This is a genomic window from Microbacterium meiriae, from assembly GCF_040685015.1.
Classification (GTDB): Bacteria; Actinomycetota; Actinomycetes; order Actinomycetales; family Microbacteriaceae; genus Microbacterium; species Microbacterium meiriae.
In genome coordinates this window covers 1,586,619-1,641,699 of sequence record NZ_JBFBHD010000002.1, presented here as the reverse complement: position 1 = coordinate 1,641,699, position 55,081 = coordinate 1,586,619, and the positions used below count along the sequence as shown (strand labels likewise).

At 70.6% G+C, this 55,081-nt stretch carries 58 protein-coding genes (2 of these 58 only partly in view); 34 read left to right on the top strand and 24 right to left on the bottom strand.

All coding sequences use genetic code 11. The features are described from left to right. A protein-coding gene (gene aspS, locus AB0N68_RS16355) for an aspartate--tRNA(Asn) ligase (protein ID WP_280567516.1) crosses the window boundary here: on the bottom strand, positions 1 to 759 show its 5' portion. 543 nt of this gene lie to the left of the window's left edge; the window shows 759 of its 1,302 coding nt (coding positions 1-759); the start codon lies at positions 757 to 759; its stop codon lies beyond the left edge, outside the window. Positions 760 to 1,116: 357 nt separating this feature from the next. On the opposite strand from aspS, the gene AB0N68_RS16350 reads away from it, so the two are divergent. Then, complete coding sequence (locus tag AB0N68_RS16350; protein WP_187663274.1) at positions 1,117 to 2,136, top strand: TerC family protein; 1,020 nt, start codon at positions 1,117 to 1,119, stop codon at positions 2,134 to 2,136. A 94-nt stretch (positions 2,137 to 2,230) separates the two neighbouring features. Then, a complete protein-coding gene (locus AB0N68_RS16345; protein WP_268777266.1) occupies positions 2,231 to 3,523 on the top strand; it encodes a hemolysin family protein in 1,293 nt (430 codons plus the stop codon). A 24-nt stretch (positions 3,524 to 3,547) separates the two neighbouring features. Here the strand turns inward: AB0N68_RS16345 and AB0N68_RS16340 are convergent, their stop codons facing one another. Further along, a complete protein-coding gene (locus AB0N68_RS16340; RefSeq protein WP_259953478.1) occupies positions 3,548 to 4,450 on the bottom strand; it encodes an arginase family protein in 903 nt (300 codons plus the stop codon). A 38-nt stretch (positions 4,451 to 4,488) separates the two neighbouring features. Continuing rightward, positions 4,489 to 5,031, bottom strand: coding sequence for a small multidrug efflux protein (locus tag AB0N68_RS16335; RefSeq protein ID WP_259953476.1), 543 nt, complete (start codon positions 5,029 to 5,031; stop codon positions 4,489 to 4,491). Positions 5,032 to 5,187: 156 nt separating this feature from the next. Here AB0N68_RS16335 and AB0N68_RS16330 point away from each other — a divergent pair, with 156 nt between their 5' ends. The 9 genes from AB0N68_RS16330 (at position 5,188) to AB0N68_RS16290 (ending at position 16,353) form a co-directional block, all read left to right on the top strand. Then, positions 5,188 to 6,381 (top strand): sensor histidine kinase, encoded by a 1,194-nt coding sequence (locus AB0N68_RS16330; RefSeq protein ID WP_280567521.1) that lies wholly within the window; start codon positions 5,188 to 5,190, stop codon positions 6,379 to 6,381. Next, a complete protein-coding gene (locus AB0N68_RS16325) occupies positions 6,378 to 6,980 on the top strand; it encodes a response regulator transcription factor (protein ID WP_187663279.1) in 603 nt (200 codons plus the stop codon). The genes AB0N68_RS16330 and AB0N68_RS16325 overlap by 4 nt, the downstream gene beginning before the upstream one ends. Before the next feature lie 75 nt (positions 6,981 to 7,055). Continuing rightward, entirely contained in the window at positions 7,056 to 8,459 is a 1,404-nt protein-coding gene (thrC, locus tag AB0N68_RS16320) for a threonine synthase (RefSeq protein WP_187663280.1), read from the top strand. A 210-nt stretch (positions 8,460 to 8,669) separates the two neighbouring features. Then, entirely contained in the window at positions 8,670 to 10,010 is a 1,341-nt protein-coding gene (locus AB0N68_RS16315; RefSeq protein WP_259953473.1) for a purine-cytosine permease family protein, read from the top strand. A 43-nt stretch (positions 10,011 to 10,053) separates the two neighbouring features. Next, on the top strand, positions 10,054 to 11,601 hold the full coding sequence (locus AB0N68_RS16310) for a hydantoinase/oxoprolinase N-terminal domain-containing protein (protein WP_259953472.1): 1,548 nt from the start codon (positions 10,054 to 10,056) through the stop codon (positions 11,599 to 11,601). Between the two features lies 1 nt (position 11,602). Continuing rightward, a complete protein-coding gene (locus AB0N68_RS16305) occupies positions 11,603 to 12,703 on the top strand; it encodes an S-methyl thiohydantoin desulfurase family protein (RefSeq protein ID WP_280567528.1) in 1,101 nt (366 codons plus the stop codon). Beyond that, positions 12,700 to 13,803 carry an S-methyl thiohydantoin desulfurase family protein gene (locus AB0N68_RS16300; RefSeq protein ID WP_280567531.1) on the top strand — a complete coding sequence of 368 codons (1,104 nt, stop codon included), beginning with the start codon at positions 12,700 to 12,702 and terminating at the stop codon, positions 13,801 to 13,803. Before AB0N68_RS16305 ends, AB0N68_RS16300 begins: the two co-directional genes overlap by 4 nt. Positions 13,804 to 13,813: 10 nt before the next feature. Further along, positions 13,814 to 14,842, top strand: a complete 1,029-nt coding sequence (locus AB0N68_RS16295; protein ID WP_280567535.1) for an S-methyl thiohydantoin desulfurase domain-containing protein — start codon at positions 13,814 to 13,816, stop codon at positions 14,840 to 14,842. Continuing rightward, a complete protein-coding gene (locus AB0N68_RS16290; protein WP_268777255.1) occupies positions 14,839 to 16,353 on the top strand; it encodes a helix-turn-helix domain-containing protein in 1,515 nt (504 codons plus the stop codon). The genes AB0N68_RS16295 and AB0N68_RS16290 overlap by 4 nt, the downstream gene beginning before the upstream one ends. A 9-nt stretch (positions 16,354 to 16,362) precedes the next feature. Here the strand turns inward: AB0N68_RS16290 and AB0N68_RS16285 are convergent, their stop codons facing one another. From AB0N68_RS16285 to AB0N68_RS16260, 6 genes are all read right to left on the bottom strand, one after another. Continuing rightward, entirely contained in the window at positions 16,363 to 16,773 is a 411-nt protein-coding gene (locus AB0N68_RS16285) for a VOC family protein (RefSeq protein ID WP_187663287.1), read from the bottom strand. Positions 16,774 to 16,821: 48 nt separating this feature from the next. After that, positions 16,822 to 17,580 (bottom strand): SDR family oxidoreductase, encoded by a 759-nt coding sequence (locus tag AB0N68_RS16280; protein WP_280567541.1) that lies wholly within the window; start codon positions 17,578 to 17,580, stop codon positions 16,822 to 16,824. A gap of 10 nt (positions 17,581 to 17,590) precedes the next feature. Further along, positions 17,591 to 17,899 carry a hypothetical protein gene (locus AB0N68_RS16275; RefSeq protein WP_187663289.1) on the bottom strand — a complete coding sequence of 103 codons (309 nt, stop codon included), beginning with the start codon at positions 17,897 to 17,899 and terminating at the stop codon, positions 17,591 to 17,593. Between the two features lie 144 nt (positions 17,900 to 18,043). After that, positions 18,044 to 19,213, bottom strand: a complete 1,170-nt coding sequence (locus AB0N68_RS16270) for an RtcB family protein (protein WP_280567546.1) — start codon at positions 19,211 to 19,213, stop codon at positions 18,044 to 18,046. 276 nt (positions 19,214 to 19,489) lie between these two features. Next, positions 19,490 to 19,891: a VOC family protein gene (locus AB0N68_RS16265; RefSeq protein WP_259953464.1), complete on the bottom strand. Its 402-nt coding sequence runs from the start codon at positions 19,889 to 19,891 to the stop codon at positions 19,490 to 19,492. 31 nt (positions 19,892 to 19,922) lie between these two features. Next, positions 19,923 to 20,690, bottom strand: a complete 768-nt coding sequence (locus AB0N68_RS16260; RefSeq protein ID WP_280567549.1) for a siderophore-interacting protein — start codon at positions 20,688 to 20,690, stop codon at positions 19,923 to 19,925. Positions 20,691 to 20,790: 100 nt separating this feature from the next. Between AB0N68_RS16260 and AB0N68_RS16255 the strand changes: the two genes are divergently transcribed. Genes AB0N68_RS16255 through AB0N68_RS16240 form a run of 4 tightly spaced genes read left to right on the top strand, consistent with a single transcriptional unit; the run spans position 20,791 to position 24,610 of the window. Next, a complete protein-coding gene (locus AB0N68_RS16255) occupies positions 20,791 to 21,786 on the top strand; it encodes a siderophore ABC transporter substrate-binding protein (protein WP_187663293.1) in 996 nt (331 codons plus the stop codon). A 49-nt stretch (positions 21,787 to 21,835) separates the two neighbouring features. Then, the gene (locus AB0N68_RS16250) at positions 21,836 to 22,822 is read left to right on the top strand and encodes an ABC transporter permease (protein WP_259953459.1); all 987 of its coding nucleotides are present in this window, start codon (positions 21,836 to 21,838) and stop codon (positions 22,820 to 22,822) included. A 7-nt stretch (positions 22,823 to 22,829) separates the two neighbouring features. Further along, entirely contained in the window at positions 22,830 to 23,858 is a 1,029-nt protein-coding gene (locus AB0N68_RS16245; protein ID WP_280567555.1) for an iron chelate uptake ABC transporter family permease subunit, read from the top strand. Beyond that, complete coding sequence (locus AB0N68_RS16240) at positions 23,855 to 24,610, top strand: iron ABC transporter ATP-binding protein (protein WP_187663295.1); 756 nt, start codon at positions 23,855 to 23,857, stop codon at positions 24,608 to 24,610. Before AB0N68_RS16245 ends, AB0N68_RS16240 begins: the two co-directional genes overlap by 4 nt. On the opposite strand, the gene AB0N68_RS16235 is transcribed toward AB0N68_RS16240, so the two are convergent. Genes AB0N68_RS16235 through AB0N68_RS16220 form a run of 4 tightly spaced genes read right to left on the bottom strand, consistent with a single transcriptional unit; the run spans position 24,604 to position 27,244 of the window. Further along, positions 24,604 to 25,275 (bottom strand): nucleoside/nucleotide kinase family protein, encoded by a 672-nt coding sequence (locus AB0N68_RS16235; protein ID WP_280567558.1) that lies wholly within the window; start codon positions 25,273 to 25,275, stop codon positions 24,604 to 24,606. The two genes, AB0N68_RS16240 and AB0N68_RS16235, sit on opposite strands and share 7 nt — an antisense overlap. 4 nt (positions 25,276 to 25,279) lie before the next feature. Continuing rightward, positions 25,280 to 25,477, bottom strand: a complete 198-nt coding sequence (locus AB0N68_RS16230) for a hypothetical protein (protein ID WP_025104487.1) — start codon at positions 25,475 to 25,477, stop codon at positions 25,280 to 25,282. Between the two features lie 38 nt (positions 25,478 to 25,515). Further along, positions 25,516 to 26,475: a DNA-3-methyladenine glycosylase family protein gene (locus AB0N68_RS16225; protein WP_259953453.1), complete on the bottom strand. Its 960-nt coding sequence runs from the start codon at positions 26,473 to 26,475 to the stop codon at positions 25,516 to 25,518. Positions 26,476 to 26,530: 55 nt separating this feature from the next. Further along, positions 26,531 to 27,244, bottom strand: a complete 714-nt coding sequence (locus tag AB0N68_RS16220; protein ID WP_280567564.1) for a winged helix-turn-helix domain-containing protein — start codon at positions 27,242 to 27,244, stop codon at positions 26,531 to 26,533. 330 nt (positions 27,245 to 27,574) lie between these two features. Here AB0N68_RS16220 and AB0N68_RS16215 point away from each other — a divergent pair, with 330 nt between their 5' ends. The 4 genes from AB0N68_RS16215 (at position 27,575) to AB0N68_RS16200 (ending at position 32,834) form a co-directional block, all read left to right on the top strand. Continuing rightward, positions 27,575 to 27,883 carry a GNAT family N-acetyltransferase gene (locus AB0N68_RS16215; RefSeq protein WP_187663299.1) on the top strand — a complete coding sequence of 103 codons (309 nt, stop codon included), beginning with the start codon at positions 27,575 to 27,577 and terminating at the stop codon, positions 27,881 to 27,883. A 52-nt stretch (positions 27,884 to 27,935) separates the two neighbouring features. Beyond that, on the top strand, positions 27,936 to 28,418 hold the full coding sequence (locus AB0N68_RS16210; RefSeq protein ID WP_187663300.1) for a DIP1984 family protein: 483 nt from the start codon (positions 27,936 to 27,938) through the stop codon (positions 28,416 to 28,418). 253 nt (positions 28,419 to 28,671) lie between these two features. Further along, on the top strand, positions 28,672 to 29,841 hold the full coding sequence (locus AB0N68_RS16205; protein ID WP_259953451.1) for an exonuclease SbcCD subunit D: 1,170 nt from the start codon (positions 28,672 to 28,674) through the stop codon (positions 29,839 to 29,841). After that, positions 29,841 to 32,834, top strand: coding sequence for an AAA family ATPase (locus AB0N68_RS16200; RefSeq protein ID WP_313366413.1), 2,994 nt, complete (start codon positions 29,841 to 29,843; stop codon positions 32,832 to 32,834). Before AB0N68_RS16205 ends, AB0N68_RS16200 begins: the two co-directional genes overlap by 1 nt. Positions 32,835 to 32,836: 2 nt before the next feature. Here the strand turns inward: AB0N68_RS16200 and AB0N68_RS16195 are convergent, their stop codons facing one another. Next, positions 32,837 to 33,394, bottom strand: coding sequence for a phosphorylase family protein (locus AB0N68_RS16195; RefSeq protein ID WP_187663303.1), 558 nt, complete (start codon positions 33,392 to 33,394; stop codon positions 32,837 to 32,839). A 109-nt stretch (positions 33,395 to 33,503) separates the two neighbouring features. Between AB0N68_RS16195 and nadE the strand changes: the two genes are divergently transcribed. The 3 genes from nadE (at position 33,504) to AB0N68_RS16180 (ending at position 38,692) form a co-directional block, all read left to right on the top strand. Next, on the top strand, positions 33,504 to 34,322 hold the full coding sequence (gene nadE / locus AB0N68_RS16190) for an NAD(+) synthase (protein WP_062635667.1): 819 nt from the start codon (positions 33,504 to 33,506) through the stop codon (positions 34,320 to 34,322). An 87-nt stretch (positions 34,323 to 34,409) separates the two neighbouring features. Beyond that, complete coding sequence (locus tag AB0N68_RS16185) at positions 34,410 to 37,892, top strand: TM0106 family RecB-like putative nuclease (RefSeq protein WP_292797730.1); 3,483 nt, start codon at positions 34,410 to 34,412, stop codon at positions 37,890 to 37,892. After that, on the top strand, positions 37,889 to 38,692 hold the full coding sequence (locus AB0N68_RS16180; protein ID WP_259953442.1) for a GNAT family N-acetyltransferase: 804 nt from the start codon (positions 37,889 to 37,891) through the stop codon (positions 38,690 to 38,692). Before AB0N68_RS16185 ends, AB0N68_RS16180 begins: the two co-directional genes overlap by 4 nt. A 22-nt stretch (positions 38,693 to 38,714) precedes the next feature. Here the strand turns inward: AB0N68_RS16180 and upp are convergent, their stop codons facing one another. Further along, on the bottom strand, positions 38,715 to 39,347 hold the full coding sequence (gene upp, locus AB0N68_RS16175; protein WP_025104476.1) for a uracil phosphoribosyltransferase: 633 nt from the start codon (positions 39,345 to 39,347) through the stop codon (positions 38,715 to 38,717). Between the two features lie 81 nt (positions 39,348 to 39,428). On the opposite strand from upp, the gene AB0N68_RS16170 reads away from it, so the two are divergent. Beyond that, a complete protein-coding gene (locus tag AB0N68_RS16170) occupies positions 39,429 to 39,884 on the top strand; it encodes a nucleoside deaminase (protein ID WP_259953440.1) in 456 nt (151 codons plus the stop codon). 4 nt (positions 39,885 to 39,888) lie between these two features. Here the strand turns inward: AB0N68_RS16170 and AB0N68_RS16165 are convergent, their stop codons facing one another. Then, on the bottom strand, positions 39,889 to 40,860 hold the full coding sequence (locus AB0N68_RS16165) for a cation diffusion facilitator family transporter (RefSeq protein ID WP_292797735.1): 972 nt from the start codon (positions 40,858 to 40,860) through the stop codon (positions 39,889 to 39,891). A gap of 59 nt (positions 40,861 to 40,919) precedes the next feature. On the opposite strand from AB0N68_RS16165, the gene proC reads away from it, so the two are divergent. Then, complete coding sequence (gene proC, locus AB0N68_RS16160; RefSeq protein ID WP_292797738.1) at positions 40,920 to 41,759, top strand: pyrroline-5-carboxylate reductase; 840 nt, start codon at positions 40,920 to 40,922, stop codon at positions 41,757 to 41,759. Between the two features lie 208 nt (positions 41,760 to 41,967). Here proC and AB0N68_RS16155 read toward each other — a convergent pair whose 3' ends face one another. Genes AB0N68_RS16155 through AB0N68_RS16140 form a run of 4 tightly spaced genes read right to left on the bottom strand, consistent with a single transcriptional unit; the run spans position 41,968 to position 46,469 of the window. Then, positions 41,968 to 43,560, bottom strand: coding sequence for a hypothetical protein (locus tag AB0N68_RS16155; RefSeq protein ID WP_292797741.1), 1,593 nt, complete (start codon positions 43,558 to 43,560; stop codon positions 41,968 to 41,970). Continuing rightward, positions 43,542 to 44,318: an ABC transporter ATP-binding protein gene (locus AB0N68_RS16150; RefSeq protein WP_280567205.1), complete on the bottom strand. Its 777-nt coding sequence runs from the start codon at positions 44,316 to 44,318 to the stop codon at positions 43,542 to 43,544. The genes AB0N68_RS16155 and AB0N68_RS16150 overlap by 19 nt, the downstream gene beginning before the upstream one ends. Positions 44,319 to 44,374: 56 nt before the next feature. Beyond that, positions 44,375 to 45,046 (bottom strand): potassium channel family protein, encoded by a 672-nt coding sequence (locus AB0N68_RS16145; RefSeq protein WP_025104470.1) that lies wholly within the window; start codon positions 45,044 to 45,046, stop codon positions 44,375 to 44,377. Then, positions 45,039 to 46,469 (bottom strand): TrkH family potassium uptake protein, encoded by a 1,431-nt coding sequence (locus AB0N68_RS16140; protein WP_187663312.1) that lies wholly within the window; start codon positions 46,467 to 46,469, stop codon positions 45,039 to 45,041. The genes AB0N68_RS16145 and AB0N68_RS16140 overlap by 8 nt, the downstream gene beginning before the upstream one ends. Positions 46,470 to 46,573: 104 nt before the next feature. Here AB0N68_RS16140 and AB0N68_RS16135 point away from each other — a divergent pair, with 104 nt between their 5' ends. The 10 genes from AB0N68_RS16135 to AB0N68_RS16090 all read left to right on the top strand — a co-directional run bounded on the left by AB0N68_RS16135 (position 46,574) and on the right by AB0N68_RS16090 (position 52,155). Continuing rightward, positions 46,574 to 46,990, top strand: a complete 417-nt coding sequence (locus tag AB0N68_RS16135; RefSeq protein WP_187663313.1) for an ArsR/SmtB family transcription factor — start codon at positions 46,574 to 46,576, stop codon at positions 46,988 to 46,990. Between the two features lie 244 nt (positions 46,991 to 47,234). Beyond that, positions 47,235 to 48,161, top strand: a complete 927-nt coding sequence (locus AB0N68_RS16130; protein ID WP_280567198.1) for a cyclase family protein — start codon at positions 47,235 to 47,237, stop codon at positions 48,159 to 48,161. Positions 48,162 to 48,236: 75 nt separating this feature from the next. Further along, entirely contained in the window at positions 48,237 to 48,428 is a 192-nt protein-coding gene (locus tag AB0N68_RS16125) for a helix-turn-helix domain-containing protein (protein WP_025104463.1), read from the top strand. A gap of 114 nt (positions 48,429 to 48,542) precedes the next feature. Continuing rightward, positions 48,543 to 48,641, top strand: a complete 99-nt coding sequence (locus AB0N68_RS16120) for a 30S ribosomal protein bS22 (RefSeq protein ID WP_003792170.1) — start codon at positions 48,543 to 48,545, stop codon at positions 48,639 to 48,641. A 79-nt stretch (positions 48,642 to 48,720) separates the two neighbouring features. Next, entirely contained in the window at positions 48,721 to 49,023 is a 303-nt protein-coding gene (locus AB0N68_RS16115) for a rhodanese-like domain-containing protein (RefSeq protein WP_187663315.1), read from the top strand. Further along, on the top strand, positions 49,020 to 49,316 hold the full coding sequence (locus tag AB0N68_RS16110) for a glutaredoxin family protein (protein ID WP_292797752.1): 297 nt from the start codon (positions 49,020 to 49,022) through the stop codon (positions 49,314 to 49,316). Before AB0N68_RS16115 ends, AB0N68_RS16110 begins: the two co-directional genes overlap by 4 nt. After that, on the top strand, positions 49,313 to 49,615 hold the full coding sequence (locus AB0N68_RS16105) for a Dabb family protein (RefSeq protein WP_280567187.1): 303 nt from the start codon (positions 49,313 to 49,315) through the stop codon (positions 49,613 to 49,615). Before AB0N68_RS16110 ends, AB0N68_RS16105 begins: the two co-directional genes overlap by 4 nt. A 143-nt stretch (positions 49,616 to 49,758) precedes the next feature. Continuing rightward, the gene (locus tag AB0N68_RS16100; protein WP_268777239.1) at positions 49,759 to 50,571 is read left to right on the top strand and encodes a basic amino acid ABC transporter substrate-binding protein; all 813 of its coding nucleotides are present in this window, start codon (positions 49,759 to 49,761) and stop codon (positions 50,569 to 50,571) included. A 34-nt stretch (positions 50,572 to 50,605) separates the two neighbouring features. Next, positions 50,606 to 51,403 carry an amino acid ABC transporter permease gene (locus AB0N68_RS16095; protein WP_187663318.1) on the top strand — a complete coding sequence of 266 codons (798 nt, stop codon included), beginning with the start codon at positions 50,606 to 50,608 and terminating at the stop codon, positions 51,401 to 51,403. Continuing rightward, entirely contained in the window at positions 51,400 to 52,155 is a 756-nt protein-coding gene (locus tag AB0N68_RS16090) for an amino acid ABC transporter ATP-binding protein (protein ID WP_187663319.1), read from the top strand. The genes AB0N68_RS16095 and AB0N68_RS16090 overlap by 4 nt, the downstream gene beginning before the upstream one ends. Positions 52,156 to 52,256: 101 nt before the next feature. Here the strand turns inward: AB0N68_RS16090 and AB0N68_RS16085 are convergent, their stop codons facing one another. The 4 genes in view from AB0N68_RS16085 to AB0N68_RS16070 are tightly spaced (each overlapping or abutting the next) and all read right to left on the bottom strand, a layout consistent with a single transcriptional unit that may run on beyond the window. Then, on the bottom strand, positions 52,257 to 53,348 hold the full coding sequence (locus tag AB0N68_RS16085; RefSeq protein WP_292797761.1) for an ABC transporter ATP-binding protein: 1,092 nt from the start codon (positions 53,346 to 53,348) through the stop codon (positions 52,257 to 52,259). Further along, a complete protein-coding gene (locus tag AB0N68_RS16080; RefSeq protein WP_292797764.1) occupies positions 53,345 to 54,136 on the bottom strand; it encodes an ABC transporter permease in 792 nt (263 codons plus the stop codon). Before AB0N68_RS16080 ends, AB0N68_RS16085 begins: the two co-directional genes overlap by 4 nt. Then, on the bottom strand, positions 54,133 to 55,071 hold the full coding sequence (locus tag AB0N68_RS16075) for an ABC transporter permease (RefSeq protein ID WP_396654824.1): 939 nt from the start codon (positions 55,069 to 55,071) through the stop codon (positions 54,133 to 54,135). The genes AB0N68_RS16080 and AB0N68_RS16075 overlap by 4 nt, the downstream gene beginning before the upstream one ends. Further along, positions 55,068 to 55,081, bottom strand: the 3' portion of a protein-coding gene (locus AB0N68_RS16070; RefSeq protein ID WP_187663323.1) for an ABC transporter substrate-binding protein. 1,126 nt of this gene lie beyond the right edge of the window; only the last 14 of its 1,140 coding nucleotides appear in the window; its start codon lies off the right edge, out of view; its stop codon occupies positions 55,068 to 55,070. The genes AB0N68_RS16075 and AB0N68_RS16070 overlap by 4 nt, the downstream gene beginning before the upstream one ends.

Below are 55,081 nucleotides of genomic sequence, written 5' to 3'. Positions count from 1 at the left end.
CATGCCGCGCAGCACGTGGCCGAGGAGGCGCAGGACGTCGCGGTGGTCGCGGATGAACCCGAACTCGACGTCCAGCGACACGTACTCCGAGAGGTGCCGCACGGTGTCGTGCGGCTCGGCGCGGAAGACGGGACCCACCTCATAGACGCGCTCGAACACCCCCACCAGCTGCTGCTTGTAGAACTGCGGACTCTGCGCGAGATATCCGGTCCTGCCGAAGTAGTCGACCGGGAACACGTTCGCTCCCGACTCCGTCACGGTGTCGACGATCTTCGGGGTCTGCACCTCGGTGAAGTCCGCGGCGTCGAGCACCCGGCGGAACGCGCGCACGCTCGCCGCGGCGATCTGCCAGGTCGCGCGGCGTGCCGGATGGCGCCAGGTCACCGCGGCGTGGTCGAGCAGCGTCGGCAGACTCGTTTCGAGTGTCGGACGCCACAGTTCCACGGCCGGCGGTGCGGCCGGCTCCGACAGGCTCTCGATCTGCGGGTCGACGATCTCGACGCCGCCCGGGGCCTGCGGGTTCGCGGCGACGGTCCCCGTCACGCGGACGACCGTCTCCTCCGGAGGGAGCCCGCCGGCCGGAGCCTGCGCGGGGCGGACGACGACCTGTGCGAGTCCGGAACGGTCGCGGATGATCAGGAACGCGACGGTGGCGAGCTCCCTCCGGCGGTGGACATGGCCGAGCAGCGTGACGCGGTGGTCGGGGACGGCCTCGGCGAGCTCCGCGGCGAGCGTGCGGGCGGGGTCGGGTGATCTCATTTCTCCTCCAGGTTGTGGGAGCCCTGGAGGTGTGGGCGGGGGCCAGATCGCGGTGCCACCACACCTTCGCCGGTGAGAAGCCGGCCTCTCGTCGGTACGCCGGACGCGCGGGGACCGCCTGCCCGGAGGCCGGAGGTCGTCACGCTCCGGCGGTCGCCGCGTCCAGTCTAGGGGCGCTCTCGGCAGATCCACAGAATCCCGCGGGCACCGTCTCGTACCCTGGATTATCCAAGGGGAGTACTCCGACACGGTCGGGTCGTCATTACGGATGCGTCTGCATCCCGGCCCACCGGTCCCGCTCGGCGGGATGGGGAAGACTTTGGCGCTGTTCCGTCACGCCCGAGTCTGGAGTACCCGTTGGAAATCACCCCCTTGATCTGGGTCATCACGATCGCGGTCACCATCGCGTTCTTCGTGTACGAGTTCTTCGCGCACGTCCGCAAGCCGCACGAGCCGAGCATCGGCGAGTCCGCACGCTGGTCGATCTTCTACATCAGCCTCGCGCTGCTCTTCGGCGTGGGCATCGGCATGGTGTCCGGCTGGACGTACGGCGGCGAGTACTTCGCCGGCTACCTCACCGAGAAGGCGCTGTCGATCGACAACCTCTTCGTGTTCCTCATCGTGATGACGGGCTTCGCGGTGCCGAAGATCTATCAGCAGAAGGTGCTGATGATCGGCATCGTGATCGCGCTGATCCTCCGCGGCATCTTCATCGCGGTCGGCGCTACCCTCATCGAGAACTTCTCCTGGATCTTCTACGTCTTCGGCGCGCTGCTGCTCTTCCTCGCGTACCGCCAGGCCTTCAGCAGCCACGAGAGCAACCCTGCGAACGGTCGCTTCATGACCTTCGTCCGCCGCCACCTCCCCGTCAGCGAGGAGTACAACGGCGACAAGCTCACGGTCGTCCAGAAGGGCAAGCGCTACGTCACGCCGATGCTGCTGACGATCATCGCGATCGGTTTCATCGACCTCGTCTTCGCCGTCGACTCGATCCCCGCCATCTACGGCCTCACCGATGAGGCGTACATCGTGTTCACCGCGAACGCGTTCGCTCTGATGGGCCTGCGTCAGCTGTACTTCCTCATCGGCGGCCTGCTCGAGCGCCTGGTCTACCTGGCTCAGGGCCTCGCCGTCATCCTCGCGTTCATCGGTGTGAAGCTCGTGCTGCATGCCCTGCACGTCAACGAGGTGCCGTTCATCAACGGCGGCGAGCCGATGCTGTGGGCGCCCGAGATCCCGATCTGGTTCTCGCTGCTGTTCATCGCCGCCACGATCGCGGTCGCCACCGTCGCGAGCCTGATGAAGACGCGCCGGCACCACAACACCCTCTCTTCCCCGACCGATTCCACCCCCACCATCGACAAGGAGCACTCTTGAGCGCGCAGCGCTGTTCTGACTCTTCGGACTCTGACAGTACGAGCACCCGGTTCATCCCGGGTGCTCACCCCGCCACCGAGGAGGTCGCCGGCTGATGGGCGATCTGCTCTGGAACATCGCCCTCGTCCTGCTCTTCGTGCTGATCGGTGGTGTCTTCGCTGCGACGGAGATGGCGCTGGTCACGCTCCGTGAGAGCCAGCTCAACGCGATCGCCGCTCGTGGCCGTCGCGGGGCGAAGGTCGCCGCTTTGGCCCGCAACCCCAACACCTTCCTCTCGGCGGTGCAGATCGGCGTGACCGTGGCGGGCTTCGCGTCCGCCGCCTATGGGGCGACCTCGATCGCGCCGTCCGTCGCGCCGCTGCTGGAGGGCTGGGGCGTCGCACCTCCGCTCGCGATGACCCTCGCCACGATCGTGCTGACGCTCATCATCGCGTACCTGTCGCTCGTGCTCGGCGAGCTCGTGCCGAAGCGGCTCGCGATCCAGCGCAACGCGCAGTTCGCGTATGCGGTGGCGCCGGCGCTGAACGGCTTCGCGACCGTCATGCGTCCGGTGATCTGGCTGCTGTCGGTCTCGACGAACGCCCTCGTCCGCGTGCTCGGCGGCGACCCGCACAAGACGAGCGACGAGCTCACCGATGAGGAGGTGCGCGATATCGTGGCGACCCACCAGGGCCTCCCCGACGACGAGCGCCGCATCCTCGACGACGTGCTCTCGCTGCGTGGGCGCCAGGTGAGCGAGGTCATGCGCCCGCGACCGGAGGTCGTGGCGCTGGACGAGGCTGCCACGGTCGGGGCGGCGGTGGAGCAGGTGCGCGAGCTGCCCTACTCCCGGTACCCGGTGTCGCAGACGTCGATCGACGACATCACCGGCTTCGTGCACGTACGTGACCTCTTCGAGGCGGCGGCGGACGACCCGGAGCGCCCGCTGCAGGGGCTCGTCCGCGACATCCCCTACATCCCGTCCACGGCAGGCGTGCTGCCGACTCTGACCCGCATGCGGGCGGAGGGACACCACATCGCGGTCGTCGTGGACGAGTACGGTGGCACCGACGGTCTGGTCACGCTGGAGGACCTCGTGGAGGAGGTCGTCGGTGAGATCTTCGACGAGTACGACGCCGAGGTGTTCCTCTCCGCCGACGACGGGCTGGACGGGCGCCTCAACCTGCAGGACTTCGAGGAGGCGACGGGGCTCGCGATGCCGCGCGGTTCCTCCGACACCATCGCCGGATTCGTCACGGAGCAGCTCGGACGGCTCGCCGTGGTCGGCGACACCGTCGAGGTCCCGGGTGCGACGATCCAGGTGGTCGAGATCGATCGCCGCCGCATCGCACGGGTGCGGGTCTCGATGCAGACCGATCCGGCAGCGGGACGAGGCGCCGAGGACTGATGCACGACCGGGTGGCGGGGTGCGTCAGTCGCGCGCCCCGCTGCCCAGCTCGCGCAGTCCGTCGTGGAGGACCTCGGTGAGGAGCCGCGCGTAGCGGCCATCCGGATCGAGGTCGGGATCGAAAACGGTGATGCTGGCTCCGATCGCCCGCGGGGCGAGGGCGCGCAGGAGAGCGGTGAGCTCCGCCGCGTCGAGACCGCCGGGGTCAGGGCTGTCGACGGCGGGCATCACCGACGGGTCCAGCACATCGACGTCGAGTTGCAGCCAGTAGCGACCGCCCGCGGACGCCGCCGTCTCGGCGGCGACCGCATCCGCTCCTCGCGCCCGCACATCGGCCGCAGGTGTGACACGTGCGAGGAGGCTGCGGACCTCCGCCTGCTCCTCGTCATCATCACGGTGCCCGATGTGGGCCGTGCCAGCGGTAGAGAAGTACGGCGCGAGCCCCTCGATGTCGGCGATGGCCGGCCAGTGCGCGCCGACGGCGGCCGCCAGCGCTTCGCCCGCCACGCTCGCGCACTCGTCGCTGTTGCCCGGGTGGCGGAAGTCGGTGTGTCCGTCGATGTGCACCAGGCCGGCCCCGCCGCGGCGCTTCACCGCGATCCCGGCGGCGACGAGGATGCCGCAGTCGCCGCCGATCACGAGCGGCGCCCGACCATTATCGAGGGCCTCGCCGATACGTGACGCCAGCCGGCGGGAGTGGTCGACGAAAGCGGCCTCGTTGCGCACCCGGTCGGCGGGCCGGGTCGCGTCGTCGTCCACGTAGCGCCCGGCCAGCACGATGCCGCCGTCAGTCGCTCCCCGATCGGTGAAGCGCCGGAACAGCCCCGCTTCGCGGAACGCCTCGGGGGCCTTCGCGGAGCCGGGCACGCTGCCGGGCTCCGGTGGGCGCAGGCCGAGGTTGCTGGGGGCGGACAGCAGCGTGATCATGCGCTCATCCTGCCCCGGGCGTCCGACATCGCCGTCGATCAGCGGATGGCGTAGACGGCGCTGCCGACGATCACCGCGATGACGGTCGTCCAGCCGATGATCGCGACGGCCTGCCAGACGAGGATGCGTCCCTTGCCGATGCCGGACGCGGCCAGCATGGTGGCGGTGAAATGGGTCGGCAGCAGCAGCGGTCCCAGCAGGCTCACCCCGGGGACGCCGTAGCGCTCGAACGCGCGCTGGAACTTCTCCCGGCGGGCGGACCCGCGTCCGGTCTCCGCCGGGACGCCGTCGGCCTCCAGGCTCATCCCGCCGCCCACCGTCACCGGCTGCTTCGCCCGCGAGCGGTCCACGATGGCCCGACGGGCGCCCGCGCTGGCGAGCACCAGGATCGCGACGCAGAGGAAGTTGCCGACCATCGCCGCGACGGCCGCGACCACGGGCGGGATGCCGCCGAGGATGCCGATGCTCGCGGCGCCCTCGCCCTCGACGAACGGCACCGCACCGGCGAGGGCGACGATGAGCGGCTGGACGAGGTCGGGGACCTGGGCGACGAGGTTCTGGAAGGTCTCGATGAGGTTCATGGGGGAAGCTCCGGGTGTCGGTGCGGACGGTCTCTCCGTCGCGATGACCCCAGTCCAGTCGAAGCGGCCCCGGCGCGGCAGTGCCGCCGCGTCACCGCTCTCCATGCGGTTCGCACCGGATCCCGTGACATGTGTCACGCCTCTATCGTGGGGAGCGTGAGCAGTCCTTCCCCCGCCCTCTCCGATCCCGGCCCCGGTGCCCGCCAGCTCGCGCGGGGCATCACCGCCACCTGGTGGTACACGGTCGGCGGGGTGATCTTCATCGAGCTCATGCTGGTGGCCGCCTGGCTGGGCATCGCCGTGGCACTGGATCGCTCGGGCGTCGCGCTGCTCGTCGTGGGAGTCGGGGGCGTGCTCTGGGCGGCGTCGACCGTCCTGCTGCTGGCCGACTACCGCCATCGCGTCGAATCCGGCCCCGGGGTGGGCTGGGCTCGCCTGGCCGTGCCGACCCTCGTCGCCCTGATCTACGGCGGCGCGGCGGGGGCTCTCGTCGGCAGTTGGCAGCTCGCCGCGATGCCGGTGGTGCAGGTCTTCGTGCTGGTGAGCTGGCCCCGCGGGATCCGGGTGCGGGTGGCCGTGGCGGCGACGGTCGTGCTCGTCGCTCTCGCGCTGCTCGACTCGACCACGACCTTCGGCTCCGGCGTCCCGGTGTGGGTGCCGGTGCTCTACGGAGTCATGCTCCCCGGGATGACCGTGAGCTCGCTGTGGTGGTGGGACGTGCTCATGGCCCTCGATCGGGCGCGCGCGTCCGAGGCGCGACTGGCGGCGACGCAGGAGCGCCTGCGCGTGGCGACCGACGTGCACGACCTCCAGGGGCATCACCTCCAGGTGATCGCCCTGCAGCTCGAACTGGCCGAGCGCCTCCTCCCGACCGATCCGCAGGCGGGGATGGAGCAGCTCCGTGCGGCCCGGGCGAGCGTGGACGACGCGCGGCAGGGCACCAGAGACCTCGCCACGCGGTTCCGCTCGGTGCCCCTCGGCGACGAGCTGGCGAACGCCCGAGACCTGCTCGTGGCGGCAGGGCTGACGGTGGATGCGCGGATCCACCCGGATGCGGACGCGGCGCCCGCGGCCGACCTCGGCCCCGTGATCCGGGAGACGACCACGAACGTCCTGCGGCACGGACGCGGTGGTCACGCGCGCCTGATCCTCGACCGGACGAGGGATGCCTGGCGGTACGAGGTCGCCAACGACGCGGACCCCGCGTCCGAGGACGGGGCGGGCGGCTCCGGGCTCGACGGCGTCCGCCGGCGGATCGGCGAGGCGGGCGGCACGTACGAGCAGCGGAGGGACGCCGACGAGTTCGTCGTGACGGTCACCGTGCCAGCGCAGGCGGAGATCGTCCGATGATCCGGGTGCTGCTCGCCGACGACGAGGGGATGATCCGCTCCGCGCTCGCCGCTCTGCTGCGCCTCGAGGATGACATCGACGTCGTCGCGGAGTGCGCGGACGGCGAGGAGGCCGTCGCCGCCGCCACCCGGCTCGAACCCGACGTGTGCCTGCTCGATCTGGAGATGCCGGGGCTCGACGGCGTGCAGGTCGCCGAGAGACTCAACCGCACGATCCCCACCCGCTGCATCGTCGTCACCCGGCACGCGCGTCCAGGGGTGCTCCGGCGGGCGCTCGCCTCCGGCGTCTCGGGTTTCGTGCCCAAGTCGCGGGGCGCGGACGAGCTCGCCGCGATCATCCGCCGCGTCGCGGCCGGCGCCCGGTACGTCGATCCGGAGATCGCCGCGGATGCGCTGAGCGACGAGCGCTCGCCGCTCACGGACCGCGAACTGGACGTGCTCCGCGCCGGGCGCCGAGGGGAGACCACGGGACAGATCGCGCGGGCGCTGGCGCTGGCGCCGGGGACGGTGCGCAACCACATCTCCGTCATCCTCGGGAAGCTCTCGGTGAGCACCCGTCAGCAGGCCGTGCTCGTCGCCGAGGAGCGCGGCTGGATCTGACCGTCGTCACGCGTCCGTTTCGGTGGCCACGGCCTGCGAGAATGGAGGCGCCGAGTCCCGAGCCGAGGAGCACACGTGCCGTTCATCTCCACCCGCGGCGGCATGCAGCCGCAGTCGTTCAGCGAGACGCTGCTGGAGGGCCTGGCGCCCGACGGCGGTCTGGCCGTTCCCGATGTCATGCCGGAGGTCGACGGCGAGACGCTCGAGCGCTGGCGGGCGCTGACCTATCCGCAGCTCGCGACCGAGGTCCTCGGCCTCTTCGCGACCGACATCCCGCGAGAGGACCTCGCGCGGATGACGGCGGCGGCGTACGCGGACTTCCCGGACGGCGTGGTCCCGCTTCGTCGCGTGGACGACGACCTCACGCTGGTCGGCCTCTCCGAAGGCCCGACGCTGGCGTTCAAGGACATGGCCATGCAGTTCCTCGGGCAGGTGCTGGAGTACACGCTCGAGCGCCAGGGCGCAGTCCTCAACATCCTCGGCGCGACCTCGGGCGACACCGGCTCGGCTGCGGAGCACGCGCTGCGCGGCAAGGAGCGCGTCGCGGTGTTCATGCTCTCGCCGCAGGGCCGGATGAGCGCGTTCCAGCGGGCGCAGATGTTCTCGCTCGACGACGCGAACGTGCACAACATCGCGGTGGAGGGCGTCTTCGACGACTGCCAGAACCTCGTGAAGAAGCTCGCCGGCGACCTCGACTTCAAGCGCGCCCAGCACCTGGGGGCCGTGAACTCGATCAACCTCGCCCGCATCACCGCGCAGACCGTCTACTACTTCTGGGCATGGCTGCGCGCGACCGACGCCGGCGGCTGGACCGAGGTGTCGTTCACCGTCCCCTCGGGGAACTTCGGCAACATCCTCTCCGGGTTCTTCGCGAAGCAGATGGGACTGCCGATCCGGCGGCTCGTCCTGGCCGCGAACGAGAACAACGTGCTCGACGAGTTCTTCCGCACGGGGGTGTACCGCCCGCGTAGCGCCGCGCAGACACTGGCGACCTCGAGCCCGTCGATGGACATCTCGAAGGCGTCGAACCTCGAGCGGTTCATCTTCGAGCTCGTGGACCGCGACCCCGCGCGCGTCGTCGGCGCCTGGGACGACCTGGAGGCGCAGGGCTTCTTCGACTTCTCGGCCGAGCAGGCGCGCTTCACCGAGGAGTTCGGCATCGTGAGCGGCACCTCGACGCACGAGGACCGGCTCGCGACGATCCGGGACGTCTACGAGACCTCCGGCGAGGTGATCGACCCGCACACCGCCGACGGGGTGAAGGTCGCGCGGGAGTATGTGGAGCCCGGAGTGCCGATGCTCGTGCTGGAGACGGCCAAGCCGGAGAAGTTCGCCGAGACCATCCACGAGGCCATCGGGGTCGAGCTGGCGTACGCCCCCGAGCTCCGCGCCATGCTCGACGCCGCTCAGCACGTGACCGAGATGCCCGACGACGAGGACTCTCTCCGCGCCTTCATCGAGGCGAACGCTCTGCACTGATCCGCAAGACCCCGCTTTCGCGCCGAAACCCCCTGTCCCCGACGCCGGAGACAGGGGGTTTCGACGTGAAGCCGGGGTCTCGGCGAAAAGAGGAGGGGGTGGGCAGTATGCACAGGAGGAAGGCAGATCAGGGCGGAGTGCACATGTCGGGAAAGGTGGCGGCGTGAGTACCGTGGCGGACAACCCGTTCCCTCCTCCCGAAGGACTCCCATGGCACGCACGGCGCACGCAGACGACTTCGCGCTCTCCCGAGTGACTCCCGAGGCCCGCAAACCCTGGTTCGGAATCGCCGTTCAGCGATTCGGGCAGGTCTCGGCCCTCTCGCAGTTCCTCCTCGGCGCGACCCTCGGTTACAGCATGACCTTCGGCGAGGCCGTCCTCGCCTTCCTCTTCGGCTCGCTCATCCTCGAAGTGATCATGTGCGTCGTCGGCTTCATCGGCCAGCGCGAGGGTTTGAACACGGCGCTCCTCGCCCGCTGGACCGGCTTCGGCGAGATCGGCGCCTCGCTCGTCGGCCTCGCGATCGGCATCAGCCTCATCGGCTGGTTCGGCATCCAGTCCGCGATCTCCGCGCAGTCGCTCGACGCGCTGATGCCCGGCGCGCTGCCCGTCTGGGCCTGGAGCCTCATCTTCGGCCTCGCCGTCACCGCGATCGTCGCCTTCGGCTTCGTCGGCATGCAGTGGCTCGCCAACATCACGGTGCCGCTGTTCCTGATCCTCGTGGGCTGGTCCGTCATCTCCGAGCTCACCCGCCACGACATCGGCGAACTGCTCACCGGCCCGGCGCCCGGCCCGACCATGAGCGTCTGGGCGGGAACCGGCATCGTCGCCGGGGGCCTCATCGTCGGCGCCATCATCACCGGCGACATGACCCGGTTCAACCGCTCGCGGGCCGACGTCGTCAAGCAGACGGTGCTCGGCGTCTCCCTGGGCGAATTCGTGATCGGACTCGCGGGCGTCCTCCTCGCCCACGCGGCGGCGACCGGCGACATCGTCGCGATCGTGACCTCGTCCGTCGGCTTCATCGGTCTGTTCATCGTCCTCACCGGCACGCTGAAGATCAACGACTGGAACCTGTACTCCTCCACTCTCGGCCTGGTGAACTTCATCTCCACGGCCTTCGGCAAGAACCTCCACCGTGTCACCACTACGATCGTCCTCGGAGTGGTCGGCTCGGTGCTGGCCGCCGTCGGCATCCTCGGTCAGTTCACCGAGTTCCTCGTCGTGCTCAGCGTCGCGTTCCCGCCGATCGCCGGGATCATGGTCGCCGAGTACTACGTGGTGCGCCGCTGGCGTCCCGAGCTCGACGCGACCCGTGCCGCGGGGACCCTGCCCGCCACCGCCCCGAGGATCGTCCCGGCCACGATCGTCGTCTGGCTGGTCTCCTCGCTGGTCGGCTACTTCGTGACCTGGGGCATCCCGTCGCTGCTCAGCCTCTTCCTGTCGATGGTGCTCTACATCGTCGCCGGCAAGCTCGGCTGGGTGCGCGGCGTCGGCGTCGCGACCACCCGGCAGGCGAGCCCCGTCGACAGCACCCCCGCCGCGGTCTGAGCAGACGCGCCGGAAAAGAACCACCTCCACGAAAGCGAGCACCATGCACATCGGCATCGACGTCGGCGGCACCAACACCGACGCCGTCCTCATGGACGGCACCCGCACCCTGGCCGGGGTGAAGCACTCCACGACCCCGGACGTGACGAGCGGGATCGTCCAGGCCATCGAAGACCTCCGTGCGGGGCACGCCTTCGAGGGCGCCGACATCGATGCGGTGATGATCGGCACGACGCACTTCATCAACGCGCTCGTGCAGGCGAGCCGGCTCGCCCCGGTGGCGGCGCTCCGGCTCGGCCTGCCCGCGACGCGCGCACTGCCCCCGTTGATCGACTGGCCGGAGGTGCTCGTCGCCGCCACCCGGGCGCGCAGCTACCTGGCGCACGGCGGCTACGAGTTCGACGGCCGTCCGATCTCGCCGCTCGACCCCGATGAGATCCGCGCGCACGCCGAGGACATGAAGGCGCACGGCATCCGGTCCGTCGCCATCTCGTCGGTGTTCAGCCCGGTCAACCACGACCTCGAAGTGCAGGCGGCCGAGATCGTCGCCTCGGTGCTGGGGGAGGACGCCGCCATCTCGCTCTCGCACGAGATCGGCCGCATCGGGCTTCTGGAGCGCGAGAACGCGACGATCATCAACGCCGCCCTCCGGGAGCTCGCGTCGGAGATCGTCGACGGGTTGACCTCGGCGGTCCGCGCGCAGGGCATCGAGGCGCCGATCTTCCTCAGCCAGAACGACGGCACGCTGATGGACGAGGACTACGTGCGCCGGTACCCGGTCGCCACGTTCGCGTCCGGACCGACGAACTCGATGCGTGGAGCCGCGGCCACGAGCGGACTCGTCGACTGCGCCGTCATCGACGTGGGCGGCACCACCGCCGACATCGGCCTGCTCATCAACGGCTTCCCGCGGGAGACGGCGAACGAGGTGAAGGTCGCCGGCATCCGCACGAACTTCCGGATGCCGGACGTGCTCTCCCTCGGCATCGGTGGCGGCAGCATCGTCGACGAGGAGACCGCCGAGGTCGGCCCGGCCTCGGTCGGCTACACGCTGACGACGGAGGCGCTGGTCTTCGGCGGCTCGACCCTCACGGCCACCGACATCGCGGTCGCCGCCGGTCGCGCGCAGGTGGGAGACCCCGCCAAGGTCGCGCACCTGGACCCCGCTTTCGTGGAGCGGGTGCTCGCCCGGATCGCGGAGCGGGTGGCGGAGGCGGTGGACCGCATGCGCACGTCGCCCGAACCCATCGCGGTCGTGGCGGTCGGTGGCGGGTCCATCCTGCTGCCCGACGAGCTGCCCCTGTTCGGCACCGTGCATCGGCCGGAGAACTATGCGGTCGCCAACGCCATCGGCGCCTCGATCGCGCAGGTCGGTGGCGAGATCGACAAGGTCTACGCGATCGAGCCCGGCCGTCGCGATGAGACCATCGCCGAGGTGCGCGCGGAGGCCGTCGACAAGGCCATCGCGGCCGGTGCCAAGCCCGCGACCGTGACGATCATCGACTTCGACGAGGTCCCCATCCCGTATCTTCCCGGCAACGCCACGCGCATCCGCGTGAAGGCGGTCGGCGACCTCGACATGGGGGCCTGACATGAGCACGACGATCACCGCGGCCGACATCGACGGCCTCGCCCGCGGCGCGGCCGTGCTCGGCACCGGCGGGGGTGGCGACCCGTACATCGGCGCCCTCCTCGCCCGCCAGGCCCTCGCCTCCGGAGACGTCACGGTCGTGGCGCTCGACGAGGTGCCGGACGACGCCCTGGTGCTGTTCGTCGCGATGATGGGCGCGCCCACCGTCATGGTCGAGAAGCTGCCGAGCCTCGCGGAGGTCATCGAGCCGGTCAAGGCGCTCGGCATCCACCTCGGCCGCCCGGTCACGCACATCGCCTGTGCCGAGGTGGGCGGGGTGAACTCGACGATCCCGATCGCCGCCGCCGCCGCGCTCGGGCTTGCGCTCGTCGATGCGGACGGCATGGGGCGCGCGTTCCCCGAACTGCAGATGGTGCTCCCGACGCTCTACGGCGTGACGGCCTCGCCGCTCGCCTTCAGCGACGAGAAGGGGAACACGGGCGTGCTGCAGACCGCCGACAACTCCTGGACCGAGCGCATCGCCCGTGTCGCGTGCGTCGAGATGGGCTGCTCCGTCATGATCTCCGGCTTCTCGATGTCGGGTGCCGCCGCACGTCAGTCGCTGGTGGCGGGATCGCTGTCCCGGTGCATCGACATCGGTCAGCGGATCGCGGAGGCCCGCGAGGCGAAGACCGACCCGGTCGCCGCTGTCGTCGAGCTCCTCGGCGGTCGCGAGCTGTTCGGCGGCAAGGTGGCCGACGTGAACCGGGCCACGACCACCGGCTTCGCGCGCGGCAGGGCACGGATCGATGGAGACGGCGGCACCTCGCTGACGCTGCAGTTCCAGAACGAGCACCTCGTCGCCGAAGCGGACGGACGGGTGCTGGCGACCACTCCGGACCTCATCATGGTCCTCGACGGCGAGTCGGGGGAGCCCGTCACGACCGAGGGGCTGCGCTACGGACAGCGCGTCCGCGTGATCGCCGCTCCGGCCGACGAGCGCTGGCACTCGGATGCGGCTCTCGCGATGGTCGGCCCGGGATATTTCGGCTACGACATCCCGGCGCATCGCTTCGACGGCACGGTCTCCGCCGGAGACGCCGCGGCAGGGGCCGCCGCATGAGCTGGGAGCTGACGGCGGCGGACCTGCCCGACCTCGCCCGCGGTGCGACGCTGCTCGGCACCGGCGGCGGGGGCGACCCCTACATCGGCAAGATGCTGGTGGAGCGGGTGCTCGGCGACGGGACCATCACGATCCTCGATCCGGACGACCTCGCCGATGACCTCTTCGTGATCCCGACCGCGCAGATGGGGGCGCCGACCGTGATGGTCGAGAAGATCCCCGCCGGCACCGAGCCCACCCTCGCGCTGCGCACCCTGGAGGACCACCTCGGACGTCGGGCCGATGCGACCATGCCCATCGAATGCGGCGGGATCAACTCGATGATCCCGCTCATCGTCGCCGCGGAGACCGGACTGCCGGTCGTCGACGCGGACGGCATGGGACGCGCCTTCCCCGAGCTGTCCATGGAGACCTTCGCGGTGTACGGCGTCCACGGCTCGCCGCTCGCCCTCGCCGGAGAGCGCGGGGAGCGGGTCGTCATCGACACCGGGGACGACGACCGCCAGATGGAGTGGCTCGCCCGGGGCATCACCATCCGGCTGGGTGGCGTCGGTCACATCGCCGAGTACGCCATGAGCGGCGCCGACGTGCGACGCACAGCGGTGCCGCGGACCATCTCGATGGCCCTCGCGCTGGGTCGGGCGATCCGCCTCGCCCGGGAGGAGCACCGCTCGCCGTTCGAGGCCATCGCCGCGACGCTCGCGACCACGCTCTACCCGCATGTGCGCGAGCTCTGCGTCGGGAAGGTGATGGACGTCGAACGACGGACCACCGAGGGTTTCGCGAAGGGGCGGGCGGTCATCGCTCCGCTCGGTGCCGCGGAGGACGACACGTTCGAGATCGCGTTCCAGAACGAGAACCTCACCGCGCGGCGGGCTGGACGGCTCGTCGCGATCGTCCCCGATCTCATCTGCGTCGTCGACCACGAGACGGCCGAGCCCATCACCACGGAGGGCCTCCGGTACGGTCAGCGCGTCCGGGTGCTCGGCATCTCGACGCCGGCGATGATGCGCACCCCCGAGGCGCTGGCCGCCTTCGGGCCGTCGGCCTTCGGCCTGACCGAGGAGTTCGCTCCCGTCGAGGGGATGGCCGCGTCCTAGGCTGGATCCCATGAGGCTGGAGCGGGACGACCTGGAGGCGCTCGCCCGCGGGTATGCCCTGCTCGGCTCCGGCGGCGGCGGTTCCACGACGATGCTCGAACTCATCCTCGACACCACCGCGGGATGGCCCCTCGAGGTCTCGCCCGTGGATGCGCTCGATCCCGGCACGCCCTGTCTCGGCGTGGCCTTCGTCGGGTCGACGATGCTGCTCGGCGAGCGGATGCCCGGCGCCGCGCCCTTCGCCCCTCTGCTGCGGGCGGTGGAGCGGTGGCTCGGGCACCCCGTCCCGGCCGTGTGCTCCCTCGAGGGCGGCGGCATGAACGGCCTCGCGCCGCTCACCCTGGCCGGATCGCACACCGTGGTGGACGCCGACTGCACGGGGCGTGCGGTGCCGGGACTCGATCAGATGTCCCTGTTCGTCGACCGCGTGCCGGGACTGGTCTTCGCGTGCGAGACCGGCGCCGACGGGGTGGCGCTGGTAGAGGCGACGAGGGCCATCGATGCGGAGCGTGTCGTGCGATCGGCCATCATCCAGGCCGGGGGTGTCGGCTGCGCCGTGCTCGCCGGCTTCACGGTCGGCGACCTGCGGGAGCACGCCATCGCCGACCACCTCGCCCGCGCGCTCGCCCTCGGTCGCAGCTTCCTGGCGCACCGGTCGGCGCCGCTGCCGGTCCTGGCCGACGTGCTCGGCGGGACGCTGCTCGCCGAGGGTCGCATCGTGGCCGGTGCGTCCTCCGGCACCGATCCGCACGTGAACGCGGTCGAGATCGCCGGACTCGGCGGAGCGGTGCATCGGATCGTCACCCGTTCCGAGACGCTGGCGGTGCTCACCGACGGCCTGCTCGTCGCCGCGGCCCCCGAGATCATCGTGCTCCTGGATGCCGTGTCCCGGGAAATCCTCGAGGTCACCGAACTCGCCCCCGGGCGCACGGTGGCGGCCGTCGCCCTTCCCGCGCCGGAGTGGTGGAACGCCCGCCCTGAGCGGCGGGCCCGGGTCGTGCCTTCCGCCTACGGGCTCGTCGATCTGGACGCCGCGTGAACGGCGCGCTCGCCCTGGGGGCCCTTCTGGCGCAGGAGGAGAACGGCGTCCTCCGCCATGTCGCCGGCCCGCGCGACGTCGGGTGGGACGCGGTCGTGGTGGAGGCTGCGGAGTCCGACCTGCCGGACGAAGGGACCGCCCGGCTCGCCATCCTCACGGCGGGGGCACCGCTCGCCACCTGGCAGCAGGACGCGATGCTGCGCCGGGTCCGTGACCGCGGGTTCACCGGACTCGCGCTCCCCGGCGCCGCCGGTGTCGATCCCGGGGCGCTCCGCCTCGCGGACCGGATCGGTCTCGCCCTGCTCGACGTGGAGAGACCGGTGCAGCTCGCCCGCGCCTGTTGGATGCTCATCGAGGCGAGAGACGCCCTCACGCTCACACGGGTGCGCAAGGTCGCGCAGTCCTTCGAATACGCGGCCGACGACCTCGGCGACCTGCTCGGACACCTCGCGGCGAACCTCGGGCTCGGCGTCGCCCTCGTCGACGCCGCGGGAGTGCTGCGTCAGGCCGGAGGACATCTGGGTGCCGACCTGCACGCGGCGATCCGCTTCGACTCGTGGAGCGATGGCGCCAGGGCGGGGGAGGGCGCGGCCGCCTCGGTGCGCGTGGACAGCCCCGGCCGGTCCGGTCTGCGCCTGGTCCTGTTCGGCGACGGCTTCGGAGAGGCGCAGCTGCAGTCGCTCCTGGTGGCCGCGGAGGTCGCAATGCCCGCGGTGGCCGCCCGCATCCTCATCGACGAGATCGCGGCCGTCAACGACGTCGCCGCGTCGTCCGGGCTGCTGCGGGACTTCGTCGAGCTCCGCGGAGCCGCCGATGCCGATGTCGAACGGCGCATGGCGGAGCGGGGGTGGCGCACCGGTGGGCATCACCTCGGGTTCCGCATGGTGGCGCGCAGCCGGGTGGAGCCGCTCGCGCTCCTTCGTGCGATCAGGCCGGGGCTCAGCGCGATCGACGCCGAGGCGCACGCGACCACCGCCGGTCGAGGCCTCAGCGGTTGGCTCTCCTTCGCCGAAGCCCCCGGTCCCGACCGCATCGAGCGGGCCGTGGCGGCGCTGCGCGACCTCCACCTCGCGGCCCTGCGCGACTTCGCGGTGGCGACCGGGGTGGGCTCGGCGCAGACCGGGCCGGAAGGACTGGCGGCGACCCTCGACGAGGCCGGCGACGCCGCACGGATCGCCGCCGCCCGGTCGGCGACCGGATGGTTCGTCCGCGTCGACAGCCTCGGGCTCGAACAGCTCCTGCTCGCCTGGACCGGGAATGACACCTTCGTCCCGGCCGCGCAGTCGCTGCTGGCACCCCTGGGGGAGGGGAACGGCGAGTTGCTCACGACGCTGTCGGCGTACCTCGACCATGAGTCAGGCATCGCGGCCACGGCGGCCGCTCTCGGGCTGCATCGCAACACGGTCGCCGTGCGGATCCGGCGGGTGCAGGAGCTCCTCGGGATCGACATGAGCGACCCCGAGGCGCGGCTGGCGTTGCACCTCGCGTGTCGCGCCGTGCTGCCGCGCTGAGCCCGGCGGTCACTCCGGGTCGCCGTGCAGCATCCAGGCGATCCCGAAGCGGTCGACGAGCATGCCGAACGTCCCACCCCACGGCGGCACGTCGAGCGGCATCGTGATCGTGGCGCCCTCGGAGAGCCGGTCCCACACCTGTCGGGTGACCTCCTGTGTATTGCCGCTCAGCGAGACGGAGATGCCCTGCGGTCTCTCGTAGGTCATGCCCTCCGGAGTATCCGAGGCCATGAGCACGAGACCGTCGGGGGTCGTGAGCTGCGCATGCATCACGAGATCCTTCTGGCTCGGATCCTGCACCATGTCGGGGAAGTCGCCGAAGACCGTGATGTCGAGGTCTCCGCCGAGGACTCCCCGGTAGAACTCCATGGCCTCGCGGGCCTCGGTGCGGAAGGACAGGTAGGGATTGAGGTTCGCCATGCGTGCTGCTCCTGGTCGCTCGACTGCTGGAAAGACCCCCGCCCCTCCTCAGTCTGCGCGCGCCGGGACCGCTTCGGCAAGCCATTCCGCGAACGTCTGCGTCCCGCGAATCGCGTCTGGTCCCGGCAGCGCCTTCCCCGCGCGCATCCCCGCCATCTGCGGACCTGGCACGTTCAGCGCCGGGATCCAGCCGCGGTACCCGATACGTCGCGCGTACGCCCGCACCATGTCGGCGAGCTGCTCTTCGCGGGGGCCGGCGAGGTCGGGCACTCGGCCCCGCGCGTTCCCGGTCGCGAGCGCGACGAGCCGTTCCGCGACCTCTCGGGCCGCCACCGGCTGCGTGCGCGCACGCGGGGCGAGATGCAGCGGACCCGCCTTCGCGCGCGCGAACATCTGCGCGGCGAACTCGTGGAACTGCGTGGCTCGGAGGATCGTCGAGGGGACGGCGGACGCGGAGACCAGCTTCTCCTGGGCCACCTTGCCCGCGTAGTAGTCGTAGGGGATCCGGTCGATGCCGACGATGGAGAGCAGGACGACGTGTCCCACGCCGGCGTCCGCGGCGGCGGCGAGGAGGTTCCCGGTGGCGGCCGTGAAGAACTCGATCGCCGTGCTCGCCTTCAGCGTCTCGACGCTCACGACGTCGATCACGGCGTCGGCCCCGGTCAGCGCCGCCTCCAGCCCGCGCCCGCTGACCAGGTCGACGCCGTGCGAACGACTGAGCACGACGGCCTCATGACCCGCGCTCCGGACGGCCGCCACCGTGGGCGTGCCGACGACGCCGGTTCCTCCTGCGACGACGATCCTCATGCGTCGATCCTCACTCCCGATCCAGTCCGAAGGTGCGCTTCACGAGCGCCTGCACATCACGATCGAGTCCGTCGATACGGGCGTTGACGCCGTCGATGCGGGTGCCGACCGCGTCGAACCGGGTGTTGACCGCGTCGAAGCGCGCGGTCATCTCGTTGCGCAGGCCGCCGAGCTGACCGTTCATCTCGTTGCGCAGGCCGCCGATCTCGCTGCGCAGGACGCGGATGAACAGCGTCGAGACGACCGTGAGCATGCCCATCATCAGCGCCGTGAACGCGCCGATCATGGTCCAGACCTGTGCACCGTCCATGGTTTCCATCCCCTCATCGTGGCACCGGATCCTTCAGCCTGCCAGCATCCTGGCGGACGCCACGCTCGGCGACCCGCGCTCTGTGGAGATACCGGGAATCGCGCGGATTGGGGAGGAAGGGCCGGGCGAGGATCCCTCTCACCCGGCCCTCGGTCAGTCGCCCTTCACGTTGACGAGCTGCCGCAGCGTGTGCCGGATCCGCACCAGGCTCGCCGCATCCGCCATCACGCGATCGATGGGCTTGTACGCCTGCGGGATCTCGTCGATGAAGGCGTCGGTGTCGCGGAACTCGATGCCGGCCATCGCCTCGCGCAGCTGCGCATGCGTGAACGTCTTCCGGGCCGCGGACCGCGAGTACTCGCGCCCGGCGCCGTGCGGTGACGAGTTCAGCGACAGCGGGTCGCCGAGCCCTTCCACCACGTAGGACGCCGTGCCCATCGACCCGGGGATGAGTCCGGGCCGACCCGCATCCGCCTGGATCGCGCCCTTCCGGGACACCCAGACGCGCTTCCCGAAGTGCATCTCCGACTCCGTGAAGTTGTGGTGGCAGTTGATCCGCTCCTCCTCCTCGACCGGGGTGCCGAGGAACTCGGAGAGCTGCCGGATGACGCGGTCCATCATCTCCTCGCGGTTCAGCAGCGCGAAGTGCTGCGCCCACCTGAGCTCCCGGATGTAGCGGGTGAACTCCGGCGCGCCCTCGACGAGGTAGGCCAGGTCGGGGTCGGGGAGGTCGATCCACCATTGCTTCGCCAGACGCTGTGCGACGGCGATGTGGTGCCCGGCGATCCTGTTGCCCACGCCGCGGGAACCGGAATGCAGGAACAGCCAGACCCGGTCGAGTTCATCCGCCGACACCTCGATGAAGTGGTTTCCCGACCCGAGGGTGCCGAGCTGGAGCCGCCAGTTCTTCGCGTAGCCCTCGGGGTCGAACTCGGCCGCGGTGGCCCGCTCCTCCAGCTCGACCACGCGAGGAGCGGCCGTCCCCACGACCTTGTTGTTGTAGCGCCCGGCGGACAGCGGGACCGCGCGCTCGATCTGCTCCCGGAGCGCGGCGAGGTCGCGCCCGTCGAGGTCGTCCTTCGTGAACGGCGTGCGGACGGCGATCATGCCGCAGCCGATGTCGACGCCGACGGCGGCGGGGATGATCGCGCCGAGCGTCGGGATGACCGACCCGACGGTCGCCCCCTTGCCGAGGTGCGCATCCGGCATCAGCGCCAGGTGCGGGTGGATGAACGGCATGCGTGAGGTGGTGCGCGCCTGATCGAGGGTCTTCTCATCGATCAGGGACGCCCACGACAGCAGCCGTGCGGAGAGCCTCTCCATGATTCCTTTCCTTGTGGTGATGTCCAGCCCACAGGTCAGGGGAGTCTTCCGACGGAAAACGCCCCGGACCTGACGGTGCGGGGCGTTGCGAGAGCGGATGCTGTCACACGGCGCGCGCCGGAGGGTACGACTCGTCGCGGTCATTGCGCTTCTGCGGAAGCGGCAATGCCGTGATCGGGTGGAGATTCCGCGGGGCGGTCATCCGTCGTCTCCTCGGCTGGTGTGCGGCGCCGGTCGGCACAGCCTTGCCACCCTAGGCGGCGACACGCCCGGGCGTCAAGCGTCCCTCGGCGGGTTGTACATGAACTCGAGCCGGATGCCGTCGGCGTCCTCGACGAAGGAGGCGTAGTACCGCTCGCTGTACCGCGGATATTCCTTCGGGTCCCGCACGGCGGTCCAGCCGGATTCGAGCGCGAGATCGTGGAGCCTGTCGACCTCGGCGCGCGACGGCACCGCGAAAGCCATGTGCTGCCAGCCGACGCGGCCGTGCCGGTGGGGCGTGGAGTCGTCGTCCCAGGTGTAGAGGATGATCTCGGTCTCGTCGCCGGTGTGCCAGGAGATCGAGTGATCGTCCTCGCCGCCGAGTTCGTAGCCGAGAGCGGTGAGCACGGGATGGAACTGCGCCCGTCCGCGTTCGAGGTCGGCGACGGTGATGCCCAGGTGATCGAGGAGAGCCATGCGCCCAGTCTGTCAGCGCATCGACCCGGTGTCAGTGGGGAGCGTGGTATTCGGCCTCGCCGCGCTTCCAGTAGCCCTTCACGACGGCGTTCGCGTTGTCCACGCCCCAGCGTGCCAGCAGGGCCCGACCGGGCTTCACGATGGACTGCTCGGCGGCGATGAAGACGAACGGGTCGGGTCCGACGACCTCGTCCTCGGTGAGCGCGTCGAGGAAGGAGATCAGCGCAGAGCCGGCGGGAGCGGCGCCGCGGTGCAGCCACTCGACAGCCACCGGAGCTTCGAGAGCGACCTCGCCGGCTGCCGACGTGGTCTCGATGACGATGCGTGCCGGCGTGCCCTCGGGGACGAGGGCGGCGAAACGGCGGATCGCGGGGATGGCCGTCTCGTCACCGACGAGGAGCCACGATCCCGGCTCTCCGGTGAGGACGGCGGCGCCGCGCGGCCCGCCGACGCCGATGGTCGCCCCCAGCGGGGCGTTCGCGGCCCACGGTGCGGCCACGCCCTGATCGCCGTGCACGGCGAACTCGACATCGAGCCAGTCGTCACCCCACGCGAGGGGCGTGTACTCGCGGCTCGGGGCGGCGCGCAGCTCCTCCACCGAGCCCACGGGGCCGCTCGGGAAGAAGAGCCGCATGTGGTCGTCTGAGCCCGGGGAGTCGAAGCCGGCGAGGTCGGGGCCGGACAGCCGGATGCGCACGAAATCCGGAGCGAGCCATTCGCGGGCGCTCAGCGTGACGTTGCGGAAGCGCAGCTCGAGGCCGCGACGCTCGATCGAGAAACCGGATTTCGTATCGCTCATAAAGTAAGGCTAACCTAAAAACCGACGCGGTCGGCTCGCCCGCCCGTCGGACCGGCGCCCCACGAGGGTGCACACATCCCCGCAGAACAGGAGTCTCTCCATGTCCGTGCCCAGAACCCTCACCGCCACGAGCGTCGCTCTCGTCGGCCTGCTCGCCCTCTCCGGCTGCGCGTCCGGCGGCGAAGCCGAACCCGAAGCGACGACCGCGGGATCGGGGACCGTGACCATCGAGGACAACACCGGCACGCATGAGATCACCACGCCGCCGACCTCGGTCGTCGCTCTGGACAACCGGACCTTCCAGACCCTGTCCGACTGGGGTGTCGAGCTCTCCGCCGGTGCGGTCTCCCTGATGCCGGAGACCGTCTCGTACGCGAAGGACGAGGACATCGTCGACATCGGCCTGCACACCGAGCCCGACCTCGAGGCCATCGTCGCCGCCGACCCCGACCTCATCATCAGCGGTCAGCGCTTCACGCAGCACAACGAGGCCATCGCGGAGCTGGTCCCGGACGCGACGATCATCGACCTGGAGCCCCGAGACGGCGAGCCCTTCGATGAGGAGCTCAAGCGGCAGACGACCGTCCTGGGCGAGATCTTCGGCACGCAGGACGAGGCCCAGAAGCTCGTCGAGGAGTTCGACGCCGCGGTGGACCGCGCGAAGGCGGCCTACGACGACGCCGACACCGTCATGGCCGTCAACACCTCGGGCGGCCAGATCGGCTACCTCGCTCCGACGGTCGGCCGTTCCCTGGGTCCGATCTACGACATGCTCGGCCTCACGCCGGCACTGCAGGTCGACGACGCGAGCGACGACCACCAGGGCGACGAGATCTCGGTCGAGGCCATCGCCGCCTCGAACCCCGACTGGATCCTCGTGCTCGACCGCGACGCCGTGTTCGCGGCGGAGACGCCGGACTACGTGCAGGCGGCGGAGATCATCGAGAACTCCGAGGCGCTCACCGGCGTCACCGCGGTGAAGGACGACCAGATCGTCTACATGCCCACGGACACCTACCTCAACGAGAGCATCCAGACGTACACGACGTTCCTCAACGACCTCGCCGACGCGCTCGAGAAGAGCGCCGACAAGTAAGGGCTGGGCGGCGGCGTCCCGACCGGGGCGCCGCCGCCGGCATCCCCCCATGACCTCTCCTCTCCTCACCTCGACACCGCGATCGTCCGCACGGCTTTTCGATCCGAAGCTGCTCATCGGCGTCCTCGTCGTGGCGGCGCTTCTGGTGATCTCGCTCTTCACCGGTGTGTACGACATCGCCGGCGCGGACGACGGCGCGCAGATGTTCCAGATCACCCGCGTCCCCCGGACGATCGCGCTCGTGCTCGCGGGCGCGGCGATGGCGATGGCCGGTCTCGTGATGCAGCTGCTCACGCAGAACCGCTTCGTCGAGCCGACCACCACCGGGACCACGGAGTGGGCGGGACTCGGGCTCCTCACCGTGATGGTGCTCGTGCCGCAGCCCTCCCTTCCGCTGCGCATGGCCGGGGCCGTGCTCGCCGCGTTCGTCGGCACGATGGTGTTCTTCGCGTTCCTCCGCCGGGTGGCGTTGAAGTCGTCGCTCATCGTGCCCATCGTCGGCATCATGCTGGGCGCGGTGGTCGGCGCGATCACGACCTACTTCGCCCTCGTCACGAACTCCCTGCAGATCATCGGTGTCTGGTTCGCGGGCAGCTTCACCTCGGTCATGCGCGGACAGTACGAGATGCTGTGGATCGTCGCCATCATCGGCGTCATCGTCTTCCTCGTGGCCGACCGACTGACCATCGCCGGGCTGGGGGAGGAGATCGCCACCAACGTCGGGGTGAACTACAACCGGATGATCCTGCTCGGCACCGCGCTGATCGCGGTGACGACCGGTGTGGTCACCGTGGTCGTCGGCAACCTGCCCTTCCTGGGGCTGATCGTTCCGAACATCGTCTCGATGGTCCGTGGCGACGACCTGCGCAGCAACCTGCCGTGGGTGTGCCTGCTCGGCATCGCGATCGTCACCGTCTGCGACATCATCGGCCGGACGATCATCATGCCGTTCGAGGTGCCGGTGTCGCTGATCCTCGGTGTCGTCGGCGCCGTCGTGTTCGTGCTTCTCCTCCTGCGGCAGCGTCGTCGTGGCTGAGGCGACGATGACGGCGACGACGGCCCAGCGGACGACGCGGTCGGCCGGGGCGTTCACGACCGTGCGGGCGCGTCGCCGCTACATCGTCGTGCTCGTGGTGCTCGGTGTGCTCGCCCTCGGTTCCGCGTTCGGTCTCCTCGCCTGGGACAACCCGCTGCCCGTCGGCACGCCCGGGTTCTGGCGCATCGCCCAGCACCGTGCGACCGCCGTGGTCGTGATGGCGCTCGTCGCCGTCGCCCAGGCCGTCGCCACGGTCAGCTTCCAGACGGTCACGAACAACCGGATCATCACTCCCTCGATCATGGGCTTCGAGTCGCTGTACCGTGTCGTCCAGACCACGACCGTGTACCTCTTCGGCGTCGCCGGGCTGGTGGCGATCCAGGGCGTCGGCCAGTTCGCCCTCCAGGTGCTCATCATGGTCGCGCTCGCCGTCCTCCTCTACGGGTGGCTCCTGTCCGGGCGCTACGGCAACCTCCAGATCATGCTGCTCGTGGGCATCGTGATCGGGGGCGGCCTCGGGGCGATCGCCACATTCATGCAGCGGCTGCTCACCCCCAGCGAGTTCGATGTGCTCGCCGCCCGGCTGTTCGGCAACGTCTCCAACGCCGATCCCTCGTATCTCCCGCTCGCGATCCCGCTCGTGATCGCGGCCTCGACCCTCCTGTGGCTGCGGTCCCGGCGTCTGAACGTGCTCGCGCTCGGCCCCGATGCCGCACGATCGCTCGGCCTCGACCACCGGCGGGAGCAGTTCCTCGTCCTGACCCTCGTCGCCGTGCTGATGGCCACCTCCACAGCCCTCGTGGGTCCGATGACCTTCCTCGGCTTCCTCGTGGCGACGCTCGCGTACCAGTTCGCCGACACGCACGACCATCGGCTGATCTTCCCGGTCGCCGTCCTCACCGCGTTCTCGATCCTGGCGGGGGCGTACTTCGTCATGAAGAACGTCTTCTACGCGCAGGGCATGGTCTCGATCCTCATCGAGATCGTGGGCGGCACCGTGTTCCTCATCGTCATCCTCCGAAAGGGCAGACTGTGATCGCACTCGACGGCGTCCGCCGTGACTACAGCAGCGAGGTCGCGATCGGCCCCGTCGACCTCCGCATCCCCACCGGCGGGATCACCGCCCTCATCGGGCCGAACGGTGCGGGCAAGTCGACGCTCCTGACCATGATCGGCCGGCTGAACGGGATGGACGCCGGGGCCATCGAGATCGCGGGCCTCGACGTCGCCTCCACGAAGTCGAAGGACCTGGCCAAGGTGGTCTCGATCCTCCGCCAGGAGAACCACTTCGTGACCAGGCTCACCGTGCGGCAGCTCGTGGGTTTCGGCCGCTTCCCGCACTCCCAGGGCCGGTTGACGAGAGCCGACGAGGAGGTCATCAGCCAGGCGATCGACTTCCTCGATCTGGGGGCGCTCGAGGGGCGCTACCTCGACGAGCTCTCCGGCGGGCAGCGGCAGCGGGCTTACGTGGCCATGGTGCTCGCGCAGGACACGGAGTTCGTGCTGCTCGACGAGCCCCTCAACAACCTCGACATGCGGCACGCCGTGCAGATGATGAAGCACCTGCGGCGCGCGGCGGAGGAGCTCGGGCGGACGATCGTCATCGTGCTGCACGACATCAACTTCGCCGGACACTACGCCGACCACATCTGCGCCATGAAGGACGGTCGGGTGGTGGAGTTCGGCCCGCCGGCGGCGATCATGACGGACGACGTGCTGAGCCGCGTGTTCGACACCCCCGTGCAGGTCGTGGACGGACCCTCGGGCCCCCTCGCCGTCTATTACTGACGCGGGCCGGCGATCCGAGGGGCCCGGAGGTCGTCGTTCTCCACGATCACCGCGGCGTGCCGCTCCGGGTCGTCCTCTCGCAGGTACATCCGCTGACCCTCGACGTAGCGTCGGTTGCTCGCCGCCTCCGGGGCCGGATCCGAGCCGTCGCGTCGTGCCATGCGCGCGGCGGAGACGGCGAAGTCCACACGGAGGAAGACCGAGAAGTCCCACACCGCACGGAGCTCCCGCCGATGCAGGAAGATCCCGTCGACGACGATCACCGACGGCGCGGCGAGATGGCGTACCGGCCCATCGAGCAGTTCGTCGCTGTCGAGGTCATGTGACGCCGTGAGATACGGTCCATGGCCGGCCCGGAGCGGGGCGATCACATGGCGATCGAAGGCCGCGTAGTCGTAGGAGTCGAGGAAGAAGCCCTCCGGGGAATGCCGGCCTCGCCGATAGCGCTCCGTTCTGCGCCGGTGGAACCCGTCGATGGAGATCCGCACCGTGGGGTGCCGCGGCGCGAGGAGTTCGGCGATCTCGTCGGCGAACACCGTCTTCCCCGAGCCGTCCACGCCGTCGATGCCGACGAACACGTTGCGGCGGAGATCCTCCGGCCGCGGAATCACCGACACCACGGCCGTGAGCACGGCCCGACGGCCGGCGCTGGACTGCCGCTCCATGGCGTCAGAGCTCGACGCCGTGGTCCTCGTCGTTCACGCCCGCGTTGTGACCGCGGCGGGACTCGTAGCCGAGGAACCAGCCGAACCACACGATCGCGGCGAGCAGCACGCCCAGCCACACGTTCTGGAAGATGAGGCCGAGGACGACACCGGCGATCAGCAGGCCGACCGTGACGAAGATGCGCAGGGCGGTACGGGACATGCGCTCAGCATACGTCGGCCGCTCCGGGAACGGGCCGGTCAGCGTCGGCGGTGGTCTTCCGGGGCGAGCCGGGGTCCGCGCCGCGCCTCGGCGACGCCGCTCGCGAAGATGAGCCGGATGACGCGCTGCCGGTGACCGGCCCAGGGAGCGAGCAGCTCGACCATGCCGGCGTCATCCGTGCGGTGCCCCGTCAGGGCATGTCCGACCTCGTGCGCCAGATGGTAGTCGCCCACGCTGACGGCATCGGGGTCGCCCAGCGCACGGATGCGCGTCTCCGCAGCGGTCCAGACGCCGACCCCGGGCAGGCTCGTGAGGACGCGGTCACGGTCAGGGCCGGTCGTGGCCGCTCGGACGGCATCGGCGATGCGGTCGCCGCGCTCCGCCGCCCGCACGATGGTCTTCGACTGCGGCGGCTCCACTCCGGCGCGGTGCCACGCCCAGGACGGGATGCGTCGCCACTGCGCCGCCGTGGGAGCGACGGCCATCGGTCGCGGCGTCGGCCCCGGCGCCGGGTCGCCGAAGCGCGACACGAGGTATCGCCAGGCGCCGAAGGCCTGCATGGAGGTGACCTTCTGCTCCAGGATGCCGCAGGCGAGGGCATCGAAGACCTCATCCGTGCGTGCGAGCCGGATGCCGGGGTGTCGTCGGGCCGCCTCGGCGATGAGGGGGTGTAGGGAGGGATCGAAGCCGGTCGGGTCGTCGCCGGCACCGCACAGTGCCGGCACGAGGGCGAGTGCGTGCTCGGCACCCGGACCCCAGGCGGTCGCCGTGACCTCGTTCCCCGACATCCGCAGGGCCAACGTCGACGGACCCTGTGGCGTGCGGACCGCGCGCCAGATGACGGGGCCGTCGAAGACCGTCGTCGGATCGGTGCCGCCGCGGCGCAGCATGCCGACGGTACGCCGGAGATCGAGCGGGTGCGGCGGGCGGTACGTCGTCTCCCGCGGAGCATCCGCGCGGACGGCGCCCGCCGTCGCGGGGGCGGCGGCGAGGGTCATGCGCCCACCCTACGCGCGGCTCCTGACACCGGCCTCCGGGTCGAGCAGGAGCGGGTCAGAAGCGGTCCGGCGACGGGGTTCCGTGGCCGTAACGGATGACGACGTCGGCGTGACGGTCGAAGCGGTAGCCGATGCCGCGCACGGTACGGACGATGTCCTCGTAGCGGCCGAGCTTCGCCCGCAGCCGGCGCACGTGCACGTCGATCGTGCGCTCGCCAGGGGTCTCGTCGTCCTGGGCCTGCCAGAGGGCGGCGACGAGCTCGCTGCGCTCGATCGTGCGGCCCTCGCGGAGGACGAGGTACTGCAGCAGCTCGAACTCCTTGTAGGTAAAGGCGGCGGACTCGCCGTCGATGAGCACGCGCTTGCGGGAGATGTCGACGGTGACACCGGACTCCTCGGGCGTGGTCTCCTCCTCGGCGGCGGCCTTGGTGCGGGCGATCGCGCCGGGCTCCTGCAGGGCGAGACGCACGACGTCGAGGTCGCGGCCGCCGGAGCCGTGCGGGGCGAGGGCGACGGTGGCGTGGGTCTCGGCGCCGGGCGCGAGCTCGGCCAGCGTGCGGCGGAGGGCGTCGACGAGCAGCGGAAGGCTCACACCGGCTTCGGCGGCCTTGATCTCGTCCAGGCCGACGTAGAGGGCGAAGCCGCGGGGCGAGCGGACGGCGGGGAGGTCGGCGCCGACCGGGGCCAGCGGAGCCGACGACTCGGCGGGTCGGACGGTGCGGTTCGGGGCGGTGACGGCGGGACGCTCGAGAAGGGCGGAGTTCGACATGATGATGGGTCCTCAGGACGTGAGCCCGACGGGAGGGGGCTCGGATGCGTTGCACGAATGACCGGCGGAGCCGGGGAAGCGAGCACGGGTGTGTGCTCGGGACACTGCTCTCGCAGATGGCGAGGAGTCAGGTCAGACGAGGTGGCTGTTCGTTCAGCGACACATTCGGCAACACATGTCAACGCGACCGGGCATCATCATCCCGGCAGTCCCGTTCGCCTCCTGGGCGGACAAAGGGCGTGCGTTGATGGTCATGGGGGGATTATGTCCGATCGTGACGGGACATGTCAAAACGCCCGGGCGCGTCGCAAGAGGCGTAACGTGACACGGATGACGATCTCGCACACCGTCGGCGGCTTCATCCTGACCGACGAGAAGGACGCATCGCGGTACACCCTCACGCGCGACGGGAAGCTCGTCAGCGTGCTCGACTACCGGGACGACGGCCACACCGTCGCGCTCACCCGGGCCTACACGGTCCCGGCATTCCGCGGAAACGGATACGCCGGAAAGGTGGTCGAGGGGGCCGTGGCCGACATCGCGGAGCGCGGCGACCGCAAGGTCGACGCGGTCTGCTGGTACGTGGCGGAGTGGTTCACCGCCCACCCCGAGCAGTCCGGACTCCTCCGCTCACGCTGACGCTCCGGCTGTATGACGAACTGTTACGGCCGCCGCCTGCGAGGATGAGGGCATGAGACTCGCCGAAGCCCTGGCCGCCCGCGCCGACCTGCAGCGCCGCATCGAGCAGCTGCGGGCGCGCATCGTCGCGAACGCCCGGTACCAGGAGGGTGAGGAGCCTGCGGAGGACGCGGCGGCGTTGATCGAGGAGGCCGATGACGCACTGACTCGGCTGCAGAGCCTCATCCGCCGCATCAACGTCACGAACTCCCGCCTCGACCTCGGCGCGGACGGCACGATGACCGACGCGCTCGCCGCGCGGGACGTGCTGCGCCTGCGCCACTCGGTGCTCGCCGACGCGGCGGCCGCCGCGTCCGGGGCGAGCGAGCAGTACCTGCGTCAGATGCGCTCGGAGCTGAGGCAGGTGTCGGCGCTGCCGGTCGCCGCGCTCCGGGCCCGGGCGGACGCCGTCGCCCAGGAGCTCCGTGCGCTCGACAACCGGATCCAGCAGGCGAACTGGTCGCACGACCTCGAGGAGGAGAGCGGAAGTCGGTAGTCGCGACGGAGCGGGCACAACCCTCAGCCGGCGGGGCAAGCCGGCACCTGTGGGCGGAGGGCAGCCCTGATCTCGCATCGCGCAGCCCCGCACGTCGCACAGGTGAAGATGCACGGTGCATCTCGCATCACCACGTGCCGGTCGTCGCGACGAGGGTGGGTCAGGGGACCTTCCGCCTTTCCTCGGCCGTCGGGAGACGGCGGTCCCGGCACGCCTCGGACGGAATGTCCGAGGGGCTTCGTACCGTGGGGGTATGCGGATCCTGCACACCTCGGACTGGCACATCGGCCGGACGTTCCATGGCAACTCGACCATGGACGCGCTGGCCGAGGTGCTCACCGCCCTGACCGCGCAGGTCAGGGAGCACGAGGTCGACGTCGTGATCGTCGCGGGCGACGTGTTCGACTCCGCCACGCCCTCGGCCGCCGCCTATACGCTGCTCGGAGACGCCCTCGTCGATCTGCATGAGACGGGTGCACGGGTGGTCGTCACCAGCGGGAACCACGATTCCGCCGCGCGGCTGGGGTTCCAGGCCCGGCTGCTGCGCGACGGCATCCACGTGCTCACCGACCCCCTCGCGGTCGGTACCCCCGTCACGATCGACGACGCTCACGGTCCGGTGCATTTCTTCGGGATCCCGTATCTGGAGCCCGCGATCGTCCGCCAGCACTGGCCGGAGGGCGACGCCGAGGGACGGCAGCTGCGCACGCAGGCGCAGACCATGACGCACGCGATGACCCTCGTCCGCGCGGGCATGCAGGAGCACGCGGGTCGGTCGATCGCGATCGCCCACTGCTTCGCCGCGGGGGTGGAGCCGACGGAGGGTCTGGAGCGCGAGGTGCGACAGGGCGGCCTCGACGTCGTGCCGCTCCGGGCGTTCGACGGCCCCGACTACGTCGCACTGGGTCATATCCACGGTCGTCAGCAGGTCAGCGAGCGGGTGCGATACGCCGGCGCTCCGCTGCACTACAGCTTCGGCGAGCAGCACAAGCCGCGCGGCTCCTGGCTCGTCGACCTCGATGCCGACGGGCTCGCGGGCGTCGAGTGGCTGGAGCTGCCGGTTCCGCGGCGCCTGGTCACCCTGACCGGCGCCTTCGAGGAGATCCTCTCCGCAGAGAACATCGCCGCGCACGCCGACGCCTGGGTGTGCGCCGTCTACACCGACGCCGTACCGCAGACCGAACCCATGCGACGGCTGCGCGAGGCGTACCCGCACTGCGCCATGGTGCAGCATCAGCCCGCGACGGTCGGGGAGGAGCGTGAGCGGTCGTACGGCGAGCGGCTGCGCTCCGCGGTGACCGACGCCGACCGGATCGAGGCGTTCCTCGAGCATGTGCGGGCGGGCCAGGGAGCGACCGAGGTCGAACGCGAGCTGATCCGCGAGGTGCTCGACGACCGGGTCCGCGCGGAAGCCCTCGTCTAGTGCGGCTGCATCGGCTGGAGGTCGAGGGTTTCGGGCCGTTCCGCGCGCGTCAGACCGTGGACTTCGACGCCTTCGCCGACGACGGGATCTTCCTCATCGCCGGCCGCACCGGAGCGGGGAAGTCGAGCATCCTGGACGCGGTCTGCTTCGGGCTGTACGGCGGGGTGCCGCGGTACGACGGCGGGGAGAAGAGGCTCCGCAGCGATCACAGCGAACCGGACGATCCCTCCGAGGTGGTCGTCGAGTTCAGCACGCCGTCCGGTCGCTACCGGGTCACGCGTTCGCCCGAGTACCTTCGGCCGGCTCGGCGCGGCGGAGGCCTGACCAAGCAGGCGGCGGCGGTCTCCCTGGAGGAGCTCACGGACGACGGCTGGGTGGGTCGCGCGGCGCGGGCGGTCGACGTGGCGCACGAGCTCGATGACATCCTCCAGCTCAGCCGGGAGCAGTTCCTGCAGGTGATCCTTCTGGCGCAGAACCGCTTCTCGGAGTTTCTCCTGGCGGGCAGCCGGGACCGGCAGGCGCTGCTGCGCCGGCTCTTCGGCACCGAGCGTTTCGAAGACGTGCAGGCGCGGTTCGACGAGCGGCGGCGCCACGCTGAGCAGGTGCTCGGCGCGCGCCTGGCCACCGTCTCCGCGCGGCTGGACGAAGCGGAGCGCCTGGTGGCGGATGCCGACCTCGGGGGCGACGGCGGTGACGACGAGGGCGGCATCGCGTCGGAGGTGCAGGGCGCTGGCACCACGACCGCCGATCGCCTGGCGGAGCTCGAACGGGCGCAGGCGCGCGCTGCGTATCGGGCGGAACGGCGCGCCGCCGATCGCCTGGAGGCGGAGAAGCGGTTCGAGGTCGCCGATGCTGCTCTGGCTGCGGCGCGCGAGGATCAGCGCGCGCAGAAGGAGCGAGACCGTGCCCGCGCGGCGATGGCCCGTCTGGATGCCGAGGAAGCGGCGGTCGCCGCGGCGAAGGCGGAGCTCGGCAGGGCGCGGGCAGCCGAGGCGCTCCGTTCCTCGATCGCCGCGGCCACACGCGCGGCGGCGGCAGCGGACGAGGCGGCCGCCACGGAGGAACGGGCACGCGCGGCCTGGGCCCGGCTCGGCGTCGAGACCGACGACCTCGACGCGTGGATCGCGGAACGGACGCGTGAGTCCGGGATCTGGGAGCGCGCCGTCATGCTGGAGGCACAGGCGCCGTCCCGCGCCACCGAGCGCGGGACGGCGGAAGCGGCTGTCGTCGCCGCCGAGCGCCGGTGCGAGGACGGGCAGGCGGAGCGCGCTGCCCTCCCCGGGCGGATCGCGGCCGCAACCCTGGAACGGGACGACGCCCGTCGACTCGCCGACCGCATCGCGGAATGGGAGAGCGTGCGCATCGCCGCGGCCGTTCGCCGCGAAGCCGCGGTAGAGGCGGAGACCCTGCAACAGGACTGCACCTCCGCCGAGCGGGTCCTCGCCGAGGCGACGTCTGCACAGGCCGCCGCACAGTCGGCTCTCGCTGACCTGCGGCAGCGCCGGATCGACGGCATGGCGGGGGAGCTGGCCTCCGCCCTCGTCGACGATCACCCCTGCCCGGTGTGCGGTGCGCGAGAGCACCCGGCCCCGGCAGACCACGGCGCGACGGTCTCCGCGGAGGACATCGCGGCTGCGGAGGTCCGGAGGGACGAGGCGGCGCGGCGCGAGCAGCAGGCGGCATCGACCTGCACGACGTTGCAGGTCCGACTCGCCGCGGCCACGGCGCGCGCGGACGGACGGGACGTCGAGACGGCGGGAGCCGAGCTCGATGCCGCCCTTGCCGCGGAGAAGGAAGCCCTTGCCGCCGCCGAGACCGCGCGGCGACGCGATGTCGTCCTCGCCGAGCTCCGCGAGCAGCAGGACGCCCTGGAGCTCCGCCGTGTCCAGGACGAGGCGGCCCTCGCCGCAGCCCGCGAGCAGCTGGCTCTGGTGGTCCAGCGAGACGATGACGCCCGCAGGGCGATCGACGAGGCGCGAGGGAGCTACGCGTCGGTCGCCGAGCGGACGGCGGAGACGACCGCCCACCTCGCCGTGGCCCGACGCCTCCTGGACGCCGAGGCCGAACGTGCGCGGAGACAGCAGGCGGCGACGGAGGCGGCCGCCGAGAGAGACGTTGCACTCGATGCCTCCGAGTTCCCCGACGTCACGGCCGTCGTGGAGGCGTTGCGCCCGCCGGCGGTGCAGGCGGAGCTCGATGAGCGGGTGACGACGCACGCGGTGCAGCGGGAGAAGGAGCGTGCACTTCTCTTCGACCTCGAACTGCGGACCCTGCCGGAGGAGCCGATCGACCTCGCGCCGATCGAGCAGGCAGCGCTCGATGCGAGGGCGGCGTGGACCGCCGCCGTCGACGAGGCCACGAGGACGGCGGGCGACGCTGCGCGGCTGGCCGGCCTCATCGACGCCGCGAAGGACGAGCACGCCCGCACGGCAGAGGACGCGGCGGCGTTCGAGGTGCTCCAGGCCCTCGCCGACACCATCGCCGGACGCGGAGCGAACACACGCAAGATGACGCTGGAGACCTTCGTGCTGGCGGCAGAGCTCGAGGAGATCGTCGACGCCGCGAACCGCCGCCTCCACGACATGTCGGAAGGACGCTACCGGCTGCAGCACTCCGATGCCCTGGCGGCACGCGGTGCCGCGTCCGGACTGGGCATCGTGGTCGCCGACGCGTTCACCGGGCAGACCCGCCCGCCACAGTCGCTGTCCGGCGGCGAGACGTTCCTCACGTCCCTGGCGCTCGCCCTCGGGCTGGCCGAGGTCGTGACGGCCCGCGCCGGCGGCATCCGCCTGGACACGCTCTTCATCGATGAGGGATTCGGCTCGCTCGACGGCGACACACTCGACGTCGCGATGCGCACGCTCGACGAACTCCGGCAGGGCGGGCGCACGGTCGGGGTCATCAGCCACGTCGAGGCCATGCAGGAACAGATCCCGGCTCAGCTCACCGTCCGCGCGCTGCCGAACGGGCCGAGCGTCATCGAGATGCGCTGAGCTCAGACCCCGTATTCGGCGCGGATGACTTCGCGCAGCTCGATGCTGCATCGGGCGATGGCCTCGCGGAAGTCGGCCAGGGCGCCGTCCTCGGCTTGGTCGGAGACGGCGCGGAAGGCGCGGATGGGCACGCCGAACTGTCCCGCGACCCAGATGTACGCGTAGGTCTCCATGTCCACCAGTGCGGCGCCCATCGGCCGGATCACCGCCGTGACCTCGGCGTCGTTCACGAAGTGGTCACCCGTGGCGATCACGACGCCCTCGCGGCCCGTCGTCACCTGCGGCGGAAGCGAGACGTGCCGTCCGACGACGCCGTCGAGATCGATCACGTCGTGCTGCACCGCCGTCGCGATCTCGTGCACCGCGTACGGACGCCCCTTCTCGATGGAGCCCGCGGTGCCGACGACGACGACCTCGTCGTAGGTCTTCGCGTCGAGGGCCCGGGTCAGCGCGTACGTCGCCGGCAGCTTGCCCGGGCCGGTGACCAGACGGTCGAAGCCGTCGAGCTCCTCGGGGAAGGCGGACAGTTCGGACTCGAGGGCGGCGACGAGGAGCTTCACCGCTTCAGTCTCTCAGGTCGCGGCCGGATACCGCGTCCTGGCGCAGTGGCGTGACCCGCAGGAAACACGGAAGGGCGATACTGGAGTGAACCGATGAGCGGAGGACAACGTGTCGTTGCAGAAGCAGATCGCGGAAGACCTGGGCGCCCGGCCCGACATCGATCCCGAAGCGGAGGTGGAGCGTCGCGTCGGCTTCCTCGCGGACTACCTGCGCACGACGGGCGCGAAGGGCTTCGTCCTCGGCATCTCCGGCGGACAGGACTCGACGCTCGCGGGGCGCCTCGCCCAGCTCGCGGTGGAGCGCGTGCGTGCCGAGGGCGGGGAGGCGACCTTCCTCGCGGTGCGCCTGCCCTATCGCGTGCAGCACGACGCCGACGACGCGCAGGCCGCGCTGGACTTCATCGCGCCGGACTCGTCGATCGAGGTGAACATCCAGAACGGGGTCGAGGGTGTCGAGAAGGACATCGAGTCCGCCGTCTCCAGCGACATCTCCGACTTCAACCGCGGGAACATCAAGGCCCGCCTCCGCATGGTCACCCAGTACGCGCTCGCCGGGCACGAGGGTCTGATCGTGATCGGCACCGACCATGCCGCCGAAGCCATCACGGGCTTCTACACGAAGTTCGGCGACGGCGCGGCCGACGTCCTCCCGCTCGCCGGGCTCACGAAGCGACAGGGTCGCGCCCTGCTCCAGTTCCTCGACGCCCCGGAGCGCCTGGCCTTCAAGGTGCCGACGGCCGACCTCCTCGACGACCAGCCGGGGCGCACCGACGAGGACGAGCTCGGGCTGACGTACGAGCAGATCGACGACTTCCTCGAGGGCCGGGAGGTCGACCCCGAGGTCGCCGGGCGCATCGAGGCGCGGTATCTCGCGACTCAGCACAAGCGTCATCTGCCCGTGACGCCCGACGACACCTGGTGGCGCTGACCCGGGGCGCCTCACGCGGGACCGCCCGCTTTTCGCCGTGTCGGATGCCGCGGATAGTGTCGAAGCAGCCGACAGAACGGGAGAATCGTGCGGATCGACACAGAGGCGCAGCGGGTCATCTGGAGCGCGAGCGACCTCAAGGCGGCCGCCGAGTGCGAGTTCGCCTGGTCCCGCGCGATCGATGCGAAGCTCGGTCGGGTCCCCGCGGTGGAGGAGCCGGAGGACGCGACGCTCCTCCGCGCGGCCCAGCTCGGAGACGTGCACGAGCAGAACGTGCTCGAGCGCTACATCCGGGAGCTCGGCGACGAGCGGGTGCATCGGGTCGCCAAGGTCTCGTCGAGCGATCCTGACGCGCTGGCTGCCGCCGTCGACGAGACGTTGAGCGCTCTGCGGTCCGACGCCCTGGTCGTCTTCCAGGCGGCCTTCGCCACCGACGAGTTCGTCGGGTTCGCCGACTTCCTCCGCCGCGATGCGGACGGGCGTTGGCGCGTGCAGGACTCGAAGCTGGCCCGCAAGGCCCGGGTGACCGCGCTCATGCAGCTCGCGGCATATGTCGACCAGCTCGACCGGCTCGGCATCCCGCGTGCGGACGAGGTCGACCTCATCCACGGCGACAACAGCGTCAGCACGCATGCGGTCGAGGACCTCCTCCCACTGTTCCGCGTGCGCCGGGCGCGGCTGCGCGCTCTGATCGCGGACCGCTCCGTGGCCGACGGCGCGGCCGGGGCGCCGCTCGCGTGGGGCGACGACCGCGGCGATCTGCGCGTGGTCGCCTGCGGACGCTGCGCCACGTGCGAGGAACAGGTGCTGGCCCATCGCGACCTCCTCATGGTGGCCCGCATGCGGCCGGTGCAGCGGGCCCGTCTGCGCGCCGCCGGGATCCTCACCATCGACGACCTGGCCGCGGCGACCCAGGCACCGGAGGGCATGAACGTCGACACGTTCGAGAACCTCCGCGCCCAGGCACGCGTGCAGCTGCGGGCGGATGCCGAGGGGGCGGCGACGTACGACGTGCACTATGCCGCGGCGATCCACACCCTCCCTGTGCCCAGCCACGGGGACATCTTCTTCGACTTCGAGGGCGATCCGCTGTACACCGAGCCCGCTCCCGACGGCGAGGCCGAGTGGGGCATCGACTATCTGTTCGGCTGGGTCGACAACGCCGACCAGTACACCGCGCTCTGGGCGCACTCGTTCGCGGAGGAGCGTCGGGCACTGGAGACCTTCCTCGATTTCGTGAAGGTGCGTCGCGCCGCCCACCCCGGCATGCACATCTATCACTACGCCCCCTACGAGACCTCCCACCTGGTCGCGATGGCCGCCCGCCATGGGGTGCGCGAGGGTGAGGTGGACCGCCTGCTCCGCGAGGGCGTCTTCGTCGACCTGTACCCACTGGTGCTGCGCACCGTCCGCGTGGGTTCGAGGTCCTACTCGATCAAGAAGCTCGAGCCCCTCTACATGGGGGAGGACGTGCGCACGAGCGACGTCCAGAAGGGCGACGACTCCATCGTGCAGTACGTCGCGGCGCGGGAGCTCGCGGCAGCGGGGGCGCAGGCCGAGGCCGACGCGGTGCTCGCCGACCTCGCCGACTACAACCGCTACGACTGCGTCTCCACCCGGCGGCTGCGCAACTGGCTCATCGACATCGCCCGCGCGGAGGGGGTCACGCCGGCCCCGCCGGACGACGCGGACGAGGTCATCTACGAGCCGTCGCCGCGTTCGCTCGCGCTGCTCGGCGACGCGGAGCGTGCGGTGGAGGTCGGTGGCGACGGGCTCGTGCACCGGCTCGCGGCGGCCGCCATCGACTACTTCCCGCGCGAGGCGAAGAGCTTCTGGGTCGCGCACTTCCAGCGGCTGCGGGAGCCGGTCACGATGTGGGACGGCACCCGCGATGTGGTGAAGGTCGATGCGACCCGCTCGCGGGTCCGCCGGGACTGGAGCATCGGCGAGGGCCGCAGAGTCCTGTCGCGCGAGCTGGAGATCCGCGGCGAGGTGTCCCCTGGCACGACGCTCGGTCCGGGTGCCCAGCCGTTCGCGCTCTACGACGTCCCGGCGCCGTTCGACACCGACGTCCCGTCGCGCGCGGTGCACGTGCCGCACGGGGTCACGGTCGTCGAGGTGCTGGACGACGGCTATCTCGTGGCGGAGTCCGCGGTCCAGGGGCAGACCTGGGATGACCTCCCCGTCGCCCTCACCCCCGCCGCGCCGCCACGGGTGGTGTCGCTGCAGCAGGCGATCGACGAATGGGCCGATGCGGTGCACGCGGCCGCTCCGGACTTCCCCCAGGACGCGGCGACCGACATCCTCCGCCGCCTCCCTCCGCGCACCGTGTCGGGGAACGCGCTCCCGGCCGCCGGCGACGACCCGATCGACGCGATCGTCCGCGGGATCCTGGACCTCGACCGCAGCTATCTCGCCGTACAGGGGCCTCCAGGCACGGGGAAGACCTACACGGGCTCCCAGGTGATCGCCCGGCTCGTCACAGAGCACGGCTTCCGCATCGGCGTCGTCGCGCAGTCCCACGCGATCATCGAGACGCTGCTGGAGCGCGTCGTCGCCGACGGTGTCGCCCCGGGTCACGTGGCGAAGTGCCCCAAGGACGCGAACGCCGATCCCGGGTACACGGTGATCCCGAAGACCGGCATGGCCGCCTTCCTCGCGGAGCACGCAGACGGGGGCGCCGTCGTGGGCGGTACCGCCTGGGACTTCAGCAACACGCAGCGGGTGGCCAGGGGAGAGCTCGACCTGCTCGTGATCGACGAGGCCGGACAGTTCTCGCTCGCCTCGACCATCGCGGTCGCCACGGGCGCGCAGAGGCTCCTCCTCCTCGGCGACCCGCAGCAGCTGCCCCAGGTCAGCCAGGGCGCCCACCCGGAGCCGGTGGACACGTCCGCGCTCGGCTGGGTGATGGACGGCGACCCCGTCGTGCGCCCGGAGTACGGCTACTTCCTCGCGCGCTCCTGGCGGATGCACCCGCACGTCGCGGCTCCGGTGTCGAAGCTCGCCTATGCCGGGAAGCTCGCCTCCGCCCCCGGTACCGAGCGGCGCGCGGTCGAGGGCATCGACCCGGGCCTCCACGTGGTGCCGCTGCGCCACCGCGGCAACGCGACCCAGTCGCCGGAGGAAGCAGAGGAGGTCGTGCGCATCGTCCGCGACCTCGTGGGCCGCGCCTTCCACGACAACGATGCGGCGGGCACCGTGCGGCCACTGACGCCGGAGGACATCATCGTCGTGGCGCCGTACAACGCGCAGCGGCAGCTCGTGCACGACGCGCTCGCCGCGGCGGGTTTCGGCGGCGTCCCGGTGGGCACGGTCGACAACTTCCAGGGCAAGGAGGCCGTCGTCTCGATCACGACGCTCGCGGCGTCGAGTGGCCGAGACGCTCCCCGGGGCCCGGAGTTCCTGCTGCTGCAGAACCGGCTCAACGTGGCGATCTCCCGGGCGCAGGTCGTGGCCTACCTCATCCACTCGCCGGCGCTGCTCGACGACCTGCCGTACACGCCCGAGGGCGTCGCCCGGCTCAGTGCCTTCGCCCGCCTGGTGGGGGCCGCGGAGGAGGAGGGTTCATGACGACGACGGTTCCTGCACCGGCCGCCGACGGCACGCCGACCGAGGCGGACATCCTCCGTGCCGCCGCCGCGTGGGCCTGGTTTCCGCGCGGCAGCGAGCATGTCCGCGGCGACCTGCTCCTCGTGCGGTACCCGGAGCGGTTCGGGGGCGGCGTCCGCGGCTCGCAGGTGACGTCCGCGCGCCCCGCCGCCGAGGTGCTGGACGGGGCGCTGGAGCGCACCAGAGCCTGGGGCGAGAGCGTGTTCACGTTCTGGACGAATCCCGCCGACGACCCCGACCTCGAAGAGGAGCTCCGACGCCGCGGTGCCGTGCACTTCGACACCGTCACCGTGTTCGCGCGTCCGACCAGTGGAGCCGCGGTCGGCGTGCCGCCCGGGGTCTCCGCCGAGGTCGTGCGGACCGTGGATCAGCTCCGCGAGGTCGATGCGATCAACGTCCCGGTCTGGGAGCAGCAGCCCCTCGACGACGACGGTCTGCGTGCCGAGTTCGCCGAGCTGACCGAGGCTCTCGATGCCGGTACCGGTTTCCGGGTGCTCGGGCGCATCGACGGACGCGCGGTGAGCACGGGGGGATGCACCATCGTCGACGGGTTCACTCGACTGTGGGGAGCGGCGACGCTCGAAGCCGATCGTGGTCGCGGCGTCTATCGAGCGGTCCTCGCGGAACGCCTGCGGCAGAGCGCCGCGCGCGGTGCGAGGACTGCGCTCGTCAAGGGCCGTGTCTCGACATCGGCGCCGATCCTCGCGAGAGCCGGCTTCACGCGCTACGGCGACGAACGCGGCTACCGCCTGGCCCTCTGACGTGGGAGCGGCGGCGACGGCCTCAGACGGTGCCGTACAGCCGGTCTCCCGCGTCGCCGAGACCGGGCACGATGTACCCCTTCTCGTCGAGGCGCTCGTCGAGCGCTCCGAGGACGAGGGTCACGTCACGGTCGCCGGCCATCGCCTCGATCGCCGCCACACCCTCCGGGGTGCCGAGCAGGCAGATCGCGGTGACGTCCTTCGCACCGCGATCGAACAGGAACTGGATCGCGGCGGCGAGCGAGCCGCCCGTCGCCAGCATCGGGTCGATCGCGAAGCACTGGCGGTCGGAGAGATCGTCCGGAAGCCGCTCGGCGTACGTGGTGGGCTCGAAGGTCTCCTCGTCGCGGACCATGCCGAGGAAACCGACCTCCGCGGTGGGGAGGAGCTTGACGAGGCCTTCGAGCATGCCGAGACCGGCGCGCAGGATCGGTACGACGATGGGTCGCGGCTCGGAGATCTTCACGCCTGTGGTCGTGGTGACCGGCGTCGTGATCTCGATCGGAGTGACCTTCACATTCCGGGTCGCCTCATACGCGAGGAGCGTCACGAGCTCTTCGGTCAGCTGGCGGAAGACCGGCGACGGGGTGCGCGCGTCGCGCAGCACCGAGAGCTTGTGGGTGATGAGAGGGTGGTCGGCGACGTGAACACGCATGGATACAGGCTAATGCGCCCCGCGTCCGCGCACGACATCGGGTGCCGTAGCGGACACCGCGCGCTGACGTAGGCTCGGGGCATGACCGCCGCCGACCGCCGTGCGATGCAGCGTGCCCTCGAGCTCGCCGCCGAGGCCGCGGACGCCGCGGAGATCCCGGTCGGCGCCGTCGTCCTCGATGCCGACGGGAATTTCCTGGCGGAAGGACGGAACACCCGCGAGACCACGCACGATCCGACCGGGCACGCCGAGATCGAAGCCATCCGCGCTGCGGCGGCGCACCGGGGATCGTGGAATCTCGACGGCTGCACGCTCGTCGTCACGCTCGAGCCCTGCGTGATGTGCGCCGGCGCGATCCTGCAGGCACGCATCGGCCGCGTGGTCTTCGGCGCGTGGGATGACAAGGCGGGAGCGGCCGGATCGATGTACGACGTGCTGCGCGACCGGCGCCTGCCCTACCGCGCCGAGGTGATCGGCGGCGTGGACGAGCACGCGTCCATCGCGCTGCTCCGGGCCTTCTTCGAGGACCGTCGCTGAACGCTCAGTCCGAGGACTTGAGGACGAAGACGTCCGTCGAGGGCTCCGGATCGATCGCGGGACGGTAGACGTCCGGCTCGATGTAGACGACCCGGGCGACCGGCACGGCGGCGCGGATGCGAGCCTCGATCTCGTCGATGTCGTCGGCGACCTCGCGCAGCGGCTTGTCGGCGCTGAGCGCGATCTTCGCGGCGACCATCAGCTCGTCGGGCCCCAGGTAGAGGGTCTTCATGTGGATGATCTTCTCGATCTCCGGGCCGTCGTTGATCGCGTCCACGATCCGGTCGTAGTCGGCGGGAGTCGCTCCCTCGCCGACGAGCAGGCTCTTGGTCTCCACACCCAGCACGATCGCGATGACCACGAGCAGGACGCCGATCATCACCGTGCCGAGGGCGTCGAAGACGGGGTTGCCGGTGAGCAGCGTGAGACCGACGCCGAGCAGGGCGAAGGTGAGTCCGGTGAGGGCACCCACGTCCTCGAGGAGGACGACGGGGAGCTCCGGCGCCTTGGACCGTCGTACGAAGGAGAACCACGACTGCCCATTCTCGCGCACGACGTTGCTCTCGCGCACGGCGGTGCGCAGCGAGAACGACTCCAGGCCGATCGCGATGAACAGCACGACGAGGGGGAGCCACCACCAGGTCTGATCGATCTCATGCGGATGGGTCAGCTTGTCCACACCCTCGTAGATCGCGAAGAGCCCGCCGACGGAGAAGAGGATGATCGACACGACGAAGGCGTAGACGTAGCGCTCGCGGCCGTAGCCGAACGGGTGCGAACGGTCCGCATGGCGCTTCGCCTTGCGCCCGCCGAGCATCAGCAGCAGCTGGTTGCCGGAGTCGGCGACGGAGTGGATCGCCTCCGCGAGCATCGATGCCGAGCCGGAGAGAGCCCACGCGAGGAACTTCGCGAGGGCGATGCCCAGGTTCGCCAGGAACGCGGCGACGATGGCCTTGCTGCCTCCGGATGCACTCATGCGACGAGTCTAGGACGGCAACCCGGCCGCCACAGGAGCGCCCGCCGTAGGATGACGACATGGCTGATGCGCTCCCGTCCCTCGCGTTCCTCGGTGCCGGATCGATGGGGGGAGCGATCCTCCGCGGCGTGCTCGCCTCGGGCGTCCCCGTGCAGGGAGGGATCACGGCCACGAACCGCACGCCGGAGAAGGCGGCGGTGTTCGCGGGTCTCGACGGCGTCACGAGCATCGCGCTGTCCGAGCAGCCGGAGGGGAACGCCCAGGCCGTGGCCGGCGCACGGGTGGTCCTGGTCGGGGTGAAGCCGGCGATGGTCCCCGACCTCCTCCGCGAGATCGCGCCGCACCTGGCCGCGGAGACCGTCGTGGTGAGCCTCGCCGCGGGTGTCACGCTGCAGACCTTCGCGGATGTCCTCGGTGCCGAAGCCCGCGTCATCCGCTCCATGCCGAACACCCCGTCGACGATCCGCAAGGGGGTCACCGGGCTCGCGGCCGGCGCCGCGGCGACCCCCGACGACCTCGCCCTCGTGCGTCGTCTGTTCGAGACGGTGGGCGCGGTGGTGGAAGTCCCCGAGTCGCAGATCGATGCGCTCTCGACGATCTCCGGCTCCGGTCCCGCGTACGTCTTCCTCCTCATCGAACAGTTCACCGCAGCCGCGCGGGAGATGGGCTTCGCCGACGCGGACGCCCGTCTGCTGGCCGAGCAGACCTTCATCGGCGCGACCGCGCTGCTGGATTCGACGGGGGAGGACCCCGCGGAGCTCCGCCGCCGGGTGACGAGCCCGAAGGGGACGACGGAGCGCGCGGTCGCCGTGCTCCAGGACGCGCACCTGTCCGACACCTTCGCCGCTGCTGCCGCCGCCGCCCTCGCTCGCGCGAAGGAGCTCGCCGCCGGCGCCTGATCCCGCCTGCCTGTTCTCGCGCGCTTCCACCCCGCGAAAACAGGCTTTCACGCGAGTTCAGGTAGCCAGCACTCCTGGAGCCTGAACCCGCGCGAGGGCCTGTTGTGGCGAGGGCGGCGGGGAGCAGCCGACCACGGGAGTTCAGGCGGTGGGTGCTGCTGGAGCCTGAGCTCGCGCGAGTGCCTGTTGCGGGCCAGGTGTCGTGCGGCTACGCGTCGCTGGCGACCTCGGTGAGCACCTCGGGCCACCGGCGCTGCAGGGTCCGACCGCCGAGCACCGTGCCGCCCCAGAGGGCCGCGCCCCCGAGGACGACGGCGGCCGCGAGGCTCGCCCAGCCCAGCGGCGGGATCCAGATCGACGCGATCGCGAAGCCGAGGGCGGGGCCGCCGAGCAGCAACGTGATCGGCGACATGATGAGCATCGCCAGGAAGGACTGCGCGCCGCCGGAGGACCCGCGTCCGAACGGGTTGGCCTCGGGTGCCGGAGCCCGTCCTGGCAGGAACGCCCCCACCCAGGACCCCGCTCCCGCCGACACTGCCATGAGCCCGAGAGCAGCGCCCAGGCTACCCGGAAGCAGATCCGCACGCCCGGCCAGCAGGCAGCTCGCGACGCAGAGGAGGACCGTGATCGGCACCGCGATCAGCGCGAATCCGAGCAGCCGTCCGGCGCGGTCGGCCGTGCCGCTCACGCCCGTGAGGATGTGCAGCGCGACGGCATCGTTGTCGTAGGCGATCGCCATCTGCACGATGCTGCCGGCGAGGAGGGCGTTGATCGCCGGAATGAGGGTGATCGCGGGCGCGAAGCCGGCACTGTCCTGCTGCAGTCCGTTCATGAGCGCGAGTCCGAGGAAGATCGCCGGGAGCAGCAGGAGCATCACGATGTTGACGACCTGACGCGGATCGCGGCGGAAGTAACGGAGCGTCCGTCCCGCGATGGCACCGACGGGGCCCGCGGGGAGCAGGCGGTCGAGCAGGCCGCCCGAGCGCACGCGTCCGCCGCCGCTCGACTGCAGCGGCGCGACCAGGCGGGCATCGAGCATCCGTCGCGCGGCGACCCAGAAGACGACGAGGGTGCCGGCGGCGACGAGCAGTCGCAGGAGAGCGGTGAGCACGTCGCCCTGTGCCACCGCGGCCGGGACCCCGAACACGGCCGCCACCGGCGTCCACGCGGCGATCTCGGCGACCGTCGTGAAGGCGCCGCCGACGTCGCGCACGGTCGACAGTGCCTGCAGCCCGATGTTCAGGAGGAGGCCGGAGGAGGCCAGCAGCACGACGCCGAGGGTGAGGACGAGGTCTCGCGTCCGCCGACGGGCGAGCCACCCCGCGAGCAGACCGCTGACGACGCGGGCGCCGAGGACGCAGGTCGCGAGGGCCACCGGGACCATGAGCACCGCGACGAGGAGGGCCGGAACGCTGACCGACCATCCCACGAGCATCAGCAGCAGGGCCAGGGCGGTGCCGATGCCGCCGATCGTCGTCATCCCCGCCACGACCAGTCCGGGGAGGAGAGAACGGGCGGTCACCGGGAGCAGGGCGAAGCGCTCAGGTGCCAGCGAGTCGTCCGCACTGACCAGGATCGACCCGATCCACCACCCGAGCACGATGACGGCGCCGGTGAGCACCATCGCGGTCACGGCGGCGTCGGGAGCTCCCACCCGCAGGGCGATCAGCCCGACGGTGAGCAGCCCGAGCATGCTCAGCGCGATGAGACCCACGATCGCGAGGGTCACGATCATCCAGGGGTTGCGCCTGAGCTGATGTCCGAGCTGTCGCAGCCGCAGGCCTACGAGGAGCGCAACCACGCGAGCGTCTCCGTTCCGAGGTCGTGCGCGCCCACGAGGGTGAGGAAGCGCTCCTGCAGCGTGAGCCCGGCGCGCACCTCGTCGAGCGCACCGTGTGCCAGCAGGCGGCCCTCGGCCACGATGGCGACGCGGTCGCACAGCGACTCGACGAGCTCCATGACGTGGCTGGAGAGGACGACCGTGCCGCCGCCGTCCACGAAGGAGCGGAGGATCTGCCGGATCGTCTGCCCGGAGACCGGGTCCACCGCCTCGAGCGGTTCGTCGAGGATCAGCAGCCGCGGCGCGTGGATGAGCGCGCAGGCCAGGCCGATCTTCTTCTTCATGCCGGCCGAGTAGTCGACGACGAGCGTGTCGCGGGCCTCCGTCAGGCCGAGCGCGTCGAGCAGCTCACCGGAGCGGGAGACGACCTCCGCCTCCGGCATCCCGCGCAGCAGGCCGGTGTACCGCAGCAGCTCGGCGCCGGTGAGGCGGTCGAGCATCCGGATGCCGTCAGGGAGCACCCCCATCCGCGCCTTCGCGGCGGCAGGGTCCTGCCAGACGTCGGCGCCGAGCACCCAGGCGGTCCCGGCGTCCGGGCGCAGGAGCCCCGTGGTCATGGCGAGCGTCGTCGTCTTGCCCGCACCGTTCGGGCCGAGCAGCCCCAGCATCGAGCCCGCGGGGACGTCGAGCGACAGCGCGTCGACGGCGACCTTCTGCCCGAACTGCTTCCGGAGCCCACGGAGGGCGAGGACGGGCGGTGCGGGGGCGTGATCGCTCATGCCCCCATCCCACCACGGCGGCCGTGGCGGGCGCATCCGCCGTGGGGAGGACTCGCTCAGCGGTCGAGGGCGGCGAACCGCTCGATGTCGCTGTTGGTCCCGGAGACGATGATGAGGTCGTGGTTGGTGACGATGGTGTTGGCCTCGGCGTACCGGAACGGCTTGCCAGGGCTCTTCACGCCGACGACCGTGACCTTGTACTTCGAGCGCACACCGGACTCGTTCAGGCCGACGCCGCGGATGAACTTCGGCGGGTACATCTTGGCCAGGACGAAGTCGTCGTCGAAGCGGATGAAGTCGAGCATGCGCCCGCTCACGAGGTGCGCGACGCGCTCGCCGGCCTCGCGCTCGGGGTAGATGACGTGGTTGGCGCCCACCCGGGCGAGGATCTTGCCGTGCGACTGGGAGACCGCCTTCGCCCAGATCTGCGGCACCTTGAGGTCGACGAGGTTGGCCGTGATGAGCACCGACGCCTCGATCGAGGAGCCGACGGCGACGACCGCGACCTGGAAGTCCTGGGCGCCGATCTGACGGAGCGCGTCGATGTTGCGGGCATCGGCCTGCACGGTGTGCGTGACGCGGTCCGACCACTTCTGCACGAGCTCGAGGTTGTCGTCGATCGCGAGCACCTCGCGGTCGAGGCGGTCGAGTTCGCCGGCGCAGGCGGCGCCGAACCGGCCGAGACCGATGACGAGGACGGGAGCGTCCCCCCGAAGGACTTCAACCAACGATCGGCCTTTCCACGGGCAGTGAGTAGTACTGCGTGCGCGATGTCGCGGCGACTGCCGCAGCGAGAGTCACTGTACCAACGCGGCCCATGAAGATCGTCGCGGCCATGACGTACGAGGCGGAATCCGGCAGCTCCCCGGTGAGGCCGGTGGAGAGCCCGACGGTGCCGAATGCGGAGATGACGTCGAAGAGCACGTGGCTGATGTCGGCCTTGGTGATCTGCGCGATCACGATGGTCGACAGGGCGACGATCGTGGCACCCCAGGCGACGACGCTGAGGGCGACGCGCTGCACGTCGCTGGGGATGCGGCGGCCGAACGCCTCGACGGACTGGCGGCCCTTCGCTTCGGACCAGACGGCGATCGCGAGGACCGCGAGCGTGGTCACCTTGATGCCGCCCGCCGTCGACGCGGACCCGCCGCCGACGAACATGAGCATGCTGGCAGCGAGCAGCGACGAGCCGTTGAGGTCGTCCATCTCGATGACGTTGAAGCCGCCGGAGCGGGTCATCGCGGAGAGGAAGAACGCCTGGAAGGTCGTGTCAGCGGCGTCCATCGAGCCGAAGGTCTTCGGGTTGTTGTACTCGAGGATCAGGAAGGCGGCCGCGCCGAGGATGAACAGCAGCACGGTGGTGACGATGGTCAGCTTCGAGTGCAGCGACCAGCGCTTGACGTGCCAGACGTGCTTCGCGAGCGTGTAGATCACCGGGAAGCCGATGCTCCCGAGGAACACGCCGACCATGAGCAGCGACAGCACGAGGTAGTCGTCGGCGAAGACGGCCACCCCGCCGTCGTTCGGCGCGAAGCCGGTGTTGGTGAAGGCCATCGCCGAGAAGTACGGGGCCTCCCAGAGCGCGGCGATCGGGTCCACCCCCGCCATCACCAGCGCCGGGTAGAGGAGGGCGGCGAGGGCCGCTTCGATGAAGAGGGCCGAGAGGGCGACCGTGGTGAGCAGCTGGCCCACCTCGCCCAGGCGCACCGTCTGGCTCTCGTTGACCACGCCGCCGTGCGCGCGGAGCGGATTCGTGTCGCCGGCCGCCATGAGCTTCGCTCGCAGGCCGAGGCGCTTCGAGATGAGCATCCCCATGAGGGAGGCGAGGGTCAGCACGCCGAGGGCGCCGATGTTGACGCCGATGAACACGACGACGTGGCCGAAGGGCGACCAGTGGTTGGCCATGTCGACGGTCGCGAGGCCCGTCACGCAGATCGTGGAGACGGCGGTGAAGAGCGCATCGCTGAGCGGTGTCACCGTGCCGCTGGCGGAGGCGATCGGCAGCGAGAACAGCACCGTGAACACGAGGATCAGCAGCGCGAAGACGGCGATCGCGAACCGGGAGGGCGACGAGGTGATGAGGTGCTTCACCCGGCCGGCGGCTCCGGGGAGACCGGTGCGAGGAGACGACGCCGAAACGATGCCCGACATCGCTGCCCCCTTCTTCTGCGCCGTCCGTTCCCCGGCGGCAGCACGGCGCCTCTCGCCGAGCCTTCGTCATGGTACTCCGTGCCGGGGCGCACTACCCTGATCACATGACGGACATCTTCGACGTGATCGCAGACGGTACGAGGCGCGACATCCTCCAGCTCCTGCTCCGCCGCACGTCCGAAGGCGAGTCCGGCACGAGCGTGAGCCAGATCGTCGCCGACCTCGGCATCAGCCAGCCCACGGTCTCCAAGCACCTCAAGGTGCTCCGGGACGCCGAGCTGGTGACCGTCCGCGAAGACGGCCAGCGCCGTTTCTACAGCCTGTCCGTCGCGCCGCTCGAGGCCGTCGACGACTGGCTGGTCCCGTTCCTCGTCGACGCGTTCGGCGACACCGCGCCGGACATCGCATACCCGGGCGCTCCGATCCCCGACGGTGCTGCACACGCGGCCGAGGTCGTCGGGCGTGCAGCGGCATCCGCCAAGCACGTGGTCGCCAATGCGCTGAAGCGCCTCGGCGCCTGACCCGACGCCCCGCCCGGACGGAGAACCGCCCCCGACGGCAGGGGGGATGCCGTCGGGGGCGGTGTGCGGACCCCAGATCCGCGCGGACTCGGCAGGTGCCGGCACGGGTCCTGCACTCGACATTGGCAGGGCTGTCTGAGCGATCGGGCAATGCGGGCTATGCGCGGGCTGGACGTCGGCGTGCCGGTGGGGCAGGGCGGGGCCACGCATCGTTCCGGAGGAGCCCGTCGGGCAGGATGGGCACATGACGGACGAGTACCGCGCGCACTTCGACTTCGCGATCACCTTCGCCAACGGCGGCGGGCTGCAGGGACAGGGGTTCCGACTCGATCTGCCGCGGAAGGACATGACGGCCGAGGAGGTCTCGAGCCTGCTCGTGTCACACCTCGGCCTGACGCTCGTGGGCGGGGTCGAGCTCCGCGACCTGCAGATCGTCTCCGAGCCGCACCGAGGCAGTCGTGGCGTCGTGGCACCGGCTCCTGCAGATCGCGCCGACCGAGTCGTCGACCTGAGCCACCCGATCGCCGAGGGCATGGTCACGTATCCCGGGCTGCCCGCGCCGAGCATCACCCCGCACCTCACCCGCGCGGCCTCTCGCGAGCGCTACGCGCCGGGGACGGAGTTCGCGATGGACGTGATCACGATGATCGGCAACACGGGGACGTACCTCGACTCCCCGTTCCACCGCTATGCGGACGGGGCGGACCTGGCGGCGCTCGACCTGGAGAGCCTCGTGGATCTCCCCGCCGAGGTCTTCCACCTCCGCGACGCCTGGACGCCGCAACGGCGGGGCATCAGGGCGGCGACGCTCGCCGACCGCGAGCTCCGCGGCAGCGCGGTGCTCCTGGACACCGGCTGGAGCCGCCTGTTCGGCACCCCCGACTACGGCACGGGCGCACCCTTCCTCGCCGAGGACGCCGCGCGATTCCTCGTCGATGCCGGGGTGCGCCTCGTCGGCATCGACGCGCTCAACATCGACGACACGGAGAGCGGCGGGGAGCGACCCGCGCACAGCATCCTCCTCGCAGCGGGCGTGCACGTCGTCGAGCACCTCACCGCTCTTGACCGCCTCCCCGCGCGCGGGGCGCGGTTCACCGCGGCCCCTCCGGCGATCCGCGGGTTCGGCACGTTCCCGGTCCGGGCGTTCGCGACCATGCCGATATCTCACTGATCACAGCAGTCACGCGGGTTTACACGCGTCCCAGCGACCCCATAGAGTGTGCTCATCGAGAAAGGGGTACGTGGGATGCCCGAGGTTCCAGACGTCCGATTCCTGACGGTGGCCGAAGTCGCCGAGCTCATGCGCGTGTCCAAGATGACCGTGTACCGGCTCGTGCACGCCGGTGACCTTCCCGCCATCCGGTTCGGACGGAGCTACCGCGTGCCGGAGTCCGCCGTCGCGGAGGCTCTGCAGCGGCCCATCGCCGACGCCGGCTGACGGAGGGCGCGGGGCACCCTCCTGAGTTTGCTAGGATGATCCGAGGCATTTTTCGTGCTCGTACCCGGGTGTCCGATTCCGGCGACACCCAGCCCCTGACTTAGTGAGGTTTCCGTGGGTTCTGTCATCAAGAAGCGCCGCAAGCGCATGGCGAAGAAGAAGCACCGCAAGCTGCTTCGCAAGACTCGCCACCAGCGCCGCAACAAGAAGTAAGCGGCCAGACACCGAGCGCCTGTCTTCGGACGGGCGCTTTGTGTCTCTGCGCGCCGTTCCGCACCGCCGAGAGGATGTCATGAAGTCGATCACCGTCGCCGAACTCGCCGAGCGCTCCGGCACGCCCCTCATCGATGTCCGGGAGGTGAACGAGTTCCAGGCAGGACACGTCCCCGGCGCCGTGAACATCCCGATGTCCGAGATCGGCAACCGCTTGGAAGAGCTTCCCGCGGAGTCGTTCGACGTGATCTGCCAGGCCGGCGGCCGCTCGGCCCGTGTGGTCGAAGCGCTCGAGGCCCGCGGCTACGACGCCACCAACGTCGAGGGCGGCACCGGCGAGTGGATCGCGCAGGGACGCGAGGTCGAGGTCCCGTCGTCGTGACGACGCTGACCCTCATCGGCAAGCCCGACTGCCATCTGTGCGCCGTGGCCTCCGAGGTCGTCGACGCGGTCGTCGCCGAGCTGCCGGACGCCGCCGCGGAGCGCATCCAGATCGTCGAGGCGTCGATCCAGGACGACCCCGCCCTGTACGAGCAGTGGTGGGAGAAGATCCCGGTCGTCCTCATCGACGAGCGACTGCACGCGCACTGGCGCGTGTCCCCCGACCGCCTGCGCGAGGCGCTGGAAGAAGCCGTCGACGCGGAGGCCCGCGCCGACCAGAAGGAGCTGCGATGACCATCCGCCATGTCGTGACCTGGAAGCTGGCCGCGGAGGACGCGGGGGAGCGGAAGGCTCAGGCGGCTGAGGTCGCCCGGCGTCTGAACGCCCTCGACGGCGTCGTACCGCAGTTGCGCAGCATCTGGGCCGGCGCGAACGACGCGTACCCCGACGCCAACTGGGACGTCACCCTGGTCGCCGACTTCGACTCCGTCGCGGACCTCGAGCGGTATCAGGTGCACCCCGCGCACGAGGAGGTCGCCGGGTACATCCGCTCGGTCGTCGCCGGTCGCGTGGCGGTCGACGCCGAGGTCTGAGCGTCGAGGCTCGTCCTCGCGGCACCGAAACACAAACGTGATGCGGCGCGAGGGGATGTCATTGGTCACGCGACGAGCCGCATGTTTAGATGAACTCCTACCCGTCCGTGGGCTCACCCGCCCCCCGACTCTCAGGAGCCGACATGTCCCGTCGTAACCTCTTCGCCGGCCTCGCGATCGCGGCCACCGCCACCCTCGCGCTCGCCGGATGCGCCACCGGCTCCTCCGATGCGGGCAGCAGTGGCGAGCCCGCCGCGGGCGACGAGTACGGCCTCGTCGAGGCGGGCACGCTCACCGTCTGCTCCGACATCCCCTACCCGCCGTTCGAGTTCGAGGGTGACGACGGCGAGTACACCGGCTTCGACATCGACCTCCTCGGCGCGATCGCCGAGCAGCTCGACCTCGAGCTGTCCGTGCAGGATGTGGGCTTCGACGCGCTGCAGTCCGGCACGACCCTCGCCGCCGGTACCTGCGACGTCGGCGCCTCGGCCATGACGATCACCGACGAGCGCAAGGCCAACATCGACTTCTCGGACCCGTACTACGACTCGCTGCAGTCGCTCCTCGTGCGCACCGATTCCGGCATCACGTCCATCGATGACCTCGACGGCAAGAACGTCGGCGTGCAGCAGGGTACGACGGGTGAGGCCTACGCGACCGAGAACGCTCAGGGCGCGCAGCTCGTGCAGTACCCCTCGGACGGCGAGCTGTGGCCGGCCATCCAGGCGGGGCAGATCGACGCGATCCTGCAGGACCAGCCCGTCAACCTCGAGCACGAGAAGGCCGACTCCGCGTACGAGATCGTCGAGACCTACGAGACCGACGAGTCCTACGGCTTCGCGTTCGCGAAGGGCGAGAAGGACGAGCTCCTCGACGCCGTGAACGGTGCGCTCAAAGACCTGAGGGACAACGGCGAGTACCAGAAGATCTACGACCAGTACTTCACGGCGAACTGAGCCGGGGAACACGGAGGTCGGGAGGACCTTGACAATGGCGTTGAGGCGCACCACCAAGCAGAAGCTGTACCGGTACACCGTCTATGCGGTGCTGATCGCGATCGCCGTCTGGGTCGCGTTCAGCACCGACTGGTCCCGGCTCGGGCAGCTCTTCTTCAACCCCGAGGTCGCAGCCAAGATGCTGCCGGGGATCATCACGACCGCGCTCGTCAACACGCTGTGGTTCACTGCGGTGGCGTTCGCCGGCGGCCTTCTCCTCGGCGTGATCCTCGCGCTGATGAAGCTGTCCGAGATCGGTCCGTTCCGGTGGATCGCGACCGTCTGGATCGAACTGTTCCGCGGGCTCCCCGCCCTGCTCACGATCTTCGCCATCGGGTTCATCGTGCCGATCGCGCTCGGCGTGCGGGCGCAGGAGCTCGGCGGTCCCGTGGTGCTCGGCCTGATCGGTCTCGTGCTCGTGGCGTCGGCGTACATGGCCGAGACCATCCGCGCGGGACTCCAGGCGGTGCCGAAGGGGCAGACCGAGGCCGCGCGATCGCTCGGCATGTCGCCCATGAAGACGACCTTCTGGATCGTCGTGCCGCAGGGCTTCCGCATCATCATCCCGCCGCTGACGAACGAGTTCGTGCTGCTGCTGAAGGACACGTCGCTGCTGTTCGTCGTCGGCACGTTCATCTGGTCGAAGGAACTCACGACCTTCGCCCGTGACGCCAGCACGCAGAACGCCAACGGAACGCCGCTGATCATGGCGGCGATCCTCTACCTGATCGTGACGATCCCGCTCACGCGTTTCAGCGCGTGGCTGGAGCGTCGGATGGCGAGGACACGATGAGCACCGACCTGATCGACGTGCAGGCCCCCGCGATCGCTATCCAGGACCTGCACAAGAGCTTCGGCGACAACGAGGTGCTCAAGGGCATCGACCTGACGGTGCTCGCCGGCGAGGTCGTCTGCGTGATCGGCCCGTCCGGGTCGGGCAAGTCGACGTTGCTCCGCTCCGTGAACCTCCTGGAGGAGCCCACAGGCGGCAAGGTGCTCATCGAGGGCATCGACATCACCGATCCCGACATCGACATCGACCGCGTGCGCACCCGCATCGGGATGGTGTTCCAGAGCTTCAACCTGTTCCCGCACCTCAGCGTGCTCGGCAACCTCACGATCGCGCAGCAGCGGGTGAAGAAACGCTCGAAGGCCGAAGCGGAGAAGGTGGCCCGCGCCATGCTCGAGCGCGTCGGGCTCGCGGAGAAGGCCGACGCGTACCCCGGGCACCTGTCCGGCGGACAGCAGCAGCGGGTGGCCATCGCGCGGGCGCTGTGCATGAACCCCGACATGATGCTGTTCGACGAGCCCACGTCGGCCCTCGACCCCGAGCTCGTCGGCGAGGTCCTGCAGGTCATGCGGTCGCTGGCCGATGAGGGCATGACGATGCTCGTCGTCACGCATGAGATGGGCTTCGCGCGCGAGGTCGGCTCGCGGCTGATCTTCATGGACGGCGGACAGATCGTCGAGGAGGGCGACCCCCGCGAGGTGCTGGCGAATCCGCAGCACCAGCGCACGAAGGACTTCCTCTCCCGCGTCCTGTAGTTCGCTCCGCCGTGGTGTCGCCGAGACCCCGGGCATTCGTCGAGACCCCCGGCTGCAGACGACTGCAGCCGGGGGTCTCGACGTGAACCCGGGGTCTCAGGTCAGCCGCGCGGACGCGCGACCACCGGGGCAGGAGTCACCGCGATCCGGACGCGGTCGCCGAACGACGGGTGCACGGTGGGTGCGTGCTGCACGCGGACGAGCTCGCCCGACTCGGTGCGCACGAGGGTTCTCCGCATGCTGCCGAGGAACGTGCTCTCCTCCACGAGGGCATCGGTGGCGGCATCCTCCGCGGAGGTGAAGCGCACGTTCTCCGGGCGGAGGTACACGTCGACGGGACCGTCGGCGGGGGTCTGCAAGGGAAGACGCTGCCCCCACACGACGACGTGATCGCCCTCGGCGACCCCGGACACGACGCTGGAGAGGCCCACGAACGCGGCGACCTCGGCGCTCGCGGGGGTCGTGTACAGCTCCTCCGGGGAGCCGATCTGCTCGATGCGACCCGCGTTCATGACCGCGATCCGGTCGGACACCGCGAGGGCCTCCTCCTGATCGTGCGTGACGAACACGGTCGTGATGCCGAGCCGCAGTTGGATACGGCGGATCTCGTCACGGAGCTGCACGCGCACCTTCGCGTCGAGGGCCGACAGCGGCTCGTCGAGCAGCAGCACCCGAGGCTCCGTGACGAGGGCGCGAGCCAGGGCCACCCGCTGCTGCTGTCCGCCGGAGAGCTGATGCGGGAACCGGTCGGCCAGGTCGGCCAGACCCACGAGGGCGAGCGCGTCGAGGGCCCGTCGCGCCGCCTCACCCTTGCCGACACCCCGACGACGGAGCCCGAAGGCCGTGTTGTCGACGACGCGGAGGTGCGGGAACAGCGAGTACGACTGGAACACCATCCCGATGTCGCGCCGGTTGGTCGGCACCCGCGAGACATCTCCGCCGCCGAGGAGGACGGTGCCCTCGTCGGCGCCCTCGAGTCCGGCGAGCACGCGGAGCAGGGTGGTCTTCCCGCAGCCGGACGGACCGAGCAGCGAGACGAACTCCCCGGAAGCGATGTCGAGGTCGACGCCGTGCAGCACCCTCGTGCCGCCGTAGCTCTTCACGATGCCCTGCAGCTCGACCCGCGTACCCTCGCCGGCCTGGGCGAGCAGCAGGTTGTCCTTGGTGCGCGGGAGCGCGTGATCGAGGGTCATGAGCGGGCCTTTCGCGGACCGCGGGCGACGCGGCCGATGAGCAGGAGCAGGAGGAAGACGAACAGCAGGGCGAGCAGCGTGAAGATCGCGGGCGCGAACGGGTCCTGCTTCTGCACCACGACCATCGCCGTCTGGAAGACCTGTCGGTTGAGCAGGGACGCGATCGTGAACTCCCCGAGAACCACCGCGATGGAGATCAGCGCGGCGGCGAGCAGTCCCTGTCGGAGGTTCGGCGCGAGGACGCGGAGCACGACCGTCGGCCACCCCGCCCCGAGCGAGCGTGCTGCCTCGGACAGCGTGCGCAGATCGGCGGCATCGATGGACGCCTGGATCGAGCGGAACGCGAAGGGGAGGACTGTGACGCCGTAGGCGAAGGCGAGGGTCCAGGTGCCGGTGCCGAGGGTCCGACCGATCTGCAGGTAGATCGGCGCGAGGCCCACCACGAGGACGATCGCGGGGATCGAGATCGGGAGGAGCGCGACGAACTCGAAGGCCGCCTTCAGTCTGGGGAAGCGCAGGTTCACGAGGATCATCGTGGGGGCCAGGAGGAACAGCACGATCGCCACGGTCACCACCGCGAGGATCAGCGAGTTGCCGAGCCCCGTCCAGATGGGCTTCAGACTCGCCGACGCCGCGGGGTCGAAGAGGGCGGCCCAGTGCGCGAAGGAGAGGCCGTCCGTGCCGCGCAGCGTGAAGAGGAACGTCGACACGAGAGGCACAGCGAAGAACGCGCCGACCACGATGCCGATCACCGCACGGGTCGCGCGGGAGGGGGCGAGGCCGTTCATGCCTGCCACCGCGCGGCACGTCGCTGGATGACCGAGTACAGCGCCATCACCATGCCGACCACGACGATCATGCCGAGGGCGAGAGCGCCCGCGAGGTTCTCCCGGCCGAGCAGGGTCTCGCTCGTGAGCGCCGTGCGGATCTGCAGCGGGACGATCTGCGAGCCCTGACTCGCGAGCGCCGCGGCCGTGGCGTAGGAGGAGAACGCGTTCGCGAAGAGCAGCAGCAGGCTCGCGAGGAACGACGGCGCCAGCACCGGGAGGCCGATCCGCAGCCAGAAGCTCGCCCTGCTGCCCCCGAGGGTGAGGTTCGCCTCGACCCACTGCGGCTTCAAGGCGGCGAGGGCGGGGAGGAAGGTGATGACCATGAGCGGCACCTGGAAATAGATGTACGGGAGGATGAGGCCGGGCAGCTCGTACAGCCAGGTGCCCTCGGCGAAGATGTCGATGCCGAACGTGTCGCGGAGGAAGACGGTGACCACGCCCTGGATGCCGATCATGGCGATGAAGGCGAAGGCGAGCATGACGCCGCCGAACTGCGCGAGGACCCCGGCGGCCGCGTCCACGGATCGCCGCACGACGCCGTCCGGGTTCATGCCGAGCAACGTATAGGAGACCAAGGCGCCGACGGTGGCGCCGACCGCCGCGGTGAGCAGGGACAGCCCCGCCGAGTTCGCGAAGGTCGTGAGCACGACGGGGTCGCCGAGGGCGGCGACGTTCGTCCAGGTGAAAGCGCCGTCGCCGTCGAAGAACCCGGAGCCGATCGCGAGCACGGTGGGCAGGGCGAGGAACAGCAGCACGTAGGCGGCGAAGGGCACGAGCCCCAGCCACGCCGGGGACGGCGCAGACCGCCGGGCCCGCGCGTGCGACGCGGGTCCGGCGGCGGTGACGGGGGCGGACGCCGCGGCATCCACCCCCGGTGCGACGAGAGAGGTCACTGGACCGCCG

Coding starts and splice junctions, on each gene's coding strand:
- AB0N68_RS16345 (WP_268777266.1), top strand. CDS start 2,231: ATGGGCGATCTGCTCTGGAACATCGCCCTCGTCCTGCTCTTCGTGCTG.
- AB0N68_RS16340 (WP_259953478.1), bottom strand. CDS start 4,450: ATGATCACGCTGCTGTCCGCCCCCAGCAACCTCGGCCTGCGCCCACCG.
- AB0N68_RS16335 (WP_259953476.1), bottom strand. CDS start 5,031: ATGAACCTCATCGAGACCTTCCAGAACCTCGTCGCCCAGGTCCCCGAC.
- AB0N68_RS16325 (WP_187663279.1), top strand. CDS start 6,378: ATGATCCGGGTGCTGCTCGCCGACGACGAGGGGATGATCCGCTCCGCG.
- AB0N68_RS16315 (WP_259953473.1), top strand. CDS start 8,670: ATGGCACGCACGGCGCACGCAGACGACTTCGCGCTCTCCCGAGTGACT.
- AB0N68_RS16310 (WP_259953472.1), top strand. CDS start 10,054: ATGCACATCGGCATCGACGTCGGCGGCACCAACACCGACGCCGTCCTC.
- AB0N68_RS16305 (WP_280567528.1), top strand. CDS start 11,603: ATGAGCACGACGATCACCGCGGCCGACATCGACGGCCTCGCCCGCGGC.
- AB0N68_RS16300 (WP_280567531.1), top strand. CDS start 12,700: ATGAGCTGGGAGCTGACGGCGGCGGACCTGCCCGACCTCGCCCGCGGT.
- AB0N68_RS16295 (WP_280567535.1), top strand. CDS start 13,814: ATGAGGCTGGAGCGGGACGACCTGGAGGCGCTCGCCCGCGGGTATGCC.
- AB0N68_RS16285 (WP_187663287.1), bottom strand. CDS start 16,773: ATGGCGAACCTCAATCCCTACCTGTCCTTCCGCACCGAGGCCCGCGAG.
- AB0N68_RS16280 (WP_280567541.1), bottom strand. CDS start 17,580: ATGAGGATCGTCGTCGCAGGAGGAACCGGCGTCGTCGGCACGCCCACG.
- AB0N68_RS16275 (WP_187663289.1), bottom strand. CDS start 17,899: ATGGAAACCATGGACGGTGCACAGGTCTGGACCATGATCGGCGCGTTC.
- AB0N68_RS16270 (WP_280567546.1), bottom strand. CDS start 19,213: ATGGAGAGGCTCTCCGCACGGCTGCTGTCGTGGGCGTCCCTGATCGAT.
- AB0N68_RS16265 (WP_259953464.1), bottom strand. CDS start 19,891: ATGGCTCTCCTCGATCACCTGGGCATCACCGTCGCCGACCTCGAACGC.
- AB0N68_RS16260 (WP_280567549.1), bottom strand. CDS start 20,690: ATGAGCGATACGAAATCCGGTTTCTCGATCGAGCGTCGCGGCCTCGAG.
- AB0N68_RS16255 (WP_187663293.1), top strand. CDS start 20,791: ATGTCCGTGCCCAGAACCCTCACCGCCACGAGCGTCGCTCTCGTCGGC.
- AB0N68_RS16250 (WP_259953459.1), top strand. CDS start 21,836: ATGACCTCTCCTCTCCTCACCTCGACACCGCGATCGTCCGCACGGCTT.
- AB0N68_RS16245 (WP_280567555.1), top strand. CDS start 22,830: ATGACGGCGACGACGGCCCAGCGGACGACGCGGTCGGCCGGGGCGTTC.
- AB0N68_RS16235 (WP_280567558.1), bottom strand. CDS start 25,275: ATGGAGCGGCAGTCCAGCGCCGGCCGTCGGGCCGTGCTCACGGCCGTG.
- AB0N68_RS16230 (WP_025104487.1), bottom strand. CDS start 25,477: ATGTCCCGTACCGCCCTGCGCATCTTCGTCACGGTCGGCCTGCTGATC.
- AB0N68_RS16225 (WP_259953453.1), bottom strand. CDS start 26,475: ATGACCCTCGCCGCCGCCCCCGCGACGGCGGGCGCCGTCCGCGCGGAT.
- AB0N68_RS16220 (WP_280567564.1), bottom strand. CDS start 27,244: ATGTCGAACTCCGCCCTTCTCGAGCGTCCCGCCGTCACCGCCCCGAAC.
- AB0N68_RS16215 (WP_187663299.1), top strand. CDS start 27,575: ATGACGATCTCGCACACCGTCGGCGGCTTCATCCTGACCGACGAGAAG.
- AB0N68_RS16210 (WP_187663300.1), top strand. CDS start 27,936: ATGAGACTCGCCGAAGCCCTGGCCGCCCGCGCCGACCTGCAGCGCCGC.
- AB0N68_RS16205 (WP_259953451.1), top strand. CDS start 28,672: ATGCGGATCCTGCACACCTCGGACTGGCACATCGGCCGGACGTTCCAT.
- AB0N68_RS16180 (WP_259953442.1), top strand. CDS start 37,889: ATGACGACGACGGTTCCTGCACCGGCCGCCGACGGCACGCCGACCGAG.
- upp (WP_025104476.1), bottom strand. CDS start 39,347: ATGCGTGTTCACGTCGCCGACCACCCTCTCATCACCCACAAGCTCTCG.
- AB0N68_RS16170 (WP_259953440.1), top strand. CDS start 39,429: ATGACCGCCGCCGACCGCCGTGCGATGCAGCGTGCCCTCGAGCTCGCC.
- AB0N68_RS16165 (WP_292797735.1), bottom strand. CDS start 40,860: ATGAGTGCATCCGGAGGCAGCAAGGCCATCGTCGCCGCGTTCCTGGCG.
- proC (WP_292797738.1), top strand. CDS start 40,920: ATGGCTGATGCGCTCCCGTCCCTCGCGTTCCTCGGTGCCGGATCGATG.
- AB0N68_RS16150 (WP_280567205.1), bottom strand. CDS start 44,318: ATGAGCGATCACGCCCCCGCACCGCCCGTCCTCGCCCTCCGTGGGCTC.
- AB0N68_RS16140 (WP_187663312.1), bottom strand. CDS start 46,469: ATGTCGGGCATCGTTTCGGCGTCGTCTCCTCGCACCGGTCTCCCCGGA.
- AB0N68_RS16135 (WP_187663313.1), top strand. CDS start 46,574: ATGACGGACATCTTCGACGTGATCGCAGACGGTACGAGGCGCGACATC.
- AB0N68_RS16130 (WP_280567198.1), top strand. CDS start 47,235: ATGACGGACGAGTACCGCGCGCACTTCGACTTCGCGATCACCTTCGCC.
- AB0N68_RS16125 (WP_025104463.1), top strand. CDS start 48,237: ATGCCCGAGGTTCCAGACGTCCGATTCCTGACGGTGGCCGAAGTCGCC.
- AB0N68_RS16115 (WP_187663315.1), top strand. CDS start 48,721: ATGAAGTCGATCACCGTCGCCGAACTCGCCGAGCGCTCCGGCACGCCC.
- AB0N68_RS16105 (WP_280567187.1), top strand. CDS start 49,313: ATGACCATCCGCCATGTCGTGACCTGGAAGCTGGCCGCGGAGGACGCG.
- AB0N68_RS16100 (WP_268777239.1), top strand. CDS start 49,759: ATGTCCCGTCGTAACCTCTTCGCCGGCCTCGCGATCGCGGCCACCGCC.
- AB0N68_RS16095 (WP_187663318.1), top strand. CDS start 50,606: ATGGCGTTGAGGCGCACCACCAAGCAGAAGCTGTACCGGTACACCGTC.
- AB0N68_RS16090 (WP_187663319.1), top strand. CDS start 51,400: ATGAGCACCGACCTGATCGACGTGCAGGCCCCCGCGATCGCTATCCAG.
- AB0N68_RS16085 (WP_292797761.1), bottom strand. CDS start 53,348: ATGACCCTCGATCACGCGCTCCCGCGCACCAAGGACAACCTGCTGCTC.
- AB0N68_RS16080 (WP_292797764.1), bottom strand. CDS start 54,136: ATGAACGGCCTCGCCCCCTCCCGCGCGACCCGTGCGGTGATCGGCATC.